Origin of the sequence: Bradyrhizobium sp. AUGA SZCCT0431, assembly GCF_018131065.1 — a bacterium.
Lineage (GTDB): Bacteria > Pseudomonadota > Alphaproteobacteria > Rhizobiales > Xanthobacteraceae > Bradyrhizobium.
The window spans coordinates 1-57,671 of sequence record NZ_JAFCLR010000009.1 but is presented as its reverse complement, the minus strand read 5'-3'; the positions used below and the strand labels follow the sequence as shown (position 1 = coordinate 57,671).

Below are 57,671 nucleotides of genomic sequence, written 5' to 3'. Positions count from 1 at the left end.
ATCCGCTGCTCCAGTTCCTCGAACGACATCGAGCCTTTCAGCCGCTCGCCGTTGAGGAAGAAGGTCGGCGTTGAATCGACCTTGAGCGTTTCATGGGCGTATTTCTGATCCGCCGCGAGCTTGTCGAGCATCGCCTGATCCCTCTCGCAAGTCGTCACGTCCTGTTCGCTCATCCCGTTCAGCTTGCCGACGAAGTTCAGCGTTTCCTTGGTCTGCGCGATCAGTCGGTCCTGCAGCTTGAACAGGGTCTCGATGACGCCGAAATATTTTTCCGAATCGTTCCTGGCGATGCAGCGCGCGAGCATCGAGGCCGCCGCAGCCGCGACGTCGAGCGGGAACTCGCGGAACACGAAGCGGACCTTGCCGGTGTCGATATATTTGGAGCGCAGCATCGGAAAGACGTTCTCGCCGAAGGCGGCGCAATGCGAGCAGCTCATCGACGCGTATTCGGTGATGGTCACGGGCGCCTTCGGCGATCCGATCGCGATGTCCGGCAGCGACACCGGCCTGGCGACAGCCGCCGCCATCGCGCTCTGGGCGACGGCGGGGCCTGCGAAAAACGGCGCGGTGAAAGCGAGCAGGGCGACAAAAGCGATGCAGCGAAGGGCGTTCAACGGGCAATTCCAAACTGATGGGCGGGGAGAGTCTATCCGGTTCTTCCGTGTCTGAAATTATCTATATTCCTCAACAAGCAAAGACGAAAGCCGGATGCGTCACAGCAGCGATCGATCCGCGTGGAGCTGCGCGCCGTCATGGCAGCCGAAATCCCTGGTCAGCGCTTCATCGCCAACGCGTGCAGCAAACGTCCTGAAGTTGATGGGCTGGCTGCAGACCTCTCAGGGTTTACGCCTGCTGGGGTTTCGACATTTCCCGGAACTTCCGACCTCACCCGCCTTGCCGAAATGGATCAGTGCTTTTCGAGACCATGACGGCGGCAGACGCAAAGCAGATTTCCAGTCGAGATCACGTAGAACTACGGATGCCGGTCCGCATGGTCGGGCTACCAGAGTTGGATATGTTTGCTCGCGGGAGATGTGCACAATGTGACGGTCCGCGATCCGCACGGTTGAATTAATCGTGCTTGCTTACGATGATTGACGATCACAGTTGACCGGGAAATTCTGGCAATCCATTCATGCCGGGCGAACTGGCTTTGAAAGCCGGCCGGCAAGAAGGGTGAGGGGGCAGTGGCGATAGATCCATTCATAGACGAGATCTATGAAGCGGCGGTCGTTCCGGAAAAATGGCGATCCATTCTCGATCGCCTGGCGGAAATAGCCGATGCCGAGGGTACGCTGCTGTTCGCAGCTGGCCCTGGAGATCCCAGATGGCTGTCATCCAGATCCATCGAAGGGTTCATCGCGGAATGGACCGGCAGCAAATGGTATCTCGACAATCCACGTGGCCAGCGCCTCGTTCCGATCGACGAACCGAGGTTCCTGACCGATCTGGACGAGTTGACGATGGAGGAGATCGACGCCTCCGATTTTTATACCGAACTGCTACGCCCCCGTGGACTTGGATGGTGTGTTGGAACGTCGATACGTTCACCGGCCGGCGACACGCTGGTGTTCTCGATCGAGAAGGCTCACAGCAAGGGCCCGGTGCCGCGATCGGTTGCGGAGACTTTGGATCATTTGCGTCCGCATCTTGCACGGGCATCGGTTCTCTCGGCGCGACTGGGGCTGGATCGGGCGATATCGACAGTCGCGACGCTGGACGCGATCGGCTTGCCGGCTGCGGCATTGGCGTCCACTGGTCGCGTTATCTCGGCCAATGCCGGTTTCCTCGCGAGCAAGGGCCATGTCCGCGTCGGCGCGGGAAACCTGATTCAATTTACGTCCGAACCGGCTCAGACATTGCTGATGGAAGCCATTTCGCGCGGCGGGCGTTCCTCCAATGGAATCGGCCGGTCCATTCCGGTCCGAGCCACCAGGACTGACCCGGCTTTTGTCGCCCACGTCGTGCCCTTGCACGGCGGCGGACGAGATGTTTTCACCGGAGCCTTGTCGATCGTTTTCATCACGTCGATGGTGCCGAGCACCAGCCCGGCGTCGCCATTGTTGCAGGCCCTTTTTGATCTCACACCGGCGGAGGCACGTACGGCGAGTCAGATCACCGAAGGCAAATCCATCGAACAGATTTCGTCCACAACCGGAATAGCTCAGAACACGATTCGATCTCACCTGAAATCGGTCTTTCAAAAGACGGGAGTGCAGCGGCAAGCGGAATTGGTCAGCTTGCTCGGCGTAACAATCAATCAAGTCACGTAGATCTACTGGTTAACGTCTAACCCATTTGGGGGTGACTATTTTGTTGGTGACGTGTGGCTTGACTTGACCGCGACGATTTCTAAAGACTACATAAAAAGCATTCTAAAATTTCATTTCAAAAAACTCATACAGGCCCGTTGGGGCTTTGAACAACAACCAATCAAAAGCAGCGGATTGATCTGACGCCGTCAGACCGATCGTTTTTTCGTGGGGGTAGTTCTTTGGCAAATTCATCGGCAGTCGTTGGTTTACCGAGCAACAAGGAAGTCACCGAAGACACCACCTTGCCGTTCCTGACAGCTGTTGGATTCATCCCGATCAGCGATGCCAACCCCGGACAGGCCGCTTGACCACAATGAAAGCAGCCGCGAGCACTTTGGGAACGCTGACGATAGCGGCGAACGGGGCCGATACTTATTCGGTCGCCAACAGCGCCGTTCAATATCTGGGTTTCGGCAAGACCAAGGTCGAGACCTTCACGGTGACGTCGGTCGATCGTCGCCGTCAGCAAGACGGCAAAGTCATTTTTTCGGAAGCGGAGTTTGGAAACGTCAAATCCCGCCATCACCATTGAAGCCGCTGCGCGAATGCACTTTGCGCGGCGCAAGCAGACATATGCGCGAACTCACCAAGGGGCGTGAAAATCCATGAATTACACTGGCACCAACGGCAACGACACGATCACCGGCACCAGCGCAGCAGATGTCATCAAGTCGGGCAACGGCAACGATACGCTCAATGCAGGCGCTGGCAACGATGTCGTCGATGCGGGCAATGGCGATGATGTTGTCAATGCAGGCGAAGGTAGCGATACGATTTCGGGCGGCAACGGCAACGATACGCTCGACGGCGGGGCTGGTAACGACAATCTGAGCGCCGGCAATGGCGACGATATTCTCATTTATCGCGCGTCCGAAAACACCACTGCCGTCGATATTTACGACAGCGGGAACGGTCGGGATACTCTTCGGCTGATCGTCAGCCAGACCATGGCGGATTCGGCGGCGTTCAAGGCGGATATTGCAGCCCTGCAAGCCGCGCTCGGGCAAGGCGCGTCCTATTCCTTCCAAAGCTTCAACCTCACTGTCTCCCGCATTGAGAGCGTCCAGGTCGTCATCGAGGCCGGTTCCAATCACGCGCCGGTGGCCGTCGCCGATACGGTCAGCACCAACGAGGATACGACCTTAACGATTCTCGCGTCGGCTCTGCTCGCCAACGATACGGATGCCGATTCTGGCGATACCAGGACACTCGTCTCCGTCCAGGGAGCGCAGCACGGCACTGTTTGGATGAACGGGAGCGGCGACGTGGTTTTCACTCCCGATGTCAACTATTCGGGTGCTGCGAGCTTCACCTACACCATGCGCGACAGCGTCGGCGCCACTTCTACCGCAACCGTTACAGTGAATGTCGGTGCGGTCAACGACGCCCCGACTGCGACGAATCTTTCGGCCCCGGAGACCTATACGGAAGACACGCCGCTCAACCTGACCGGCATTGTCGTGACTGACGTCGACACGGCCAGCGTAACGGTGACGCTGACGCTGTCGAATCCGTCCGCAGGCACGCTAAACACGGCGACCTCGGGATCGGTGAGCTCAACCTATGATCCGGCAACGGGCGTCTGGACGGCGTCCGGCGCGTCCGCCAGCGTGAACGCGCTCTTGGCGGGGGTGACGTTCACGCCGGCCGCGAACTTCAACGGCAACTTCTCGGTTACGACCAGCGTTAGCGACGGAGTGGCTCCGGCGGTGACCGGCAGCAAGACCTTCACCGGCGTCGCGGCGAACGACGCCCCGACCGCGACGAATCTTTCGGCACCGGAGACCTATACGGAAGACACGCCGCTCAACCTGACCGGCATTGTGGCGAGCGACGTGGACAGTGCCAGCGTAACGGTGACGCTGACGCTGTCGAATCCGTCCGCTGGCGCGCTGAACACCGCGACCTCGGGGGCGGTGAGTTCGACTTATGATCCGGCCACCGGAGTCTGGTCGGCTTCCGGGGCGACCGCCGATGTCAATGCGCTTTTAGCGGGGGTGACGTTCACGCCGGCCGCGAACTTCAACGGCGGCTTCTCGGTTGCGACCAGCGTCAGCGACGGCGTGGCTCCGGCGGTGACTGGCAGCAAGGCCTTCACCGGCATCGCTTTGAACGACGCGCCCGTCGCAGTCGCCGATACGCTTGCCACGATCGAAGACACGTCAATTACCTATACGATAGCGCAGCTGCTCGGCAACGACACAGACGTCGACAATTCGAATGCACAGCTCTCGATCGGATCGGTGACGAGCGGAACGGGCGGCACCGCGGTGCTGAACAGCAATGGCACCGTCACTTTCACGCCGAATGCAGACTTCAACGGGCAGGCGAGTTTCAGCTACACGGTCACGGATGGAAACCTGACAAGCACGCCGGCAACGGTGACCGTGAATGTCGCGCCCGTGGCGTCCGAGCCGACGATCATAACCGAACGAGTCGAGGTCAACACCTCATCCGACCCAATTGCTCTCAGCATCCAAATCAGCGACCTCGACACCAGCGACACGCTTGCATCGACCATTCAGATCAGCGGCGTTCCGGACACTTACAAGCTGAATTTCGGCGACCCCGCTCCGGAAGGCGATGGCGTCTGGATCGTCAACCTGAGCGATGTGCCAAATTTAGCGTTGCTGCCAGCTGATGGCGGCGTCGGCGCAGCGCAAACGATTACGTTGAGCATTACGGCAAGCTCATTCGACCACGGGAACGTTGCGTCGAAGACTGTGGAATTGAATGTCCTTGTCACGGATCCGGACCTGCAACGCGCAGTCGACGGCTACATCGCGGACGCGCTGGTTTTTGTCGACACGCTCCAGGGCGGTGTTTACAACGGCGTTCTTGATGCAGGGGAGCTGTTTACCTATACGGCGGGCGATGGCTCGTTCAGTCTCGACACGTCGGGCGGCCAATTAGTCCTCCAAGGCGTTCAGCAGGGTGTTGGGGGCCACAACACTTTCGACGTGCTCACCGGCCTGCCGTTTAATGGCACGCTCAAAGCGCCGAGCGGCTCGACCGTTGTGACACCGTTGACCACACTTATCGTGGCTATCGCCGGGACCGGTGGCGACACGGTGGCCGCGGAAGCTTCCCTCAAGGCAGCGCTAGGATTGTCATCCACGGTAGACCTGACGACGCTGGATCCGATCGCCAGTACGGTTTCGGCTGCTCCTGGCGCGGCCGAGGTTCTCGCTGCATCCATCCAGGTGCAGGCGACCGTGACTCAACTCTCGGCGGCAACGGGTGCGTCGAGCGATGCAGTAATCGGCGCGCTCGTCCTGGCCGTCACCGGCAGCAGCGGGACCGGCAGCGTGGACCTCGGCCAGTCGTCGACGGTCACCGCGCTGGCATCAGTCGTAAACGATACCCTTCCGGCAGAGGATCAACTGTCGGCAGCTGATCTGACTGCGATCTCCGCGGTCGTGTTCGAATCGAATGCGCAGATCTCAACGGGCGTTACGGATGGGGCCGATCTCAGCCAGGTCGCTCAAGCGGCCCAGGTGGCCTTCGGCAGCACGACCCAAGCGCTGTCGGACGCGGCGAGCGGCGGAAGCACATTCAGCGACGTCCAGACCAACTACACGGGCGCTGCGCTTGAAGAAAAGATCGCAGCGGCGCCGCTTACGCTCACGGGAACCGAAGTCGCCGACACGCTGGTGGGCGGCGACGGCAATGACACGATTGCCGGCCTCGGCGGCGGCGATACGCTCAAGGGCGGAGCCGGAGACGACACGCTATCCGGCGGTGCGGGCAAGGACAATCTGACCGGCGGGGAGGGCAACGATATTCTGGACGGCGGCCAGGACTTTGACCGGGCCGTCTATACCGATGCGACCGGCGGCATCACCGTCAACCTGCTGGCAGGAACTGTAACCGGCTTGGGGATCGGCAGCGATACTCTAAATGCCGTCGATGGCTTCATCGGCAGTGACTACGGCGACCATTTCGACGGCACGGGGTTCACTGGAACCGCCGGATTGCCGGGTTCCATCATCGGCTTCAGCGAGTTCGAGGGGCGCGGGGGCGACGACGAGATCATCGGCGCGCTGAACGCCCTGGGCCACGCCCTCACGCGCGTGAGCTACCTTGGCGCATCTGCCGGTGTCACCGTTGATATCCAGACTGGCGAAGCCTTCGGAACCGATGCGGGAGATGTCGCTAACGTCGGCCACGACACAATTAGCAACATTCTCAACGTCTGGGGTTCGAATTACGACGATATCCTTCGTGGAACCGACAATGGAGCTGGCTCTTTCGAGGCATATGAAGGGCGCCGCGGCAACGACTTCATTGACGGTCGCGGCGGCTACGATGTCGTCGTCTATGCAACCGATCTGACGACCAGTACAGGAATCACAGTCCATCTGGCAGATGGAACGGTGACCGGCGATGCAACGGTCGGCACCGATACGCTTCGGCAGGTAGAGGCCGTGCGCGGCACGAACTTCGATGACCTGTACGACGCGACGAACTTTGGCACGGCGGGCACTACCAACATAGGCTCACTTGGCATCTTCAACGACTTCCAGGGAGGTGGTGGAAACGACACGGTCATCGGCAACGGCGGCACGCGCGTCAATTTCTCGAGCGCATTGGCCGGCGTGACTGTCAACCTGCAAACCAACCTGAGCCAACCCGGCGTTACCGCGACGAACGTTGCCGGCACCGCGACCGGCACCACCGAAGGCACCGACACACTGACGGGCGTCAATGCGGCGCAAGGGTCGTCATTTAACGACACATTGCTTGGAAGCAATTTCAACAACACCATGACCGGACTGGGTGGCGATGACGTGATCGATGGCCGCGGCGGCTTCGATACTGCGAGCTACAACAGCATGACCCTTGCCACCGGGGGCATCGCCGTGATGCTCGCCGCCGGAACGGTGACGGACAACGTCAGTGGTGTAATCGGCCATGACACGTTGCAATCGATCGAAGCCATTCAAGGCACCCATTTCGCCGACACCTTCAACGCGACGGGGTACGGCCTGGCGGGCGCAGTCAACGTCAGCAACAGCAATTTCAACCAGTTCGAAGGCCTCGGCGGCGACGATGTCATTATAGGCAACGGCAACACGCGGCTTGGCTACTTCAACGCGACCGCGGGCGTCACGGTCGTATACAGCGTCTTGAACAACGCCTCCGGTACGGTGGACGGCAATTCGACGGTGGGACATGACAGCTTTACCCTCGTCAACAGCATCACCGGTTCGGCTTTCGGCGACACCTTTACGGGCGACAACACCAACAACGTCTTTGACGGCGGCGCCGGCGACGACGCCATCAATGGCGGCGGCGGCAGCGACACCATCACCGGTGGCGCCGGAAACGATGCGATCGACGGCGGCAGCGGCTTCGCCGACATGGCGGTCTATACCGGCGCGCGGGGGTCCTACACCATCAACCTCACCGGGGCAGGTGCCGGATCCATCTCTGGACCTGACGGCAGCGATACCTTCACTGGCATCGAGGTCCTGCAGTTCAGCAACCAGTATGTGCTGACGGCGTCGGGCACCTCGGGTTCACAGATCAACGTGACCGGGCTGAACTTCATTGGAGGTGTTGCGGTCGGGACATTGACCGGCACGAACGATGACTTCCTGACCATCGGGCAGGGCCTCTCCAATCGCGTGATCAATCTCGGCGACGGTACCGGCGATACGATTACCCTCGGAATCACGGGTGGCTACAACCTCAATCTCGTCAACGTCGAGACTCTTAAGGGCACCGGCGGCGACGATTTTGTCGGCATGCTTGCCACCGTCAACGGACTAGCGATCGATCTCGGCACCGGCACCAACGACAACGTTAACCTGTTCAACGGTGCCAACACGGTAAGCGTCGTCAATGTCGATAATCTCAACGGCAGCGACTTCGCCGTAGCCAGCAACGATACACTCACGCTGACGAATCTTGTCAGCGGGCTCTCCATTAATCTCGGCCTTGGAACCAACACGATCAATCTGGCAGCGGGAAGCAACTCGCTTAACAACGCCTTTGGCACAAACATCATCAACGGCACGTCGTCCAACGATACACTTACCGTCGTCAACGGACTGTACCAGTCCACAGTCAATCTTGGTGACGGCGCCGATACGCTGATCCTGACAAACCCGACGGGTTTCAGCACCCTTGGCCTCGTCGGCGTTGAAAATGTGGTTGGCGGGACAGTCGACGATTATATCGTTTTGCAGAACGCAGCGACGGGTGTCACGTTCGACCTCGGGACCGGTAACGACACCCTCAACCTCGCCAACGGCGTGAATTCTGTCGGCGTCGTGGACGTCGAAGCCATCAACGGCAGCGACTTCGGCGGGTTGAATCCGTCCGACGATACGCTGATACTGCTGGGCAATGTCAGCGATATCCGCATCAATCTTGGTGACGGGAACAACACGCTTAACCTCGCGGCCGGAACGAATTCAGTCCAGGGCTACGGCCTCCAGACGATCAACGGCACGACGTCGGCCGATGTGCTCACCACGCTCGAGAACGCCGCTGGCAGCACCATTGATCTCGGCGCCGATACGGACACGCTGAACCTTGGGTTCATCGCCACGGGCGTCACCGTCAAGAACGTCGAGAACGTCAACGGCAGCGCGTTCAACGACACCATCACGATCGCAAACACCTCCGGAACGACCACGGTGACGGGTGGGATGGGTTCGGATTTCATCACCGCCAGCGCCGGACAGGACAACATCCGCTACACCAGCGCAGCGCAAGCCGGGATCGGGGGAGGCGAAACCGTCAACGACTTCAACGCCGCCAACGATGCGTTCGTGCTCGATCACGTCGCTGGTCTTGCCGGACAGATCCATTTCGTCAGCAACGGCGCGTTCAGCGGATCGCCAGGAGACTTCCACTCCGAAGCCCGCCTCTTCGGCAACGTTCTGCAGATCGACGTGGACGGTGACGGGCAGATGGGCGCGGCTGACATGGAGATCACTCTCAACGGCCTCAGCGGCACCTTGACCGACGCCAACTTCGTGACCTCCGGCGTCAACCACGCACCATCAGACATTTCGCTTGTCGGGTCGTCAGTGGCCGAGAACAGCGCTGTCAATACAGTCGTCGGCACCTTGTCCGGCTCCGATCCGGATGCCGGTGACACCGCCACCTTCAGCATCGTCAACCCCAACGGAATGTTCGCGATCAACGGCAACGATCTCGTCGTCGCCGGCCCGATCGACTATGAGACCGGTGCATCGCAGTCGGTGACGGTGCGCGCTACCGACTCCAGTGGCGCGACGTACGACGAGGTGTTCAACATCGGCGTCACCGACGCCAACGATGCGCCCACGGTGATCTCGGGTACGACGGGCAGCGTTGCCGAAAACGCGGCAAACAGCACCGTGGTCTATCAGGCGATGGCCAGCGATCAGGATGCGGCCGGGCCTAACTCGACGATCGCATGGAGTCTGTCTGGCACCGATGCCGCGGCTTTCGACATCGACGCAACCGGCCAGGTTACGCTGAAGAATTCTGCGAATTACGAGCTCAGAAACTCCTACAGCATCAACGTCGTGGCGACCGACGGAGGGGCTCTGACCAGCACCAAGGCGGTGACGATCAGCGTCACCGACGTCAACGAGGCACCGACCAATATCGGGCTGAGCGGCAACACGATCGCCGAGGGCAGCGCCAATGGAACGGTCGTCGGTACGCTCTCGGACGTCGATTACGACGCGGGCGATTCCGCTACCTACACATTGACTGGCAATGCGGGCGGTCGCTTCGCCGTCAGCAACGGCCAGATCGTCGTCGCCGGCGCGCTGGACTTTGAAACGGCAACCTCGCATCAGATCACGATCCGGGTGACGGACGGCGGCGGCAACACCTTCGACAAGAACTTCACCATTGGCGTGACTGACGTGGCCGGTGTCACCCTGAACGGTGACAACGACGACAATACGCTGATTGGAACTTCCGAAGCTGACACGCTGAACGGCCTTGGCGGCAATGATTTGCTGAAAGGTCTGGCCGGCAATGACACCCTCGATGGTGGACTCGGTTTCGATCGGGCGGATTACAGCGACGCCACTGGCGGCATCACCGTCAACCTGGCGGCCGGTGCCGTTACGGGACCGGGGGTCGGCAACGACACGCTGGCCGGCATCGAGGGCGTCGTCGGAAGCGACTTCGCCGATACCTTCAATGGTGCCGGGTTCACGGGCTCGGTCGGCGTGCCGAGCACCGTTATCGGCCAGGACGATTTCGAGGGCGGCGGCGGCGATGACACTATCATCGGGACCGTGAATGCACTTGGCCAAATGACGACCCGGGCTACCTACGTCAGCGCGACCAGTGGCGTGACGGTAGATCTTGGTGCGGGCACCGCTGACGGCGATCTAAGCGTCGGCCACGACACACTAACGAACGTCAACTCGATCATCGGATCGAACCATAACGATACGTTCTACGGTAGCGATAACGCGCCCTTCACCTATGAGACCTTTGAAGGTCGAGCAGGGAACGACTACATCGACGGGCGCGGCGGATTTGACCAGGTCAACTACAATAATAATCCGGCGACGACATCGGGTATCGAGATCCACCTTGCAGACGGGATTGTGACGGGTGACGCCTCGGTCGGCACCGACACGCTCCACAACGTCGAAGCGGCCCGTGGCACAATCTTTGATGACGTATTCGATGCGACTGGCTTCGGAAGCGCCGGTGCGGCCAATGTCGGCTATAACGGAGCCTTCAACGACTTCGGCGGCGCGGCCGGTAACGATACGATCATCGGCAACGGCAGTACCCGGCTTAATTACCAGACTGCGGCAAGCAGTGTCAGCGTTGATCTCGAGACGAGCGTGCCTGGAACAACCAACGGGGTCACCGTCGCCGGTGTTGCCAACAGCGCCACTGAGGGTACCGACAGCTTTACCGGCGTCAATGCCGTGCAAGGCTCCATGTTTGGCGACACGCTGCAGGGCAGCAGCTTCAACAATACGCTTACGGGACTTGGCGGCGACGACTTCATCGACGGTCGGGGCGGGTTCGATACCGCGGCCTACAACAGCCTGAGCACTGTCACGAGTGGGGTGACGGTCAACATGGGAGCGGGCACCGCCTCCGGCGACGCGTCGATCGGTACGGATACACTGCGCAACATTGAAGGTGTTCAGGGCACCATGCTGGCCGACAGCTATAATGCGAGCACGTATGGCACCGGGGGGGCGGTGAACGTCAGCACCAGCAACGGCACTTTCAACCAGTTCGAGGGATTGGGCGGTAACGACACCATCGCCGGCAACGGGAACACGCGGCTTGTTTATACCAACGCTACTTCCGGAGTTGCCGTCGACATCGCTGCGGGCACTGCGACCGGCGATGCCTCGGTTGGTACGGATACCTTCACAGGCGTCAACAGCATCAACGGCTCGGGCTTCGGGGACACTCTCCAGGGCAGCGCGAATAGCGACATCTTCCTGGGTCTGGCCGGCAACGACCTCAATGACGGTCGGGGTGGCTTAGACACGGCGCTCTACGCAGGGTTCAACACTACCGGGGGTGTCAGCGTCGACATGGCTTCCGGTGTCGTCACCGGGAATGCCTCGGTTGGAACGGATACGCTGCGCTCGATCGAGAGCGTTCAAGGCACCAACTTCAGCGATACCTACGTGGCGACCGGCTACGGCCAGGCGGGCGCACTGAACGTCAGCGACAGCCATGGTGACTTCAACCAGTTCCAGGGTCTTGCCGGGAACGATACCATCACCGGCAATGGCAACACCCAGATCTCGTATGCCAATGCAAGTGCAGCCGTAAACGTCAATCTCACAACCGGTATTGCAACCGGCGACGGATCGGTCGGTACCGACACCATCACGGGCGGCGTCTTTAACGTCTTCGGATCCAACTTCAACGACACCATCGTCGGCACCGCCTCCTCAGACAATCTCTCCGGCCATAACGGCAACGACACCATCACCGGGGGCGGCGGCAATGACGTCCTCAGCGGCGGCGCGGGAGCTGACAAATTCGTGTTCGCAACCGGAACCGGCGCGGACACCATCACTGACTTCGTCCATGGCTTTGGCAAACAACTTGACCTGACGGGCGTCAACGGCATCTACGGCTTTGCCGACGTTCAGGCGCATGCGACCCAAGTCGGCTTGAACACGGTGCTGACGTTCGGCGCTGACAGCATCACGCTGCAGAACGTGACGGCCACGAACCTTGTGGCAAGCGACTTCATCTTCGGTTCCAACAGCGCGCCGACGGACATCCTGCTATCCGGCAACTCGGTTGCCGAGAACAGCAGCGCAGGAACTGTCGTCGGGACCTTGTCTGACGTTGATGTCGATGTCGGAGATTCCGCGACCTATACGCTGACCGACAACGCGAATGGCCGCTTTGCGATCAGCAACGGACAAATCGTTGTCGCAGGTGCGCTGGACTATGAGACGGCAACGTCGCACCAGGTCACCGTTAGAGTCACGGACGGTGGCGGTAATACCTATGACAAGGACTTCAGCATTGGCGTCACCAACGCCAACGACGCGCCGACCAATATTTCAGTCTCGAATGCGGCCGTCCCGCAAGGCAGCGCCAACGGAACGGTTATCGGCGCATTGTCGGCAATTGATCCCGATGCGGGCGATACCGCGATGTTCTCGCTGGTTGACGACGCCGATGGCCAGTTCACGGTCTCGGGCGTCAATATCGTTGTCGCGGGTCCGCTGACTGCCGGGGCACAACAGGTGATCGTGCGCGCCACCGACGCGCTTGGACTGACTTTCGACAAGACGATTACGATCAACGTCAATGCCGGTTCGACCGTTGTCGGCGATGCAGCCGCCAACAGCCTCACCGGCACGGCTGGCGACGACCTCATTCAGGGTCTCGGCGGCAACGATTGGCTGCAAGGCCTCGCCGGCAACGATGCGCTCGATGGCGGGCAGGCCTTCGACCGGGCGGTCTATAGCGACGCGACAGATGGCATCACCGCCAATCTTGCGGCAGGCACGGTGTCGGGAGCGGGTGTCGGAAGCGACACGCTCATCAATGTCGAAGGCATTGTCGGCAGCGCTTTCGCCGACACGCTGAATGGAGCAGGGTTTAGCGGCTTTATAGGCGTGGCGGGCACCCCCGTCGGGTTCCACGAATTCGAAGGCGGAGGCGGGAACGACACCATCACCAGCGCCGTCAACAGCCAGGGCGCATTGCTGACCCGGATTTCCTACGTCAACGCGGCGAGCGGCGTTACCGTCGACCTCACGGCGAACACTGCAACCGGGGGTGACGGCAGTGACACCCTTGTCGGTGCGGGATTTGCGACCGTCGTCGGATCGGGGCACGCCGACAACCTGCTCGGCAGCACCAATGCTAACGGTACGGTTGAGGTCTTCGAAGGTCGCGCCGGCAATGACATTATCAACGGCCGCGCCGGCTTCGATCGCGCGGACTACGCCCAGGACCCGCTGGCGGTGGGTGGCATCAACGTCCAATTGGCCGCAGGAATCGTAACGGGCGACGCTGCGACGGTCGGAACGGATACGCTCCTATCCGTCGAATCCGTACGCGGCTCGAACAGCGCGGATACGTTCAATGCGGTCGGTTTCTCTAACGCTAGTACCAATGTCGGCTCCAACGGCACCTTCAATGAATTCAACGGCATGGGCGGCGACGACAACATCATCGGTAACGGTGCTACGCGGGTTACCTATATCAACGCGACCGGGGGCGTCGTTGTCGACCTGCAAACCGGCGGCACGCCCGGCACGGGTGAGGCGCATGGCGACGCGTCGACCGGCGACGACACCTTCAGTGGCGTCAATGCCATCCAGGCGTCGATGTTCAACGACACGCTGAGTGGCAGCAACAGCACCGCCACCACGGAAACTTTCTTTGGCGGCGCTGGCAACGATACAATCGACGGCCGAGGCGGCTTTGACATTGCAACTTACAACAACATCTACTTCTCGACCGGCGCGATAACCGTCAACTTTGCGGCAGGTACGGTAACCGGCGACGCATCGGTCGGTTCCGATACGTTGCGTCAAATCGAGGGTGTCCAGGGCACCAACTTCAACGATGTCTTCGTTGCCACTGGTTTTGGCAACGCCGGAGCCCTCAATATCGGCAACAACTTCAACTTCAACCAGTTTGAAGGCATCGGCGGTAACGACACCATCACCGGCAACGGCAACACGCGCATCATCTACGGCAGTGCGGCCAATGCGGTGACGATCAACCTGCAGGCAGGCACCGCCAGCGGCGGCAGTTCTATCGGCAACGATACCTTGGTTGGCGTTAACAGCGCTACCGGCAGCAGCTTGAACGACACCTATAACGCAGCCGGTTTCACCGGGGTCACCTCGGCGGGATCGTTCGGTACCTTTAACCTGTTCGAAGGCCTTGCCGGCGCCGATACCATTACCGGCAACGGCAATACGCGCCTTTCCTACTCCCAGGCGAGCGGAGCCGGGGTCAACGGCGTGAACGTCAATCTCGCGACGGGCGTAGTGAGCGGGTTGGCTGGCGCGGACGTCATCATGGGTGGCGTCAATAGCGTCCAAGGGTCGAATTTAATCGACACTCTTACCGGCGGTTCCAACGACGAGTCCTTCTTCGGCGGCGGCGGCGGCGATACGATCAACGCCGGCGACGGCAACGATGGCATCACCGGCCAGGGTGGTAACGACACCATCGACGGCGGCGCTGGTACCGACGTGGCTTTCTTCACCGGGGCGCAGGGCCAGTACACCGTCACAACGCCGGGCGCGGTCCAGGTTCAGGACAACAATGCGACCGCCCGCGACGGAACGGACACGCTCACCAACATCGAGGTGCTGAGTTTCAGCGACGCCATCGTGCTGCTATCCTCGGGTGCAGCCGGGAGCCCGATCGATATTTCGACCCAGCTTCTTACCGGCAACGGCGCTGTGATGGGAACCGCTGGTGACGATTACCTTCGTATTGGAAGCAATATTTTTGGCCATCAGGTCAATCTGGGGGCGGGGACGGCGGACACCGTCATCCTGAACAGCAGCAGCTTCGGCAGTGGCTTTACGCTCAACCTGGTTGATGTCGAGTACGTCACTGGCAGCAGCAGCGACGAGTTCGTCAACCTGACGAGCAATGCCTCCGGACTTGTGATCGACCTCGGCGGCGGCAATGACAATCTCAACCTTGCCGGCGGCACGAACACGCTCAACATTACGGGCGTAGATGGTATCGGCGGATCGGACTTCGGCGCCACGCCCGGCGTCAACGACGTGCTCAACCTGCTGAGCACGGTGAGTGCCGTAAACATCTCGCTCGGCAACGGCAACAACACGATGAATCTTGCCGCCGGCGCGAATTCATTCACGAACATCTACGATGTCAACCACGTGAACGGAACTATAAGCGACGATACACTGACGATTGCCGGCGCGCTCTTCGCCGCAAATGGAAGCACGGTCGATCTCGGCGATGGCGAGGATACCCTCGTCCTTGCCGGAAACAATGCTACATTCTCCGCCGTCGGTATCGAGCACATCGACGGCTCGGGGGCGGCCAATCAACTGAGCCTGACCAGTAACGTCAGCGGGATCGAAATCGACCTGGGCCTGGGGACCGACTCGGTCTCCCTCGTCAGTGGCGTAAACTCACTTAGTATCGTTGGCGTCGAGGACGTCAGCGTTAACGATTTCCTGGCCCCGTCAGACGATACGATTACGCTCCTGAACGCCGTGTCCGGCGTCACCGTTAATCTCGGGCAAGGCACCGCCAATACCCTCAACCTCACAGCCGGAAACAACTCGTTCGAGAATCTCTGGAACGTGAACTTCCTCAACGGCAGTGCGTCCGATGATACGCTGACCGCGGGCGGCAACCCCGGCAACACAATCGACCTCGGCGCCGGCACCGATACCCTGAACCTCACTGGAGGGGTCAACATCACGGTTGCCAACACCGAAACCATCAATGCCAGCTCGAACTTCGACGTCATTACGATAAGCAACACGGCGGCGGGCAGCACGACGATCACGGCGGGCACGGGCGCCGATCTGGTCACGGCCAGTGCGGGACATGACAATTTCCGCTTCACCAGCATCGCGGACTCCGCCGCGGGCTCTGCCGACACCGTCTACAACTTCGATGCCGGCAACGATACTTTCACCTTCTCGGGTATCAGCGTTTCGGGCGGCCACATCGAGTATATCGACAACGGCGGAGACCTGCTCGACAATGGCCAGGCCTCGGCGCGCCTGCAGGACTTTGGTTCGGGTAACGGCTTGGTCCAGATCGACACCAATGGTGACGGGACAAGCGATATGGACATCAACCTGCAGAACTTCACCGGCACGCTGAATAACAACCACTTCCTGCTGACCTAAGGAACGTCGGCGCAACATACGCATCGAGATCTGGAAGCCGCGCACCGAGCGCGGCTTCTTCTGTTCTCGAAATCGGGGCGGTGCCGTCTGCAGGTTTGAGTTGGCGAATCCCGATTTTTCGATGCCGCGCAAGTGTGCGCCGCGTGAGAAATGCGGCGATCTGATCGTGCGCTGGATGAGAATCGACGCCGTTCGTATTCTCGCCGCCACTGACATTAACGATCGACAGGTCCGCCTGGACGCCGCCTGGCCGAACATTCCCAAGCATTGAAATCCGCTTGCGGCGCTGTCGCTATAAGCAGCTGATTTGTATCACCAATCCAAAATTCTCTGACGGCATTTGGCTCGACTGTCGGAAGTGCGCAGCATGCCATGTCAGCGCGCACTCGTGTCGGGCCTACCACGCATCCGCGCCGATATTAGCCATCGGTGCTCATTCTCCCATCGCCGCTATGTTCGGTGTGGGGAACGCGGTATTATTGCTGGGTAAAGAGGCCAATTGCTAATTTCCGGTTACCGAATTGCGGCGTTGCCTAAAATTTATGTCTGGTGTTTCGGAAGGTTTTTAAATGCGCAAGATTTCGTTGTTCCTGGCATTTTGCGGTATCGCATCTGTCGTAGCCGGCCCGGCGTATGCGCAGGGCACGCCCAAGCAGAAGGCCGTGCCGGCGCCAAGGCCAGCAACCCAAGCCGAGGCGACGGTGCCGGCAGTGGCGGCGGCCGATGAAAAAGCCGCCAAAGCGATCGATGGATTCCGTTCTTCGAAATTCGGCATGAACGAGGCGGATGTCCGCGCGGCGATCACCAAGGATTTCGGCGTCAAGCCGGATGCGATCAAGTCGCAGGACAATCCGGCCGAACTGACCCGCAGCGTATTGCTGGCCGTTCCGGACCTGCTGCCGAGCGGCGGGATCGCCGAAGTATCCTACGTGTTCGGCTACAAGTCGAAGACGCTCATTCAGGTCGGCACGGTCTGGTCGAAAGGGACGGATCCGGCGATGACGCCGGAGAAGCTGTTCTCGAATGCCAACATTCTCCGCGCCCACTTCCTGGGCGAAGGCTTCAAGCCCGACACCATCGCCGTCAACACGCCTGTCGCCGGCGGCGTCCTGATGTTTCGTGGCAGCGATGCCAAGGATCGATCGGTGATCCTGCTGCTGCAGGGAACGTTCGAGACCAAGGAGAACAACCAGCGGATCCTGACCCCGACCGGCCTGCTGCTGTTCTATGTGGCCGACACCAAGAGCCCCGACGTTTTCAAGCTCCCGCCCGGTCAGTTCTGATGTCGTCCCGCTCCGGATCAACCCGGCGCATGGCCGCCGGTCGCGCGCTCTTGTCACCAGCGAAGGTGAGCTGACATGCGTATGCCGCTCTCAGCCAGAAGCGAGGGTGGTTTGACGTTACGCAGGTTCTCGCGCCTGCGTTTCGTCTCGTTGATCTGCATTGCGCAGATGACGATCCTGCCGTTGCTCGGCACTGGCCTTCGGGCGCAGACGGCCAACGTCATCATTCCCGACGGCCGCACCGGAACGAGCCTGCAGACGTCGGGCAATGTCACCAACATCACCACGACCACCGTATCCGGCGCCAACGCGTTCAACTCGTTTTCGCAGTTCGGGGTCGGGCAGGGCAACACCGTCAACCTGCAGGTGCCCAACGGCAGCCAGAACCTGATCAATATCGTCCGGGACGCGCCGGCTTACGTCAACGGAACCCTCAACTCCTATCAAAACGGCAAGATCGGCGGCAATGTCTACTTTGCCGATCCCTACGGCTTCGTGGTCGGCAAGACCGGCGTCGTCAATGTCGGCAGCCTGAACGTTTCCACGCCGTCGAAGGAATTCACCGACAGCATCATCGGCGCCTCGGGGCAGATCAATAACGCCGCCGTAAGCAGCCTGATGAACGGCTCATTCCCGATATCGCCGGACGGCAATATCCGGATTCTCGGCCGTATCAACGCCGCGGACGGCGTCCGGCTTACGGGCCAGAACGTCTTCGTCGGCGGCGGCAGGAGCCAGCGCGAGCGGGTCAACCACGAACACGCCTCCAAATTCGCGGCCTCCGTCAATTCCAAGGGTCTGCGCAGCGCCAGCGCCATCACCGTCCACAACGGATCGATCCACATTGGCGCGGTCAACAACGCAACCATCTCCGGGCGGCTGACGGCGCGCAGCCGCACCACCACGCCGAGCACGATCACCGTCACCGCCGGAAACAATATCCAGCTCGGCAAGACAGCGAGCCTGAGCACCGCCGCCAGCAAGACAGGCGACGCCGGCAATATCACGCTCAAGAGCACCGGCGATCTGACCGTGAAGAGCGGCGCCCGGATCAACGCCAGTTCCGCCAAGGGCAACGCGGCTGTCGTTGATCTGAGCGCCAACGGCATCGTCGACATCGCCAGCGGCGTCAAAATCAACGTTGCCGCGCCTAACGGCAATGCCGGCAAGCTCATCCTCGATCCGACGGATATCGTTGTCGGCGCGGCCACCGGTGTAGCCGGTGTCAACATGTCGAATGCCACGGTCGCCGCCGCGATCTCTGCGCTCAACGGCACCGGTACGTTCACGCTCTTGGCGAGCAACTCAATCACGATCAATGGAAACGGCGTCGTCGACGGCGGAACCACCGTTAACGTGACCCTGAATGCGCCGACGCTGAACCTGCTGGCGGGCAGCTATGTCAGGGGCGATACCGTTGCTCTGACTTCGACTACCTCTGGCGGCCAGGTCAACATCAATGCTGCCAGCACTGGCGGCGCTCAGGTTTTGACCAACACTGGACTGCAGATTACTGCGTCGCGGGTCGTCCTCTCCAGCGCCGCCGATATGATCGTTGGCAATGGCAGCACAAGCAGCAATACCGGCGCGGCCGGTTTCGTGTCCAATGCCACGATCGCGCGCTACGCCGGCGCAGTCGGCAGCGGCGCCACGCTTTCGCTCAGCGCGGCGTCACGGATTACCGTCGATTCCACCGGCATCGTCGACGGCCGCCGCATGGCCGGCGCCGTTTCGAATGCCAACTCGGTGGACAACATCGTATTCACCGCACCGACGATCAACATCGACAGCGGCGGCCAGGTCCTTGCGCAGGCGGTGAATACCACGGGCGCCAACGCTACCAGCTTTACTTCCGGCCGGGTCATCATGAATGCCTTCGGCGCCGGTTCAGGTATTGACGTATCCGGTACCGTTAGAGGTGGCTACCTCGCCTTCAGTACCGATCAGGCCTCGATAACCGTGGGATCGACGGCCGTCATTGCCGCCGATCCGTCGCGGTACGTCAATTTCAACGGCCCATCTATCAACGTAAACACCGGCGCGAGCATCAGCGCGGGCACCGTCGGCTTTTTCTTCGCCCAAAGCGCACTTACTGTCGGCGGCGCGTCGCTGACAGGCGGCAACGTCGCCGCCAACAACGGCCAGGGCGGCCTGCTGTCGAACCTGATGGTCGCCAGATATATCGCGGCTGTAAACGGCTCCGGAACCTTGTTGCTTTCGGCTCAGGCCAACACATTGAATCTCAACGCCGATGCGGTGATCAACGCCGGCAGCACGATGAAGGTCGCGCTGCAGGCCCGTACGCTCAACGTCACGTCGGGCGCACAGATCACCGCGGGCGCTGCCGCGTTTGCCTTCGACCAGGACAACGTCATCATCGGCAGCTCGGCCGATCCCAGTGCCGGGAGCGCCGGGTTCGTCAACAACACCCAGATCGCCTCGTTGATGCTGGCGCTTTCCGGAACCAGCGCGTTCGAGATTTCGGCGAACAATTCGATCACCCTGAACGCGACCGCCGTCATCGATTCACGTTCGCTGAACGCCTCCCAGAATTCGCAGGCCAATTCGCGGAACGTCACGTTGAGCGCGCCGACGATCACGATGGCCCAAGGATCGAAAATCCTCGCCCAAGCCGTCAATTTCGGCGGCTCCACCTTCACCAGCGGCACCGTTACGCTCAATGCGACCGCGAGCGACAACAGGTTGTCGGGCCAGGCGACCGCGGTGACGGGAATTACGATCGACGGCCAGATCACGGGCGGCAATATTTCGATCAACGCGAGCTCGACGGCCGTATCCAGTTTCACGAGCTCGATCCTGGGGATGTTCGCGCTCGTCGGCGAAAGCGTTGCTCCGGCGTTGCTCGGCCTCAATGGTGGCTACGTCGCGGCGAGTGCAACGGCAACGGTGAACATCAACAGCCACGCCAACATCAGCGGCACAGGCAACGTTTCCATCCGCGCGAACGGCTCGGAGCTGGCGGAGGATCCGGTCCTTGCTGGTCTCGTGAACTTCATGCCGTTCAGCGCGGCGGTGGTCGTCGGCAAGATCGACGCGAACGTTTCGACCAACGTGGCATCCGGCGCGACGATTTCCGCCGGTAGCAACCTGTCGATCCTTGCCACGAACGACGCAACCATGAAGGTGTCCGCTGTTTCGGCCGGCTCATCTCAGTTTGTGGAGACGGTCGCTTATTCCAAGGCGACCGTCTCGACCTTGGCTAACGTTGCAACCGGCGCCAACATCAGTGTCGGGACGGTCAACCCGAGCGGCAACACGTTCGCGGTGCGTGCGCTGAACAACAACAGTTTTTCAACGTCGGCGACATCGGTCGCACTGAGCTCGCCAGGTGTAAGCGGTGGCTCCGGCGGGGCGCTGGCGATCAGCGATATCACGACATCGGCTACGGCATTGATGGGGGCCTCGCTCGGCACCAGCGCCAACCGGCTGAACGGTTCGGTGGTCGTCGAGGCGACATCCAACGGCAAGCTCAACTCGACCATGGCCTCGACCATCGTCGGTACGCCGGCCCTGGTCGGCGCCCTGCAGGAAGCGATTCTTACGACCCTGTCGCCGGAAAGCATGATCTTTGCGATGATGGGCCCGCTGGTCTCGGCGAGCTTCAACTTCAAGTCCGCGGGGGCGATGTCGCTTGCGAACAGCACGCAGAATGCGACGGCGGCGATCAGGCAAAACCCGAGCGGCGGCGCACCCAGTATTTACACCAATGGTAATGTCGCTGTTGTCAGCAACGTCATCGACGTCGGCGTCCGCAGCAATGCCACCGCCAGCGCGATTACGTCCGATGTGTCGGCCGGCGAGGGCGTCGCGATCAGTGCGGCCGTCGCATGGGGCACCTTCAACCACAATTCCAACGCCTATATCGGTGGCGGTACGCTGATCAACGCGCCGAACATCGGCGTCACTGCGAACACCTATTTACCGATCACCAACACCTGGCTGCAATGGGCCGGGCTCGGCGAGGTGATCAGCCATCTCAACGGCAATCTCGGCGTCGGCGGCAATATCCTGACCAGCTACGCCAATGCGACCTCGGATGCCGGCGATACGGTTGGCATTGCCGGTTCGTTGAACAATTTCATGGTCAACAACAACACGACCGCGTGGGTCGCGACCGGAGCGAGCCTGAACGCGACCTGCACCATCGCGACCTGTGGCAACGGCGCCTGGTCGGCGTCGACCTGGAGCGGCACGCAGGACTTCAACGCGACCCTGGCGATCGCGGCGAACACGTCAACGAGTTCGATCAACGCTGCCGGCAACGTGGGGACGCTGGGCTTCCTGCCGGGCAATACCTCGGGCGGTTCGTCATTGGGCGGCGCGCTCAACCTCGTTCAGTTCTCCAGCAACACCATCGCCGGCGTTGCCTCGGGGGCTTCGTTAAGCTCCGCAGACAACATTTCCATCGATGCGGTCACCAAAGATCTGTTCTTCGGTGTGGCGCCGACATCAGGCAAGGCTGCGGGCGCTCTGTCGCTGAACGGGATCACGTCGATCGCGCTGGTCAACAACAAGACGCACGCGTCGATCGGCATCGGCGCCCACGTGTCGTCTCCGACGGTCAACGTCCATGCGGCCCAAGATCTGTCGATGCTGTCGATTGCCGGTGCGGTCTCCCTCGGCGGCGCTTCCGCGGTCGGTATCGCCGTCGCCTATCTCGGAGCGAATACCGATACCGCCGCCTATATCGGCGAAAATCAGAGCGACATTAGGCCGGGTCCCTTCAGCGCCAACGATCCGTTCTCGGGTAGCGGCGGAGGCAACGGCACGATCGCTGTGGATCATCTGGCGGTCAGCGCGACGACTTCCGGACGTATGACGGCGGCTTCGATCGCGGCGGCGATCTCTGAACCTTCGGTCTCGGACTTCGCCAACAAGGCCGGAGCCGTCGGCGCCGCCGCGACAGGCGGAGCTGATGGTGTCGGGATAGCAATGGCCAGGATCAGCCAGTCCTCGGGTGCTTCCAATGACGGCTTCTCCATCGATATCGCGGGCAGCTCGTCGGTCAGCGACGTCTCGTTGGGGACGACCGCTTCGGTCACTGGCGTGACGATCAACCGCTTCACCGGGTCGAGCACCACGGCGAGCACACTGGTCCAGGCGCTCAACGATACCGTCCTCAACAACGGTTCAGGCTCCGCTGCGGCCAACCTCGCAGGGTCCGCGGCATCGGGAAGTGTTGCGGTCGCGGGCGCCATTGCCGTAGCCATGTCGAACAACGCCACGGTGGCCTATATCGACAACACGACCATCAACAATCACGCGGCGGTGTCGGTTCAGGCACTGAACGGCGGATCGGAAACGGTCGTCGCCATCGGCATCGCCGCATCCCGGGCCAATTCGGTTGCGATTGCGCTGTCGGTCGGCATCATCACCGACAGCGTCAATGCCTACATCCAGAATTCGACCCTCAACGGCGTCTCCAGCGGCACGTCGCGCGCGGTCGAGGTCGACGCCTACCAGACCAGCAACATCGCGATCGGCGGTGGCTCGCTTTATGTGGCCGGCGGGCAGGGCGGGGTCGGTGCCGGATTTACCTATGCCTCGATCGGCGATCCGACCGGTGGCACGGCGGTCGATGCGCATATTCGCGGGACGTCGATCAACAATTACGACACGCTTACGGTGCTTGGAGACAACGCCAGCGTGATCGCCGCAGGCGCGGCATCCGGCGGGGCCGGGGGCAATGGTGCTGCCGGCGCCATCGTCGTCACCGACATTACGACGTCGACGATGTCCTATATCCGCAGCAGTGCCACCGTTAACATCACGGTCACCGGCAACGTCATTGTGACCGCTGATAGCGTTGCCATTGCATCGCTCGACACCGCGCTGTCCAATCTCGTCAAGGCCTCGAACGCCAACCAGCTCGCGTCCGACAATTGTTCAACCACCGGCGGACAACAGAACTGCGTCGATTTCAGCTACCAGGCGCTGAATGGCGGGACGGCGGGCAGTCCAACGGCACCGGGTGCCGCGATCATTGCGGTCGCCGGCATCATCCAGGCAGGCAAGAACAATGTCGGCGCGTCGATGGTCTACGACCACATCGCGACGACGCATTCGGCCTACATCGCAGGTGTCCTGCTGACCTCGACCACCGGCACCGTCTCGGTGACCGCGAGCGACTCCTCGGAGATCCAGTCCGTTGCGATCGGCTTCGGCCTTTCCACCGGCCAGTTCTCGGGCGTCGGCGGACTGTCGATCAACTCGATCCAGAATACCGTGACGGCCTCGGTCGGCAACGCGCAGTCGAACACCACGAATTCGACGATTACGGCCGAGAAAGGTCTCTTTGTTACCGCGAACGACACCTCGAAAATCACCGGAACTGCGGCGGTGGCCGGCGGGTCGACGCAGGGAAGCGCCGCGGGCCTTGCGCTCGTCTACAGCGACATCTCGAACAATTTGAGCGCCGGGATAACCGGCTCCAAGGTGTTGGTTTCGAGCGGAAATGTCGGCGTTTCGACCAAGTCCGAAGCCATGATTTCGACGGTTGCGGTGGGTGTCGCCATTTCGTCGCAAGTCGGTCTTGCCGGATCGGTTGCCACCAATTTGATGGGCACGAATGTCACCGCCAGCATTACCGGCGGCTCCGACGTCATCGCCGACGGCAACATCGCCGTGCAAGCGAACAACACCGACAACGCCGCGGTATTTGCTGGTGCGTTTGCGATCTCCAAGGGGGCTGCCGGCGGCGCGGGGTCGCTCGTCACCAACAAGATCACAGGTAACACGTCAGCCTATATCAGTGGCTCGGCCACCAAGGTCGACGCGCGCGGTAACACTGGGCCGACGTCGAATCCCTTCTCCGTCAACAGCGGCACACTCGCGCACGCGCTCGATCTTGGTGCGTTCAACGCGCCGACCGACGACACGCCCGACCTGAGCGAGACGCGTGAAAATGTGAGGGGCCTCTCGGTCGTCGCCAGCTCGCATCAGGCGGTCGTCGCCAACGTTGCCAGCCTTGCCGCGAGCAGCGGCGTTTCGATCATGATCAACCCGATCGTCAACGTGATGTCGGGCACGACCAGCGCCTATATCGATGGCGCCAGTATCGACACGCGGCTGACCAGCTCCACATTGGCGCCGCAGATCAACGTCGCTGCCAGCAGCATGTCCTATGCCGGCACGTTCGGCCTCGGTATCGTGGCGCCGACAGGCACCGCCGGCGGCGGCGCGACCATCATCAGCACGACGATGTCGCGCGAAACCTTCGCCTATATCACCAATGCCGAAGTCGGCGGCACCGTCACCGTGGGCGGCGTGGTCTCGCCGACGGTCGGTGCGGTCACGGTCAAGGCCAATGCCGAGCAGCATGCGTCCTCCGTCGCGGTCGGCTTCAACAGCGGTTCGGTCGGGCTCAATGTCTTCAATGCCACGACGGAAGCGTATGTCGACGGTGGCTCGCTGACCGCCTCGTCGCTGTCCGTCAAGGCCAAGGACAGCACGGGTATCGCGTCCGCCAACGGCTCCGGCGCCTATGGAAGCAACGTGGCGATTGGCGCTGCCTTCCTGGTCCAGGTCAGTTCGAACAAGACCCTGGCTTATATCGGCGATGAATTCCACTATCGGGGCAACGGCGCGGCCCATACGACGGCGCTTCAATTGAGTGGCGCACTCGAGGTCGACGCAAGAACGATCAACGATTTCCAGGCGTTTTCAGTCGGCGGCGCGATCTCAACCGGCGGCGGGGCTGTCGCTGGCATGGCCAACATTGAGATCGCCAACAACGTCACGATTGCTGGCATCTACGACACCACGCTGACGTCGCCGACGGGCACCGCTGCGGGCGCGGTCACGGTGAACGCAAACGAGGAAGTCTACATCCGGGAGATCGCGGGCGCGCTGTCGGTCGCGACCGGCGGAGTAGGCGTCGGTGCCGCCGCCAACGTGCTGGTGTTCAAGAGCCAGACCACCGCGGAGACCCGCAACAGCAACCTGAACTCTTCAGGGGCGATCAACGTCAACGCCCAGAGCATCAAGGAAGTGCAGTCCTATGCCGTGACCGTGGGCGCCGGCAGCTCGGTGGGCATCGGCGCGGCGATTGGGGTCATCCTTATCGGCACCAACACGGCGGACGCCGACACGCAGGGCGACCAGACCGGACAATTCGGCGGCACCATCGCCGCCGCCAATGCCGGAACCAATTCGAGCCAGGGCAGCGGCGCGGTCGCCAGCGGCACGGCTGGCAACCCGAGCAACGCCAACGCCACGTCGACCTATGACGTCAGCACCGTGCTGACCGGCGGCAACGACAGCGTCACGGCGCAGATCGCCGGCGGCAATGTCACGGGCACCCAGGTCAACGTCAGCGCCACCAGCGCCAACGCCGCGCAGCAATTCCTGCTCGGCGCCGGTTTCGGCAAGGATGTCGGCATTGGTGCCGGTATCGGCTGGACCAGCGTCAACAGCAGCGTTCTCGCCAATCTCAGCGCCATCGTCTCGGCTCCCACGGTCAGCGTCGCAGCTGTCGTGAAGGATGCCACGACCGGGCCCTATGCGGGCAAGACGGTAGACACCGAATCCGTTGCCGGCGGCTTGTCGCTCTACTTCGGCGCCCAGGCAGCCGTGGCCGTCGGCAATGTCACCAATACCGTGACGGCGCAGCTCGGCGGCACGGTGACGGGAACGGGCGGAAATGGCGTCCAGGTGAGCGCGCGCGACACCTCGACCCAGGCGGCAACGGCCGGGGGCGGCAGCGGCGGCATCGCGGCCGTCGGCGTTACGATCGCTACCACCGCAAAATCCAGTTCGGTCGCCGCCAAGATCCTGGATAACGCCAGCGTCAACAGTTCGACCGTTGCCGTCACGGCAACCGAAGGCGGCGCCTTGTCGGCGTCGGCGACGGCGGTCGCCGGCGGTATCGTCTCCGGCACCGGCGCAGCCGCGACCGCGAAGGAAGACTCCACCGTGCTGGCGGAGATCGGCAACAGCGCCGCTATCTCGACGTCCGCAACCGGCCTCGGCACCCTGGTATCGGCTTCGGCGACGCCGGACGTCTCGGCGACTTCGCTGGGTGTCGCCGTCGGCGGCGGCGCGATCGGCGTCTCCGTGGCGCTGGCGAGTTCGTCGCTCAACGTCACCTCCCGCGTCGGCAACAATACCACTTTCACCGGAGGCGACGTTTCCGTCACCGCCATGGCGCTGGCGCCGAGCAGCGGCAACGGCATCTATGCCCGTGCGATCGCGGGCGGCGGCGGATCGCTGATCGGCGTCCAGGGCAGCTACGCCGAAACCAGGGAAAACTCGACGGTTAGTGCCTATGGCGGGACGGGGATTACCCTGCCGGCCGGCGACTTCATAATCGCCGCCCAGAACGACAGCAACCAGTACGCAACGGCGACGGGTATCGCTGCGGGCTATATCGCGGCGGGCGCGACCATAGCAAAGGTCACATCCAACGCCACCACGGACGCCTATCTCGGGGCGGGGGCGATCACCACCGCAAACCATATCGGGATCCTGCAGATCACCGCGGTCAGCACCGATACCCTTGCGGCCAGCGCGACGGCCGGCTCGGGTGGCACCATCGCAGGCGCTGCGGCGGTCGCGCTGATCAACAACACCGCTACGACGAGCGCGAACCTCTATGGCAACGCGACGTCCAATACGCTTTACCTGGGCGGGCTGAACATCCAGGCCCAGCACCAGACAAATTATGCCGGTAATGGCGACGCCTTCCAGGCATCCTTTGCCGGCGCCAGCGGCGGCAATTCGACCAGCAACGTCACCTCGACCACGACGGCCGGTGTCGGAACGAACCTGATCATCCATTCCGCGGGCGGCGACATGCTCGTCATCTCCAACGACATCGTCAATCAATTCGGTGGCGGAGCGCGGGCAGGATCGGGCGGCGTGGCCGCGGGCGCCGCGACGGTGAGTGACGCCCATGTCACCCAGAGGTCGACCACGAATATCGGCAGCGGCACGATCCTCAGCCTGAACGACGATCCTCTGACGTCAACCTCCAAGGTCAACATCGAAGCCTACAACTCGCTGCGCACCGTCGACAGTGTCAGCCTGACCGCGGGCGGCCTGTTTGCCGGCGGCGGCGCCCGTTCCAACATGACGGCGAACGCCTACGCCACGGTCAACATCGACGCGACCGAGATCTTCAGTGCCGGCAATCTCTTCATCGGCACCGCGTCCTCGCTGATCGCGTACAACTACGCCAACGCGAACCTGTTCGGCGCCATCACCGGCGCCGGCGCCAGCACGAATACCTCGCTGACCGCGAACCAGGCCGTCAACGTTAGCGGCGATACGACGCTGCTGGCCTGGGGCCTGCTCAATCTCACCGCCGGCCAGGCCGGCGACGGCAGCAAGTACAGCCAAGTGAGCGCCAACGCGACCACCGTGGTCTACAACCAGGCCGTGATCCCGATTACGGCCGTGTATAGCGGCACGGCCACGGCGCGGAGCTATACCGACCTGAATATCGCCGGTGGCGCCAAGGTGCTTGGCGTGAACAACGTCTCGCTCGCAGCGACCAGAGGTGCCGTATCGGCGAACGGCAGGGGCACCAATTACAATCCGTATCTGACGCTGTTCAGCACCGAGAACCACGACAATCACAGCAATACCGACGGCCGCGGCAACATCTCGCAGAACGGCGTCGTGGTGGCCGGCATCTACAATCAGGAATCGATCCTCATTGCGGTCGGCGCCAACGCGCCGACCCTGACGACCACCAGTCCGTACGCGCTGACCCTCGAACTGGTCTCCGATCCGAATAATTTCAGCGCGGTCAAGAAGTACAATCACCAGACCATCCAGTACGCGGTCGTCAACGGCTTCAATCCCTATCAGACGATCGTCGCGCAGATCGCCACGTTGAGCGGGTTGTCGACGGCGGATGTGCAGACGGTGTTGTCGGGTGCCAATCCCACCATCACGATCGCCACCGCCAGCGATCCGACCGGCGATATCCAGCGCCAGGTCAACACGCTGATCCAGCAGGCGCCGTTCGCCGCCAACGTCGCCGGCGCGTCGATCGCGCTTGGCGATATCCTGGTCTCGGGCGGCAACGTCTCGATCCTGGCCGAAACGATGAGCGGTACGCAGGTGGCCGGCAAGGCCGCACCGCGTGTCTCGTCCCGCGACTCCGTCTCGATCAACATCGGGAACCAGGGCCTGAACTTCATGTCGGTGTCGAGGATGACGGTGACCGGCGTCAGCGGTGGCCACAATATCTTTACGGGTGCGGCGACCGACACCACGTCGCCCGGCATCACCTTCCAGCAGGATCTGACTGGCTCGACGCCGGTCGTCACCGTAAATGCCAGCTATAACCGCAAGGACCCGAACACCGGCCTCGGCGTCGATCTGAACGGGATCCCGCTGACCAAAACCCCCGACATCTACTTCAACGGTGAGGTCACCAACCTGAACGGTCTGCTCAACATCGGCAACGCGCTCGGCAACGTGGTCGCGTCGCAGACCTACAACGCGGCGACGATCCAGGTGCAGGTCCCGAACGGCACCTTCACGTTCAATGGTGGGGTTGGCAGCATCTACAACACCAACGGCACCGTGTCGTCGCAGTGGGCGGGTGTCCAGTTCAGGCCCACTGACACGCTTACCGCCGTCATGACGGCGGCGACGTGGCTGGGAACGTACGGCCAATACGTTCCCGGTGAGGTCTACATTGCCGGCAACGGCAGCTACAAACCGTATACCCATTATTGCTGCAACGGCGGCAGCGGCAGCGCGGCTGCTGTACCGAACAGCGTGGTGTTCACCGCGCGCATGCTCAACCTGTTTTATGACGGCGTTTCCCTTTATTCGGCGATCTTCCTGCCGGCAGGCGAGGGCATTCCTGGAAACCTCGCTCAAATCGAGGGAGCCAATCCTGCCATCGTCTCGACCAGGCCTTGGGAGAAGAGCACCTATGACGGTCAGACGGTGTACGGTGACAACGGAAGCCCGTTCCATTGTTTGGGCTGCGCAGCCTTCTTCCAGGTCATCAACATCCAGTCCGCGGCGGTGACGCCAATAACCGCTGCGACGACCCTCACGGGCGCGGCGCCCAACGCCTTTGCCATCGGCAAAGCCATCATCCTGTCGGCGTCGGTGCTCAACGTCAACGGAACCATCCAGAGCGGACAGAGCAGCAACTATTCGGTCAATATCGGCACCAACGCCAGGAACGTCATTGACAGCCTGCGCGCCGACACGCTGGCAAACCTGTCGCTCGCCCAGGCCCAGAGCAATGCCCAGAACGGCAATTATCTCGACCTGACCCCGTACCTGACCAAGGTCAACGGCGGCGACGTGCAGGTTGGCGCGCGGTACAACGTGCTGACCGACCAGATCGTGCTGAACAGCGTGGTGCAGGGCACCGGCGGCTATGTCTACCTGAACGGCCGCATCATCAGCACGTCCACGAGCGGCACATCGCAGGGCAACATCGTCGTCAACGGCGGCGCCGGCACGATTACCGTCAACAACACGACCGGAACGACGCTCGTCACCAACACGATCAACACCGGCGTCAGCGCCGCGAGCGTCATCCAGATCGTCGACCAGCTCAAGCAGCAGACGACCTGGTACGTCTACAATGCGGCGGCACCGGGCGGACAGCAGGTCAGCACCTACCGGACCGCAGGCGTCAATGCGAGCGGTTACAATTCGGGGATGCTGGTCGGACTCAGCGGAACCTCGGGCGTGGTCTACCAGCCGCAGGCCAACCAATATTATCAATGGGTTGACACGGCGACGCTGACGCGTCCCGTCACCAGCACTGCCGCCGACTATGGCTGGACCTTCAGCGGCGTCTCGGCCAACTCGCCGACCTATCCCTACACACAGACCACGAGCCTCGTCTCGAACGTGATGCAGGTCGTCAACGGCGTTACCACCAATCAGTTGCAAACCGCCAACTTCCAGGAAGTCGTCACGGCGACCGGCGCTTACCACTCCAACAACTTCAACACCGGCAGTGGTGCCTGCTGCGGCAGCCTCAAGCAGTACAATTGGTACCAGCAGATCTACGACCGCCTGACCCTGACGTTGACGAACACCGTCAAGGCCTCTTACGACATCGGTATTCATTTCAACGGCGGCGGTTCCAGCTCGGTGGCGGTGACATCCGACGCCAGCATCGTGATCAACGGACCGATCAACAATCTGCAGGGCGCAACGACCGTCACCGCGACGGGCGCCAATTCGTCCATCACGGTCGGAGCGACCGCCAATAATCCGCTGATTTCCGGAACCAACGTCACGCTCAGGGCAGATGGTGGTATCGGCTCGCTCGCGGGGACGAAGACGCCGGTGCCGGTCCAGGTCTATGGCGGCCAGCTGAACGCAACGTCGATTGACCGTGACATCGCCATTGCCGCGCAGGGATCGCTGGTAATCGGTCAGGTGAAAGCCAATTCGGCAATCGCGGGCAATGCGCCGCAAGGAAACATATTCCTGTCGGCGACCGGCGACATCAATTCGGGTTCACCCTACAACGTCGCCAACCCGGTCGTGGTCGGCAAATCGATCGAAATCAATTCGACGGGCGGCGCGATCGGCGCGGTTTCCAGCGTCAGCAACGGGGCGACTGTCCTGACCAACGTCAACCCGCTCGTGGTCCAGGCCACCGGAACGACCCTGATCAACGGCAGTGTCGACGGCGGGCTGCTCAACAGCACGTCCTCGACCGGTACCTACATCGTGCAATCGACCGGCGATCTCAGGCTCGGCAAGGTTTTGTCCGGAGGCGCGGTCTTCCTGGCGGCCGCCGCATCCGACGGTCGCACCGCCAACATCCTCAACGGCCTGTCGGCCGGCGGGCTGACCGCCGAGCAGAGCGCGCATCTCCAGGATGTCTGGACCAGCCTGAACCTCGTGAGCGGCTCCGCTGGGGCGTCCGTGACCGCCTACGAGTCGATGATCAAGGCGGCCTACAACGACTATTGGCAGCTGCGCAATCTGGCCTTTGCCGACGGCAATACCTACGCGCTCACTTCGCTCGGAACCACCGTGCTCAAGGCCCAGGTCGCGGCCAAGCTCGGCATCGATCCCGCTGATGTCACGACAACCCAGATGAGGACCGAGGCGACAACGCGCTTCGAGAGGGCCGAGTATCTGCTCGGCATCAAGACAGCGGCCCAGCTCTCGAATTCGCTCACGACGCTGTTCGGCGCCAACCTTGCCTCGAATGCAAGCCTGCAGGCCGCGCCGGATCTGACCGTGTCGCTCACGGCCTACAACCCGAATTTCAGCTATTCGCTGTCGACCAATTCGACGCTTTACACAACGATCACGTCGGGTTCGCAGTGGACGCAGGACCAGCTCAAATACACCGTGAGCGCCGCGGCCAATCCGGCCACCGCTGTGGCGCCGGCGCCGATCGGCGAACTCACGCCGGCGAACGTCAGTGGCCGGCAGGTCATGCTGTATGCGCCAAACGGTTCGGTCGGCAACCTGGCCAGGCCCGTGGACTTTTCCTTCACCAGCACGGGTTCCTCGTCGTTGTCGGACGTACAGAAGGCCCTGCTTGCCTCGGCCGGTCCGGCACAACTGACGGTGACGCCGACAACCGACCAGGCTACCGGTGTCATCACGTATAATGTGAGCGTGTCGCAACAGAGCTACGTCGTTCTTAATCCGATCGACGCCGTTGCCGCCAAGGTACAAAGCGACGTCTATCTGGCCAGCAAGTCCGACCTGAAGCTCGGCGGTATCGCCAACGCAACGTTCGGCCCGATCACGGCGGCGCAGTCCAACGGCGTGCAGACCACCGGCGGCGGCGACGTCAAGCTTGACGCCGTCGGCAACATATTCGCGGGCATCGCCAGCCAGGCTGTGATCTCCGGCAACATCCGGGATCTCACCCTGATCTCGGAAACCGGCAACATCGGTCAGGCGCCTGCGGCTGGAACCAACCAGGCGAACAATCCGAACGCCCTTCAGATTGCCTTCGCCAACCCGGCGACCAACCAGCTCGACCAGGTCGTGGCGGCGCAGGGCGGCATCTATCTGAAACAGACCACCGGCGATCTCGTCCTCGGCAACGTCACCGCCGCCGGCGCGATCCAGTTTGCGGCGACCGGCAGCATCTATGCCGAGCCGCAGTTTACCGACCGGACGGCGGTCCACATCGCGGGCGCGTCGCTGGACGTGCGCGCCGGTGGCAATGTCGGCTTCAACGGCACCACGGCCCAGCCGCTCCAGGTCAAGATATCGGGTGCGATCACCGGCACCTCGGTCGGCGCCATGACGATCCTGGCCCCGTCGGACAACCTGAATATCGGTACGACCGGAACCTACGGCGGGCTTTCCGCCGGCGGCGCGATGACGCTGAGGACGCCGGTTGGCGCGCTCAATATCAATGCCGACCTCACCAGCGACGGGTTGATGCAATTGCTCGCCAATGGCGCGGTGACGTTCACGGCCGGCACCAGCGCCGATCCGATCGTCGCCGAGAGCACCAATGGCGCGGTGACGCTGGCCTCGGCATCGCTCACCATGGGCGCCTACACCGCCATCAACGCCGCGGGCGTGATCACCGTGGCGACCACGGGGGATGCGACGCTCGGCCAGCTCAACTCGTCGGCATCCTATGCGGCGGCCGGCAACGCGGCTTCCATCGTGGTTTCGGCCGGCGGCGTCTCCGCGGGCGCGATCCTGAGCAACGCCGACGGCCGGACCAACCTGGTGGCGTCGGGCGCCAACGCGCGGGTCGCGCTCAACGCCAACAACATCGGGACATCGACGCAGCGGATCACCCTGAACGCGCCATACCTGGCCGCCACGGCGACCGATGGCGGCATCTATATCGGCGCGCTGGCTGACCTCGAGGCGAGCCTGCTGTCGGCCGTCAAGGGCAGCGTGGATGTACAGGGCAGTGGCAGCCTGACGCTGAACAGCGTTCTGGCCGGCACGGCGACCGGTGCCAACGGCACCTTCACCGCGCGGGCGACCACCAGCGGCAGCAACATCGTCGTCGGGGCAGCCGCCAGCAGCGGCAGCCAGACGGTTCATGCCGACGGCAACGTGACCTTCAACCAGCTCAGCGCGACGGGTGTCGGCAGCGATCCCGGCGATATCACCGTCAATGCCGATCACGGTTTCGTCCTGGCGCAGACGGTCGTTAACGGCGGCGTCACGACGCCGGGTTCGGTCGCAGCCAATGGCTCGGCCTCGCTGACGGCGGGCACCACCATCACCGGTACGACGCTGGCGGCGACCACCGGTTCGGCCTCGCTCGTGGCGGCTGGCCTGATCGACTGGACCACGCTGACCGCGGGCACCACGCTGGGCATGACGTCAACGGCCGGCAGCATCACGCTCAAGACCGCGCAGAGCGGCGGCAGCCAGATCCTGCATGCCAGCCAGAACATCACGTTCAACCAGCTGGCCACCACCAGCATCACCGGCGATGCCGGAAACATCAGCGTCAATGCCGCCAACGGCTTCATCCTGGCAGAAACTGTCGTTGCCGGTGGCACCACGACGCCGGGTTCGGTCGCAGCCAATGGCTCGGCTTCGCTGACGGCAGCCACGACCATCACTGGAGCGACGCTGGTGGCGACGACGGGCTCGGCTTCGCTCGTGGCAGCCGGGTTGATCGACTGGACCACGCTGACCGCGGGGACTACGTTGGGGCTCAATTCAACCGGCAGCAGCATCACGCTCAAGACCGCGCGGAGCGGCGGCAGCCAGACGCTGCACGCCAACCAGAATGTCACGTTCAACCAGCTCGCCGCCAGCGGCATCACCGGCGACGTTGGAAACATCAACGTCAATGCCGATAACGGCTTCATCCTGGCGGAGACGGTGGTTACCGGGGGCGTCACCACGCCGGGTTCGGTCGCGGCGAATGGCTCGGCTTCGCTGACGGCAGCCACAACCATCACCGGCGCGACACTGGCCGCCACCACCGGTTCGGCCTCGCTCGTTGCCAGCGGCCTGATCGACTGGACCAACCTGACAGCAGGTACGACGCTGGGGGTCAATTCGACCGGCAGCAGCATCACGCTTGCCTCAGCACAGAGCGGCGGTACGCAAACGCTGCACGCCAGGCAGAACGTGACGTTCAATCAGCTCACCACCAGCGGTATCACGGGTGACGCGGGCAACGTCAACATCAACGCCGATACCGGCAAGCTCGTCGGCGGCTCGATCAATGCCCATGGTTCCGCCAGCCTGATCGCAGCGACCAGCAACACCGGCAATAACCTCACGACCGTGACCGGCACCGCGTTGCTGCAGGGAACGCTGATCGACTGGGCCAACCTCCAGGTGGCCGGCGCGCTCGGTATGACGGCGACGGCGAGCGGGATCACGCTGGGAACGGCGATCAGCGGCGGCACCCAGACCTTGCAGGCACATGGCGACATTGTCTTCAAGCAGCTGACCGCCAATGGCATTCCCGGGGATGCCGGCGACGTCAATCTGCGCTCCGACTTCGGCTCGATCCTGGGCGGATCGGTGTTTGCCAATGGCGACACGCATTTCAATACGGCGGGCTCGATCGGCCTCGATCAGATCAGGGGCAACACGGTCGCGCTGTCCGCGCCCGGCGATCTCACGATCAAGTGGGTCAGCGTCGTCAAGCAACTGGATCTTGCGGCCAACACCATCAACGTCATCGGCGGGCAAATTCCGTCGACGCCGTCGATCCCGCTGATCATGAACGTCACCGGTTACAACGGCGGTGTCGCGACCTCGGCCAATCTCAACATCGATCCGGATACGATCATCGTCAATCAGTTCAGGGTCGTTGACGCGAACTTCGTCACCGACGCGCCGAACGTCACGATCGTCAACGGCTTCGTGCCGGGCCAGTTGATGTTGACGACGCTGACCCAACGGATCCTGCTGGATAACCGTTCACCGTCGCCGTCGAACTGGGCGACGCTGCAGCTCTACCAGCCGGGCGGCGTGTTCACGATGAGCCACAACGGCAACGCCAACGTCACCGACAGCTACGTCGTCCTTTACAATGGCGACATCTCGGCGACCGTGACCAACTACGTGGGTTCGCACACCTGCTGCAGCAGCTTCACCGGCTCGATGGCGATCCGCAACATCGCGAACGACACCGAGAGCACGGAAACGCTCAACACCTGGTTGGCGCAAAAGAGCGGCGCCGAAACGTTCTACCTGCTTGGCCTTGCCGGGAACGCGAGACTGGAGGCGCTGCTCACCCCGAAGCCGGTTGAGGTGATCGGATCGGGACCGGCCGTGAATATTGAGGGGCTTACGGAAGCCAAAAAGCTGCGACAGCTCCAGCGTGAAGGCCGCAAGAACGGCCGTCCGGGCTGGAACAGCACCGAGCTTGATGGACGCGCAAAAGGGAATGCCAATCGGTTCGCGGATGCCAAGGAGAATGGCAATCCGGTAGTTCAGTTCTAAGGCGACAGGTTTTCAATGCGTAGGCAGGCAATAGCATTGGGCATCGGGCTTGCACTGTTGTGCAGTGCATCCGCGCGCGCGCAGCTCGCCCCGCAGGTCAACCCCGGCGCCATCCAGACCGACATCGACCGCCAGCGGCAGCAACTCGAGCGGCAGAGCCAACCGCCGAAGCTCCAGGGCCCGGGCGTGGTCGGCGGCGAGCGGGAAAAGACCCAAACGCTGAAACCAGGTGGTCCAAAATTCCTGCTGCGCAAGCTTGAATTCGATTCATCCAAGTTCATTACGCCCGAAGAGCTCGACGAGATTGCGAAGAAATATATCGGCAAGGACGCCGATATCGCGACACTTCAGCAGGTCGTAGCCGACATCAACGCGGTCTACGCCGAACGCGGGATCGTCACGGGGATCGCGACGCTGCCGGATCAGGATGCCAAGGGCGGGATCGTTCGCATCAAGCTGACGGAAGGTCGTCTGCAAAAAACCACCATCGAGGGCAACAAGCAGACGTCGACGTCCTATATCCTGCCGCGCGTCCAGGCGCCGGAAGGTGAAGTCCTCGACGTGCCAAAGCTCAACCGCGACGTGATCTGGTTCAATCGAACCAACGACGTGCAGATCAAGGCGCTGTTGCAGCCGGGGACCAGCTTCGGCCTGACCGACCTGCAATTCGCCGTTATCGAACCACCCACCGATACGCTGCAATTATTTGTCGACAATCAGGGTGTCCAGAACACCGGCCGGTTCGAAGGCGGCGCCTTTTACCGGCGTCACGGCCTGTTCGGCGTGGACGATCGACTGACGTTCTACGGGGTGAGGTCGGACGGCAATCTCAACGGCAACGTCGCCTATAACATTCCGGTAAACCCCTGGGGCGGCCGCGTCGGCGTGAGCTACACGCAGGGGAACATCAAGATCATCGACGGACCGTTCGTCGCGCTCAACGTAACCGGGCGATCGACCCAGGCCTCCATCAATTTCAGCCAGCCGGCCTGGGTTACACAAAACTGGCTGCTGCTGCTCAATGCGGCCCAGACCGACGGCAATACGGTAAGCCGGTTTAGCACTGTCGCGGTCACCAGCGACCGCTATCAGAGAACCACGGGTGGGTTTTCGTTGACCAATTCCGGCAACAATTATTCCATCACCGTCTCGCCGTCGATGAACTACATCGAATGGCACGATTACATTCTGAACGGCAACCGAACCTTCAATACCTATACCGGCAGTGCGATAGCGACGGGGATGGGTCCTGCCAATTTCAGCGCCAATCTCTTGGGCAGCTGGCAATATTCGCCGACGAAGCTGTTGCCGGGCGACCAGATATTTTCGATCGGCGGCCCGACCACCGTGCGCGGCTATCCCACCAATGCGGTGGCCGGCGACAGCGGCTACTACATCAACGCCGAACTGCACTACAACTGGTCGGCCATTCTCAAGGGCCTGGACACGTATGTCTTCACGGATTGGGGCGCGGCGTTCTCCACATTCCCCGGCATCGTTGAATTGAGTTCGATCGGGGTGGGGTTCTCATGGACGATGGCGCCGTCGCTGACGTTCGAGGGCAGCTATGCAACGCCCCTGAAACTGGCGATCTCCACCCAGCGGCACTACGAATACTATGGCCGGTTTATCTTCCGGCCCCTGCTGATGTTCCCCAAGCAAAACGTGCCCGGATAGGCACGGTCAGGATTCTGGCGAGCCGTCCCGAAACATCCCGGCCAATGTGCTGACATCCCAGGTGACCGCGTTGCCATTCTCGACGCGCGTCCCGGAAATGCTATGCAGGGCACGTGAGCAATTTCTGCGGAGTTCGTATGATGCCCAACCCATCGCGCCGCGTCGCCGTCGTAGGCCTTGGTCCGATCGGGCGTAAGGTCGTGGAAGCCCTGGATCAAGGCATCGACGGTCTGGTCCTCGCGGCGGTATCGGCACAGGACCCGGCGAAGCATGGCGATTTTCTCGCCACATTGAAGCGATCGCCCGCCGTCTTGCCAATCGATGAGCTCTGCGCAGCGGCCGATATCGTGATCGAGTGCGCAGCCAGCAAGCTCGTTCGATCGATTGTCATTCCTTTCGTGAGCCGCGGTAAAACTGCCATCGTCCTGAGCGTTGGCGCGCTTCTCGAGAACGAGGATCTCATTGCGCTGGCCAGGCAAAACGGCGGCCAGATCGTCGTGCCGACCGGTGCGCTGATCGGTCTCGACGCGGTCACCGCCGCGGCGGAAGGCAATATCCAGTCGGTCAGGATGGTGACGCGAAAGCCGCTCAACGGCCTCGCCGGGGCTCCCTATCTGGTCGAAAACAACATCGACATTGCCGGCATCACCGAGCCCTTGAAGATTTTCGAGGGCACCGCCCGTGATGCCGCCAAGGGCTTCCCGGCGAATCTCAATGTTGCCGTGGCGCTTTCGCTGGCGGGCCTTGGGCCCGACCGGACCACGCTGCAGATTTGGGCCGATCCGACCGTGACCCGAAACGTGCACCGCGTTGAAGTGGAATCGGATTCCGCACGCTTTTCGATGACGATAGAGAACATTCCCTCGGAAAACCCCAAGACCGGCCGCATCACGGCACTTTCGGTCATTGCCTATCTGCGCAAGCAAGGTTCAGCTTTGCGCGTCGGAACCTGAGGATCAGGCGGTGAGGGCAGGCCTCACTTCGTGAGCGACATCCAGCGCTCCGTGGCGCCGATCGCCGCCGACCAAAGCTGATCCGCCGGCTGACCGCGGTGCAGCGCCTTGCCGACCTCGCAGATCGCCATGAACGCACCAGAGCGCGCCTCTTCGACCTCCAGCGGCTGCTCGCCGCTTCCCTGAACCAGGCCGACCAGTCCGTTCAGGATCGGCAAGGCCAACTGCGCCGGCTGATCTTCAGCGGCCTTCAAGGCGTCCAGCACGCGCGTCGCTCTCTCGAAATCACGCATCGCTACCTGCCAAAACCCGAGGGATGAAAAGCCCAGGATAACAGGATGGGCTGGATGATCGCCTAATTTTGGCGGAAGGGGTGCCCGTAGCTTTGTATCGTCACACGAGAACACGAGGCGTCAGAAACGCCGCTACCATTTTGATTATCCACAAGTTTAGACGATCATGAGCGCCACTAGCGATCAGGGTCAAAACGCGGTGGTGAACTCCGAATGGTGAGTGTCTAGCGTGGCGATTAACCAAGCAAGGTCGCCAGTCATGCACGGAACAATCCCTGAAAAACGTCAGTCCGGCCCTCTTAAAAAGGGTCTCGCACTCCGCACCATCCAAAGTCTTGTCCAAGCCGCCAAGCCGGGAATGTGGTCGCACGAACGTGGCCTCTGCCTTGCAATCGCCAAGAGCGGATCAGCCTTTTGGGCCTTCCGCTATTCTTCGAAGTCCGGCCAACGTCGATTGATGACACTCGAAACCTACGAACCGATCGACGCCGCAAAATTGAAGGCGCTTGAATGGCAGGTAGCTGAATACCGAAAGCAAATAAAAGCCGGCCGTGATCCGCTAGCCGAACGAAACGCCGCTGCAAACAAGGTAGAAGCCGCGACGATCCGACAGACGGCCGTTGATACATTCGAGGAAGTGGCCCGCGATTACATTGCGCAACATAAGGATGGCTGGAAAAATCCCAAACACCGGCAGCAATGGGACAACACGCTGGCGACTTACGTTTATCCCACCATCGGCAAATCGCCGCCGCACGAAGTTACCACGAACGACGTATTGGGAATCCTACAACAGAAACATACTCGAAAAGGCAAGACGGGTACTCTTTGGACGAACGCGCGTGAAACGGCATCACGGGTTAGAAGTCGGATTGAAACCGTCATCGCGGCAGCAAAGGCGAAGGGCTTATCAAACCCCGAAACACGCGATCTTTGGAACAATCATCACAACCCGGCGCGCTGGGAAGATAACATGCAACATTGGTTAAACGGAAAGCAGTCCAAAGGGCATTTCGACGCAATGGATTGGAAAGACATCCCAACATTTGCAACAGAGCTAAGGCTCAAGACCGACTTTTCAGCCAAAGCATTATCCCTGACCATCCTGTGCGTCACGCGAACGAACGAGACGATCAACGCAACTTGGCCCGAGTTCGATTTAGCCAATCGGATTTGGACGATCCCGGCGGATCGCATGAAAGCGGGCGTTGAACATCGCGTTCCCTTGTCAAATGCAGCGATCGACCTCCTAACCAACCTGCACAGGATCGATGGAAACCCATACGTGTTTCCGGGCATGAAGCGCAACAAACCGTTGTCTGACATGGCGATGTTGGAAATGCTGCGTGGAATGCGCAATAGCGTCACCGTGCACGGTTTCAGGTCCACGTTTCGCGATTGGGCGAGCGAAACAACGCTTCATCCTGATACAATCGTCGAAATGGCCCTTGCGCATACCATCAAAAACAAGACGGAGAGGGCGTACCGACGCGGCGATGCCTTCGAACGCCGGAAGGCGTTAATGCAGCAATGGTGCGACTATCTTTTGAACGACCACCAAACGTATAGAACGACTTGGGAAAAGCTGGTCGCATAAAAAATGGATCGGTGCATAAGTTCTGGATGAGGCCCGTTCGCGGGCCTTTTCTTTTTGTACGATCTTGACGCTCATACACGAACATGAGATTTGCGAATTTGCCGCGCGATCGGATGACAGCGGCGCACGGGTCGGATGGCCTGAGCCGCAGGAAGAACGCGGCGTTCGCGGGTGGATGCCTGCTCAACCCAAAACCCAAAAGGCGTCCCCCATGTCTCAGGACACTATGATTCTGACTGTTGGTCAGGTCTGCCAACGTCTCACGATTTCAGAACCCACTTTGCGCCGCTACGCAAAGACAGTCAGGGGCTTTCCGCGCAAAATCCCGCTAGGACCTCGCCGGGTCGGATATCTCGCCAGCGACATCGAGAGCTACGTTGCCGACCGGTACAAAGCCGCCGGAAGCCTCAGCAACACCTAAGCGGTGAATCGTTTTCGTGAGCGGCGACAGTCTATGAATCATTTCAAAGAAACTGGCGGACGGAACGTCCGACATACCCCAGAAGAATGCCCGACGCGCTGATCAGAGCGAGCCGGGCAATAAGGAATACAACAATGACCGATATAGCGCAGCCAATCGAGGCGCGCAACGCACCGTCGTGGCTAGATTATGCGCGATGGCTGGCCTCTCTCGGCATCCACGTCTTTCCGCTCAATCCGGCAACCAGGCGGCCATTCGCGAACGTAGACGTTGCAGCCGCCCTAGGATGGCCAGAACCGCCCCAGGGAGAGGGTGGTCTGAAATTCGCTACCACAGACGCCGCCGCGATCGACGCGTGGTGGACGGTTTGGCCAACTGCGTTGATAGGCATCCGAACGGGCAGCATATCCGGTCTGTACGTTCTGGACGTTGATCGAAAGAACGGGAAAGATGGCTTTGCAACAATCACTGCAAACAGCTGGATCATCCCAAACACCGTTGCCAAGCAAACGCCATCGGGTGGCGGACATTACTACTTTTCCATTCCGCGCGGCGATCGACGCCGCTGGAAGACTGACAGCGGCCAAATAGGGAAGGGGTTAGATCGTCGCGGTGAGGACGGTTATGTCGTATGGTACGGCGCGAATTTGTCCCTCCAGATGGCCGAACCGCCAACATGGATGACAGGCGATGTCCGAATTCAGAACGAATTCGTACCGCACGAAAGGCGCAAGCCGCTCGGAACGGACAACGCACCTCGTTTCGAGGACGCAGTGAAAGCGCTGTATTCGATCAATCCGAATGAAATGAACTATGACGAATGGCGCAATATTTCGTGCGCCTTCCGGCAATCGGCATCAGGGCTTGGCGTCGATGATGGGTTGATACTGCTAATGTGGGACGGATGGTGCAAGCAATATAGAAAGAATAGCAGCCCGGATAATGAGAAGCTTTGGCGATCGATAGCAAGCGGAACAGAACTTGGATGGTCCTATTTGGTTAGCAGAGCATCACCGCAAACCCAGGCTGAATTCCTCTTTGGCCAACCCACCATCCCGCAGACAATCAACGGCGAAGTAATCGCACCACTGGACGGCTATCCGAACATCATCGCGACAGCATCGACTGAAGGTGGAAAAAGCACACTGATCGAAACTGTAAAGTTGCTTCACGGCCCGATCCGCCTTGCGTTTGATGAGTTCTCCCAAACAATATTCGCGATGACGCCCCTACCTTGGGATCGCAACGGCACGTTTCCCCGGCCTTGGGCTGAGATTGACACATTACATGCGCAACTGTTCGCGAACGCACTGTTTAAAACGCCCGGCAAGGACACCGTCTTTGACGCCGTAAGCATTATTGCTAGGCACAACCAGTTTCATCAAGTGCGCGACTACTTAAGCAGATTGCAATGGGACGGAGTAGAACGATTGCCTCAAATGCTGGCGCGGTATTTCGGCGCGCAGCAATCGCCGTATATCGCACAGATCGGTATTAAGTTTATGGTAGGTGCGGTCGCTCGTATCATGCGGCCCGGTTGCCAATCTGATCACGTGTTAGTTCTTGAGGGTTCGCAAGGAATCCAGAAATCGACTAGCTTTCGGATTCTCGCCGGTGATGACTGGTTTACCGATGAGTTGCCCGATCTTCAATCGAAGGACGCCGCAATCCAACTAGCAGGGAAGTGGATCATTGAAGTCTCGGAACTCTCCGCGTTGAAACGATCAGACGTTGAAACGACCAAGAAATTCATGTCTAGGCGCATTGATCGATATCGCGCACCTTATGATAAAATTGCGAGCGATCACCCACGACAATGCCTGTTTGTCGCGACCACAAACGACGAAGGATACTTGAAGGATCAAACGGGCAATCGTCGATTTTGGCCTGTCAAATGCAGCACGATTGATGTCAAGGCCCTTCATGATGATCGTGATCAATTGTGGGCTGAGGCAATTGCGCGGTTCAATCGCGGTGAACAATGGTGGTTGACTGGCGCACAAGAACAAATGGCACGTGCCGAACAAGAGGAACGTCGCGAAACCGACCCGTGGCACGATATCGTTGCACGGCATTGTGCGGTAAATGGCGGAATGCCAGTGAGCATGGATAGCGTATTCCGTGCATTGAACGTGCCGTATGAGCGCTTGAATGCCGCGATGACCAAACGCGTTGCGGCAATTCTGAAAACGCTCGGATATCAGCGCCGACAATTGCAGCGCGGCGGCCCCTGGCTTTATGTCAAATAGGGATCCTGCATCCGCTGCATCCACTCCCGGACTAGATGCGCGGAGCGTCCTAAAACGCCGTCTATGACTACGTAACTTATGGAGTGCAGCTTTACGCCTCTGTCAATTCTACTGGATGTAGTGGATGCACTGAATGGACCGATTGAAGACAAATGGCTTTCCTGCATCCACTGAAGAGCGCCCATGTGGATGCACCGGATGACGCCACGCATAGTTATGAGCGGAGATACCGTCCGTCCGGTGCGTCACTTAAGCATGTGAAATTGTTTTGCGATGTTCGTCCCGCGTCTGTTCGCTAACCACTCCGACTAGCCAATTCCGGATGATTAGACGGCGATGCATGCATTGCGACCGATGATCGCCGCGCAATATTTGCGGTGATTATTGCTTAGACGTTGTTTGCTGTGATCAGTAATGATGGCATGAAGATTAGCATCGGGATGGTTGACGCGATAAAGAAATAAGTTGAAACAAGTAATTATCAGCAAACATCAACTTGAATAAGCTCGCTATACTTGTAACAAAGATTAGCCCGGCGCTTGACGCGCTTGCGGATCACAAATCGAGCGCATCAAAAGGAGAATCATCATGTTGCAGGCAAGCCAAACTGTCATAGTCGGGCGCGGTACCAACACCACGTTCCTCAATACCCGATCGAGCCAGCGAGCCGCTGTTTTCGTCCCGTATGGTCTCTCAGACCCGACGCTCGTTGAGCGCGCTTCCGAAATGGCTGTTGCGCTTGAAAATCTGTGCGGATCAGTCCGCGTAAATGCGTCGCAATTTCTCCCGGAAGTGGTTCCGCAAAATAATCGCGCCGCTGTGATCAATGGGGGTACGCGGAAGGCATTTATGGCCTTTCAAACTGCCGCAATCGATTTCCGGCAGGCGGCCGACAAAGCGATGGCAGTTGCCATGACGCCGATTGCAGCCACGTCCGCCACACAGATGATCCGCGGGCGCGCAGTCAAGCACTTCGACGCTGCGGACATTGCGGGCAAGGCCGCTATGATCCAATCGTTCACGCTTGAGCAGCTTTCCGGGCTTGTGGACGCTGGCGCACTGGACGCCTTGCCCAACGATCTCGCCACGATTGCGCGCGACCAGTTCATGATTCTCGCACATGTAGCGCGGGCGGGATTGCAGGCCAATTTTCAGCGGCAGGCAAGCGCCGCCGACCCGCTGGCAAGCGGCGCGGACGTTGATGCTGCTATGGCTGCGTCAAAAGCTTCGCTCGACGCTCTCAAGGCCCGTTTTGCCGACGTTGATGCCGCCGCAAACGTGTTGCGGTCCATCGTCACTGCCGTAGCTCTGATTTGCGAGATCACCATCGACGACGCTTACGCGGTTCTAACGAGCGCCGCCATCGCAAATTAAACCACACGCAACAGGGCTGGACGGGTCGCTACACCGTCCGGTCATGTGTCACTCATCGGGAGCTTGCATGATCATGCCTGGCGACATTCACACAACGACCGTAGGCAAGCTCGGCAAACTCGTTCGTCTATTGGACGATCATCTCGACGTGCCAGGAGGGTCTTCAATGCGCGTCAAAAGCGGGCCGAGCCTCGCCGCCGTATTCGAGTCTAAGAACAGCGCTCCGGTGGAACGCGGCTGCACTCTACGAGGCGTCTCCGATGCGCGGGCCGTTGTTCTCCACGCGCTAAATGATCGGCTTTCCGAAAGCCGTTAGGATCGCGGCAATTCCTCATTCGCTGATAAAGGCCGTGGCCGCATGTTTGAACACTCACGATGTCTCTGTCCATTGGATTAGCTATGAACAACGTCACGCCCTTGTCCATAAATCCCGTTATCTTAAACGGGGATCGCGATGAAAAGGGACGATGGTTGCGCGGTCCGGGGCGGCCATTAGGGAGCAAGAATAAGCAATCAAGCGACCTTATGAAAGCCGTTAGAGCAATGGGCAATCGCGCCGTCGCTAATCTATCGGACGCACTGGACGCTAAGGAGCAATGGGCGACTACGCTTGTTCTCCGCTATTGTCTACCGAATGCGCGAACCCAAGAAATGCACGGGGCAGACCCAGATGATATCAAGGAAGCGTTTCTTGCCGGCGACATTTCAGCAGACGAAATGAAGGCAATTGCAACCGCGATTGAGAAGCTTAAATCCGTTGCGGATATCGACGACTTACGCAATCGCCTTAGCGAATTGGAACAGTTGCTAGAATGCCGCTGAGTGAGCGTGACCGCAAACGATTGGATGCACTCGTTGCGATCATCAAGCCAGCGAACTCACTTGCTGCACGGGTTGGTAGCCTAAGCGACGACCAACGCCAGTATTATAACGAATGGAAAGCGCGATGTAAGGAGTGGCACGCGCGGTGGAGCGCGCGGTGTGGTGACGATAGCGAACGTGACGCTCGTCCTTATGCTCGTGCGCTTAAGGGCTACGGACCACCAACGTTGCGTAACGATATCAGTATCGCGATTTTTCCAACACCGATCATCCCGATCACAGCAACCGAGGATGAGGCCGCGAGAATTTTTAGGGAGTACTGCGATGATATATAGCGTGACGCATCCACAACCTATCATCTATACGTTCGGGTCAGGCGGCTTAGAGCGCTTTGAATGGGTGAAGGATTACGATCGCAAACACGGCAAGTATGCATCCAATAGACAGGCCGACGTGATCAGGTGCTCTGCTCTCCAGTTCGATCGTAACCGACGTGTGCTATCTCTCACGCACGACAGTTATCTTTCAATCAATGGGCCCATTTTAACGCAAATAGCTCTATATTTTGCCCATGGGCAACGAGATAAATCCTTTGAATCCCCTCGCGACCTAAAATTGTTTTTTGAAAATCCGTCCAATTCGCTCAACGAGGCCGACGATTGGTGGGGGTCCATCGGGACGCATTTGTTCATCGGCACCCCGCTTGAGGATATAGACGCTGCGACACCCATGAGCAGGATTTACAGTGAACAACGGAATGCAGTAGCCGAAGAGCGCAGCCGTAATCCTGAGTTTTGGGCACGTTTACGCCCCTCCGGGGTCAAGAGAACCGTTTGAGCGAAATGAACGCTGGCGGACGCCTCGTCCGCAACTCCTATTGGATTGATTGACGATTCGATGCCATTCGCAAAAACGATTGACCATTGAGGACGTTTCTCCGAAGGAACAAGGGACGGCTAGTGCACGGCATTCGAAGCCGATATGTCCGCTGTTGAGGTCAGAGCGGACGAGGGGCGGGGACGCATCGCCGTCAGCTTTTGACCCCAAACGGACATTGGCATTCTCAATCAATTTAGGTTCCTTGGTAAAGCCCGGCTGATGTTCGGCAACATCATCAGAATGCTCGCCCGCGCGCCGAAGCCCCGCGCAGGCTGTCACTTCGCTGCGGCCATCGGACTGCGCGCCAAGCCCGAAGGCTATGTTCCGACTGTCTGACTCGCTCAACCAGACTTCATGTCTTCGTCCAGTAACACCAGCACCCAGGCCAGAAGCAGAAGCATCGCGGAAATAACGGGGTGCCCCCCAAACATGAAGGCCACCCCAAAGCTTGCAACTATGAGTCCAACCAGTGTCACCGGCTGTTTCCAAGTAGCATTCGTTCACATACTGCAACAATACGCGCACGGGCGCTGAAGGTCATCGCCTGTTTCGTCGTCATGCACAAACGCTCGGTAATGCATGACCATAGCTAATGTCGGTTGTTGGCACGAATCGGACTAGTAGTAATGTCAGCAGTTCGGTCGCTAACAGGGGTAAACCAGACTTCGTTCGGACAGCAATTGGTCAAAAATGACCCACATCAGATTCCATCTGGCAGACAATCTGCTGATCGGCCGCAGTAATGTCTGACGTTTCGGCTGACTTTTGTTTCTCAAGTCGATATGCTGCCGACCCTTCCGGCTCGTGACATCGAACCATGACCTCTTCGGTTTCCGCAGGCTATACAAGCAAAGTTGGCGAGTACGTCGCGGGGCGGCCCGAATATCCCGGAGCATTGCTCGCCGACCTTCCTCTCGCCGGCACGATCATCGATCTTGGCGCCGGCACCGGAAAGTTCACCGAGCTTTTGGCGTTGACCGGAAGCCGCATCTTGGCTGTGGAACCGATCGAGAAGATGGCTGCACGCATCCCTGTCGATCGTCTCGCGACGGTTGAGATGCTCATAGGTAGCGCCGAATTGATTCCAGTTCCCGATCACGTGGCGGAGCTTGTCTGTTGCGCGACTGCCTTCCATTGGTTCGACTATGAGAAGGCGACGCGCGAAATTCTTCGCGTTCTGAAGCCAGGCGGTGCACTCGCCCTGATTTGGAATGTGCGGGACGATCGTGTACCGTGGGTCGCCGCATTTTCCACGATCATGGACACCTATGCCGGCGATACGCCGCGGCAATCAACCGGAAAGTGGCGTGTCATCTTCGATGATGCCCGCTTCAGGCATCTGGCGAGCAGAAACTATGCCTTCAGCCAGCCCATGCCAGCAACTGGAATCGTGGACCGCGCTTTGTCGACGAGCTTCATTGCGGTTCTACCGGAGGATGAGCAGAACATTGTGCGGACCAAGGTCAAGAGCATCATCGAGAGCGACCTCTTGCTAAGCGACCGCGACACGATTGAATTCCCCTATGTAACGGAGCTGCATTTGTTCGGAAAGCAAGATTGATTTGCTTGCGCTGAATGCTGCGGTGCATGAGTCCGGTTGTGGCACTTTTCGGACCTTTGGCGTGATGCCCGTTACGTCCGGAGTTCGCCCTAAAGCGGACCACGGACCCATACTCCGCCAGGATTGTTGAACTTATTTGTGGATTGCGATCGCTCACCAAAGCGATTGACCAAGCCGATCTCGCGAGCCGCGCCGTCGACGCTTTCCGCACGCAAGGCCTCGACGGCATCGGCGCTGATGGCATCTGGCGATAGGGGCTGCGGTGCTCATCGTGGTCGTGATTGCCGTTGCCCCGAAAATCCGTGTTTAAGGTTCACCTGTGGCGGTATCCAATCTCCCAAGCACCATGCACTCCTGAGACAACGGCCTTGCGTCCTGAATAACGGCCGGGTGCTGGACAACCGGTTTGATAAGGTTGTGCAGTACAGTGAAGTAGGCTGTAGCTGAGGGAACGGAATCCCGCTACCTTAGGTTTTTGGCCGAGACATCAGTCCCGGCCATTTTATTGGCGAGGCCCAAGGTGGTCGAAATGGATAAGCTTCGAGAGATATTTGCGTTCGTCTGTTTCGCGATGGGCATCTGCGCCTTGGTCCTGGCGGTATTTCAGGCGTGGAACGGGAAAGTTATCTCAGCAGGAGCGCTGGGTTTGGCCTTCGCCGTGTGCGGTATTGTACTTTACCTTTCTCAAATCAAAACGTTGAAGGTTTGGCAGGTTGAAGTCGAGCTGCGCGAGACATTAGATCGTGCCGAGGAGATCATCGGAAGGGTGCGCAAACTGGCAGCCATCAGCGCCCGGGCGAGTTATCTGACTATCGCATGGGGCAATCGAATGGGCGTTCCCACGGCCAACGAAAGGCAGGCCGTTCTCGACGATATTGACGCGCAACTCAGCGATTTGAAGGTCACGTCGGATGAACGCGCGGTCATCGTGCGACCTTGGGTCGGCATGGTCAGAGCGGACTTTTTCTTTATGTTTACGAGAGTGGTCAGAGGCTTCGCGACGTTGAAGGCAAGTGACTTAACAGCGAAGGTCCACGCGAACCAAAGTCAGGAGGCCAACGCTGCCTCGATGGCTCATTCCGACCTCATAACGCCGTGGTCAAAGAAAAATGATAACTTCAAGGCCATTGAACGCTTGGAGAATAAAGGTCTTTCGACCGTTATCAGCGAATATATGCCCGACAAAGGCGGGTGGCTGTCCGATAAAGAACTTGCTGCCTTCGAAGTGCTCAAGCAGAAAATCGTCAAGTTGAATGACGATAGCGAGAAAAAGGGCGGCTACACAAAAGAAGCGAGCGACTACTATGACAAACACTTCGAACACGAAAAGGATATGGCCAAGGAGCTGTGGGAGTTGTCCAGACAGTAGAGCAGATTAGGAATGCCGTCATGAAGGAGTTTGAACTTTACAAACTGGTTACGGCCATTCACGCGCTTGGAGTCGCCCGAGCCTCGATAACGTGGCAGGGCCCGATGGAAGCGTTAAAGCCATTAGCACCAGAGATTCCGTTTAGGTTTATCGATCGTTTTGTTTCGCGCAAGCTAAGCCAGCGTGCCGTCGCTACAGACCTCAACTTTGAAAAAGCGCGCACTCAGAATCGGCAAGCAATCCAGGATGGAATTTCCGCAGCGCTTACCGAGTTGATTGGGCATCTTCAGGAATTCGAGTTACCGGTAACCCTAGCCGCCGCAAAGAGGCTTAAGGAAGCCGTAGACAAAAACGAGAGGCTCGCTGAAGATAAGGATGTCGGCGAGCTTATCTTCCGCTTAATTGACGAACTGAGGGATAGAAAGTTCATCGGGTTGAGTAACGAGTTGGGTAAGTTGTTTAACACCCAGCAATTCTCAGCAGATATTCGTCTCAAATTTCCATCAGCGGTCGTTGATATAGACGAAGCTATGAACTGCCTCGCTTTAGAACGAAGTACAGCGAGCGTGTTTCATTTGATGCGCGTTATGGAAGTAGCTGTGAGGGCGACAGCGTCATGTCTTGGCGTGCCGAACCCCGTCAGAGGGTCCGACAAAAACTGGGGTCAGATGTTAGCCCAGATTAAGTCAGCGACGAATTTGAAGTGGCCTACGGCGGTCGAAAAGATGTTGCCTGACGCGAAACGTTTTGAAGACCTTTACGTTTCGTTGGACGCTGTAAGGAACGGCTGGCGGAACACGACCATGCACGTTGAACGTACGTACACAATGGATGAGGCTCAGCGAATACGTCACGCTGTAGAGGGGCTACTGATTATCATGGCGGCTCGATTCGATGAGAATGGTAGTCCCCAAGCCTGAGATAGACAGACTGTGCGTAGCTGCGCGCATCATGACGCGTTGTTCACTGACGCCATTGAGGACATGCCGGTTGGGCGGAGATAGCCCCCAACATGGCTATTAAAAGCTGCTGAGGGTGATCTGTGGGCTTGTAAGGACATAGGCAACGTTTCGACAACCTCGTTGATCAATGTCATGGAAGCCCGGCTACGGCCGCCTTGGCGGAAGCGGGCTGAACAGTCGCTGAAGCGTCTGGGCCAACCACAGCACCACGTAGAACACGCCGCCGGACACCACGACGCCAGCGGCGAGCATGGCCACACTGGCATGCAGCTCCAGCAGACCGTCGATGATTTGCTGAACGCCGATCCAAGCCGCGGTTGGTCGAGGGATGCCGAATTCAGTCAGCATCTGCGCAATCGAGTATCCCGGCCAGACGCCGAGCTTGAGCCACGACAGCACTTGATAGGTGAGGGTCAAAGCAATCGCGGCCAACGTCGCAAAGATGACGAGACTAACCGCACCGCCTGCATAATCCTCAGCGCGTTTCATGGCACACCCCCGATCGCAGCCAAGCTCACCCTTTTGTCGAGATCAATAGAGCCGCGCCAAAAACTGCTCGCCATTTATAGGCGGCGCACGCCACAACCCGCGCGCCGCAGGGAGCGATTTCGAATCAATGCTGCGGTCTGAAGCCAGCAAAAATCCAGCCAATCAACCAACCGAAGAAGTACACAAGGCCGCTGACGATGGCCGTTCCGGCAACACCCATACCTAATGCCGTAAGATAGTGCTCCCGAGCCTTGGCGGAATTGTTATTTCTATAAGCTTCAAGCGTGTAAGGAACTGCAGCGTCGTATTTGCGGCTCGTGTAGATGTGCCAGCAGCCATCGTTAAATCCTGGCTCAGGCAGCCGTTCCAACGGGCCGGTTTGATAGGTTCGGCATTGTCCGCTCGCGAAGTCTTGCTCGATGGCGCGGTCGTAGGAGTTTCTGCCGGTCTCCTGATCCTTCAGCGCCTGCACGGGCCACAGTACAACGAACCAAATGGCAAGGGCAGCGGTTGCGACCAGCCAGAGGCGACGCCATCCGTTCAGTCTAGTCAGTCGGCCTGCCATCGAAAGTGTCCCCCCAACACTCACTGCGCGTCATAGCATCTCGTTGATCGGCCGTTAGCAAGCGGTGCACGAAGCGACGTCGAAAAGCCAGTTTTCCAACCATTTCTGGAATTCGCTAACTAATTCGTATTTCTGGTTGCATTTAATCAACAATACACTTCCGAAAAGTCAAGAAGTTACTGCGGGAGAAGGGTTTTTTGGTGAGCGCGGAGAGAATCGAACACTCGACCCCATGATAAAAGATATACGCTCCGCCTTGATGGTGAGTCACAAGTGGTCAGTCGAATGACCTACACACTGAAACCATTTGGCTTTTTGACTTGACTGGCGGAAGGGGTGGGATTCGAACCCACGGTACCCTTGCAGGCACGCCGGTTTTCAAGACCGGTGCCTTAAACCACTCGGCCACCCTTCCGCGCGTTGATTTTATTGGGATTTTTAGCCTGTAGCAGAGAACAAAACCCGCACTCTGCTAACCCAATGCGAACCAACGGGGTCCGTGTACTATGCCTCGCCCAGATTTGCCAATGCGGCGTTGATGGCGTCGGCAGACGAGCTGAGTGGGGACGAGCAGGAACCGTCGCTAGGTTCGATCGAGCGGCAATGTTGCGGGTACGGACCGTACGACCGCAACCGGGGATCAAACCCGATGGGCGGCCGGAAACCGCGAAGACCTGCAGGACGAGCACGACGGGGCCGCACCTGAGGACGAAGGCGGTGAGGCGGTTCATGAGGATAACGAGCCGTCAGGACTGGCAGCCGGGGTTCTTGCCTGATGCGCCTGATGCGACTGTACGCAGGGCGCGCCTGCTTCAAGATCAGGATTTGCTTCGCGTTGCTCGGCAAGTGCCTCGCCGGCATCTGAAAGTTTGCCGCCTGTGTGCCGATGGTGCGCAGGCGGGCCTACTGTCCGTCAACCGACCCTGATCACCGCCAGCCCGGGGGTATTCCGAACTAGTTCGAAAGGGTCAACCGACTTGCGGTAACAATGCCCGCGTTTTTCGAAACGCCAACCCCACTTGCCCCGCCGGGAATGGCGGGGCTTTTTCGTCGGCGCAAATGCGGATACCGCGTTATCGTTCCCGAGGGACGCCCGTGTGCCGATGATTCTGACGGGCGACCGCCTATGTGCCGAGTTCGCCTATGAACAGGGCAAGCAAACACGTTGACCCGACAACGGATGCCCAGAACAGCCAATCGAAACGTGGGCGCTTAAAAGGAAGTCTCGGCGGGTCGAATTTGGACATGTGTCGCGTCCCTTGGAGCCGGGAGCACAACACTCTCATATTGCCCGTGGTCCGGTCGATGACGCCCCTTGGGTAACTCCAAATCCCCGGCTCCTGATACGGCGACCGTTCCAGAAGGTGCGAGGTTTGCTAGCACTTTTGCAAACCAACGGTTGGGACGGAGTGGAACGAGACACGACCAGAGAACCAGCTCGGCTGCGAAAACCCCGGTATTTATGGGCTCTTTGGCACCAGGCGCGACCGACTGGTATGGCCAGTCATGGTTTTCAAGACCGGTGATCGCGATCGAGGGGTGACCGAATCGCTCTCGGACGATCTTCGGATGGATCTTGGAAGTGAGGAGGTGGCTGGCGTGGCTGTGCCGTTGGCCGCGCAGCGTCACGCCGTAGGCCTCCAGGAAGACGTATCGCTGAGTGGGATCAAAAATTAGTCACCGTGCTCATTATCGCTCTGGCCCGTCGCCGCCGCGAGTGACATTCGTTCCCATCGATTGAAGATCTGCAAGGCTAAGCCATACCATTTCGCTGGATGGCGTGATTAACATGCGGCGAATGATTGACGAGGTAACCCCCAATTCTTTTGCAACGCTTGCCATCGACGTTGTTGCAGAACGAGAGTCGTTACCTTTATCGGCGGCGCCATGCACTCCGATGCGGGCGCGATAGTTTGCGTTTTTTGTCTCCCCGGCCGCAAAAATGAGAAAGCACGCTGATGCGCAAGTTGAGTTCCGCCCTACATTCGTGGAGATTTTTGCAGACTTGACCACGGCTGCCAGCAGGACACCTTCTCGCAAGTTGCCGCCATCAGAGTGCAACCGCAGCGAGGTCACCAGTTTGCCCGCGTCGTTCGCCGCCCTGATGCGCGCTTGCAGTAAGTCAGCGTCACCCGGCGCAATATTGCCGGAGATGGAAAGTTCGACGTGATCGTCTTCGAGATCAAAAGGCTTTATCTCGGCAGCGGCTGCGACCGACACGCTCAGCGCGAGTAGTCCCGCTACAAGCCCGCAAACCGCAATTCCCCACTTTTTCCGCTCGCAGAAAACAAGGGGACTCATTTCTTCGCCTTCAGTTCTGAATCAGGATTATTCGCGGCTTGTTTGTTCCGGGTAAATGCAAGACCAAGGAAGCCTATCGCCACTAAAAGAGCCCCCGCGATCATTAGCCAGTACGGCAAGTTGATCGACGACAGCAGATCCATTTATTTCCCCTTCCAGTGGGCAAGTCGTAAGGAGCTTATCGGAAGAGTCTTTATGTTCGGTCCACCTGTGTTCGCCGCAATGGAGGTACCCCAACGTGGGTATGAACAATTTTGATCTGCCAGTGTCTTTCGGTGGCCGCCGTTACCGTGGTCAACGACCGGCGGTTTTTGATATACGCGCTCCCGCCCGAGACCCGTGCGCAGACTGCGGGTCCAAGGACAACAAACGTCTTGGTGCGCCAACTTAGAAGTCCAAGTCGGTTACTTTGCGGGTAATGGCACTCGAATGGTGGAAATCCATAAGCGCGTTGGTGGAGGACCTTCCGGCGAGGCGGTAGAAATGACCAATATGCAGGGGTTGATAGATACTTATGTTCATCCATCAAGTGCGATTTAGTCTCACGAGATGAATCGGAAGCGCCGACTGCGGTGATTCTACAAGAGAACACCGATACCACCACTACTAAATAATGCTTTGCATCTGCGTATTGATGTCGGATGCAGGCACGGAAATGCCGCGCTGCGGACCATGAGATTCGCATGGCGCGAGACATGATGATCGAATTTGTCGGCAGCGAACCGGCCGAACAACTCCGCGATCAGTTTCGTGCCTGAGCCCGGATCGCTCCTGAGCTGATATTCACGGCCCCGCCTGTGTGCCGGCGGGCCTACTGTCCGTCAACCGACTCTGATCACCGCCAGCTCGGGGACTCCGAACCAGTTCGGAAGGGCCAACCGACTTGCAGTAACAATGCCCCGCGTTTTTCGAAACGCACCAACCCCACTAGCCCCGCCGGGAATGGCGGGGCTTTTTCGTCGGCGCAAATGCGGAGGCTATCGTTCCCGAGGGGTTGCCGGGCTGTTGGCTAAGTGCCCGTGCCTGCCGGCTTACTCGGTCCAAATGCGCTCTCCGCACTGCTTGCATTCAAACATATGAATGACAACTCCGCTTTCAGATTCCATGATCGTTTTGAGAAGAGTGAGTCTTCCTGCGCAGAAGCGGCAGTCATGGTTTGATTGATCCCGAGCAGTGGCAATCTTCTCAGCTCGAAATAACTCCATGACGCCCCCTTCCCACAAAGGGTAGGGTGCGGAGCCCCGGTTTCATGAGGCGTAATTGGGCAACAAGTCTTGCACAGGGCGACAAAGTTAAAGACGAAAGTCGGTTGTCCACAACAAACCAGCGGCGCGCCGCCGTTACGCGCGGTCGTTCCGCATTGGGGTTACGGTTGGCTCGCGCAGCCCTCGCCAACATCGGGCTCCTGAGTGGCGGCCTCTTTCAATCGCCCGGCGTGACGCCCTACGTCCGGGGGATGAGGCGCCCCCCAGGACTAGCTGAAGGCGAGAACGAGCCAACCTGAGCACAACAGCACAAGGGCAGTCACGATTAGCGCAAGGAATCCGTCAGACACGAAGTCATGATTACTCATGGTACACCTCCTGCCACTGACTGGAGGCTGGTCCGCATTTATTAAAAATTTCGGAATCGTCTTAAGGACGTCGCCGCCCTACGAACAAGTAGTGAACGGGCTTGCTACCATTTTGCTACCCAACTGCCGAATATCGGGGGGACAGGGCGGGACGTGAGTCGGTGTGGGGATCGGGGAAGCCCAATAAATCGGGACTTCTCGGAATGGTAGGTTACCAGAACGGATGGTTCTTCCCGAATTTCAAGACCGGTGCCCTAAACCACTCGGCCACCCTTCCAAACCAGTAATTTCAGTCGCTTAGGGTAGGGCGGAGCCGAACGCAATGCGAACGTGGACCCAATTTGAGGATGGCGCTCCTGTGGAAGAGAGCAGGGCACGTCGTCCGCGGGTCGATGCGATGCATGATTTGTGGTCGACCGGGCGAGAGTTGCTGCCAACGCCGCTCGCCCGCCGTCTCAATACTTGGCGACGACCGGACCGCTGCCGAACTTGTAGTTTACACCGACGCGTCCGACGTGATCGCGCAAGTCTGTGACCAGCGTGAGCGGTCCGAATCCAGGTTGGGTTACCGCATAGGTGGCGCTGCCGAGATCGACGTAGAGATACTCGGCCTTGGCACTCCAGTTGCCGCCGAGCGCGGCCTCGATGCCGCCACCGATGGTCCAGCCGGTTTTGGTGTCGCTGAAGTGCGTGGTCTGGTTCAGGGGCGGAACCTGCTGATTGATGGCGGTCTTGATCTCACCGAACGCCGCACCGCCTGTGACGTAGAACAGCGCGGGTCCGGCGGCATAGCCCAGCCGTCCGCGCGCCGTTGCGAGCCACGATAGCTCCTGGGTGAAATTCTGCGTCAGAGTGCCCAGCGTCGGCTGGCATAGTCTGCAGATCGTGTCCTTCTGGCCGCTCCACTGAAAGTCGCCTTCCAGACCCAGGACGACACTGCTCACCTGCCAATTGTAGCCAACCTGCGCGCCACCGACGACGCCGTCGGGCGCGATGGTGAGCTGATCATTGGGCAGTACAAAGGTCTGGACCGCTGCATTGCGGGCGACGCCATAGCCGACGTTGCCGCCGACGTAAGCGCCGGTCCAATTGTAGGCGAGCAGAGCGGGAGCTTTGGCGAACATAGGCGCAGCTGCCGGGGCCGGCGGGGCGCCAAATTTATAGTTCACGCCGACGCGTCCGACATGGTTGCGCACGTCGCTGGTGGCGACTTGCGTACCGCCGCCGAAGGCGAGAGGGATGATCTGCGTGTTCGAAACACTGCCGAGATCGACGTAGAGATATTCGACCTTGGCAGTCCAGTTGCCGGCCAGCACGGCCTCGATGCCGCCGCCGGCGGTCCATCCCGTCTTGCTATTCGTTGCGGTCGCCGACGGCGCTCCGAAGCAGCAATCCAGGGTCTGTCGGATTTCCCCATAAGCCGCGCCGCCGGTGGCGTAGAACAGGGCCGGTCCGGCCGCATATCCCAACCGCCCGCGCACGGTTCCGAACCACGGCATCTCCTGGGCGACGCCACGACCAATGACGCCAGGAGGGAAACTGATGCAGTTAAAGCAATAAGAATCCCTTTGGTCCGTCCACTGCCAGTCGGCTTCGGCGCCGAGCACCCAATTGCCTACCTGCCAATTGTATCCGACCTGTAGGCCACCGAGCACGCCGCGCGGGGCGAGTGTTACCCTGTCGGTCGGAGGTGCGCCGAAGAACGGTTCGCTGGAATTGTGTCCGACTCCATATCCGAAATTGCCGCCAACATAGAAACCCGTCCAGCTATAGACGGATGCGGCGATCGGAGCCTTTGCCGGCCTGGCGGGAAGATCCGCCGCTTGAGCGGTTACGACAGTAGCGATTGCGATCGCCATACCAAGCAGCACACGCTTCATTCCCAGCACCCTTTAATCGTATGACCCGATTCACTCTATCAAATCGCGCGGATGCAGGTGTGATCGCGCCGCAACGCCTGAGCGGGAATCTGCGATCCATAAAATTCTGCGAATTTTCCGGCGCGTTCACGTTTTCCAATCTGCCCGATCACCAGCGTTCAACTGATTGCAAGATCACCGCTTGATACAAATTCGGTCACGTCCCACTCTTCAGAGATCGAGTCCTCTCCAATACCCTTCGCGCCCATGCTCCTGAGTTGATCGGCGGAAAACTCGATAGAATATTGAGGTTTTGTCCATCTCATGCCTCCGCCCATTAGGTGGCGTGGACACTTATCGCATCCATAAGACGATGGCGGCGACAGTGACGATGGCAAGGTAATTTCGGGCTGTC

The 57,671-nt window shown here is 59.9% G+C and carries 25 protein-coding genes and 1 tRNA gene (1 of these 26 running past the window's edge); 17 read left to right on the top strand and 9 right to left on the bottom strand.

Annotated elements, in window-relative coordinates; genetic code table 11:
• On the bottom strand, window positions 1-614 hold the 5' portion of the coding sequence (locus tag JQ567_RS10470) for a DsbA family protein (protein ID WP_409363589.1). Its footprint begins 22 nt before the window's first position; only the first 614 of its 636 coding nucleotides appear in the window; it begins with the start codon at window positions 612-614; the stop codon falls past the left edge of the window.
• A 573-nt stretch (window positions 615-1,187) separates the two neighbouring features.
• Between JQ567_RS10470 and JQ567_RS38845 the strand changes: the two genes are divergently transcribed.
• From JQ567_RS38845 to JQ567_RS10430, 8 genes are all read left to right on the top strand, one after another.
• A complete protein-coding gene (locus JQ567_RS38845) occupies window positions 1,188-2,273 on the top strand; it encodes a helix-turn-helix transcriptional regulator (protein ID WP_212438739.1) in 1,086 nt (361 codons plus the stop codon).
• A gap of 355 nt (window positions 2,274-2,628) precedes the next feature.
• Window positions 2,629-2,847, top strand: coding sequence for a VCBS domain-containing protein (locus tag JQ567_RS10460; protein WP_249165398.1), 219 nt, complete (start codon window positions 2,629-2,631; stop codon window positions 2,845-2,847).
• 73 nt (window positions 2,848-2,920) lie between these two features.
• Window positions 2,921-16,651, top strand: coding sequence for a tandem-95 repeat protein (locus JQ567_RS10455; protein WP_212438737.1), 13,731 nt, complete (start codon window positions 2,921-2,923; stop codon window positions 16,649-16,651).
• A 100-nt stretch (window positions 16,652-16,751) separates the two neighbouring features.
• Window positions 16,752-16,922, top strand: a complete 171-nt coding sequence (locus tag JQ567_RS10450; protein ID WP_212438736.1) for a hypothetical protein — start codon at window positions 16,752-16,754, stop codon at window positions 16,920-16,922.
• 298 nt (window positions 16,923-17,220) lie between these two features.
• Window positions 17,221-17,934, top strand: coding sequence for a hypothetical protein (locus tag JQ567_RS10445; RefSeq protein ID WP_212438735.1), 714 nt, complete (start codon window positions 17,221-17,223; stop codon window positions 17,932-17,934).
• Between the two features lie 75 nt (window positions 17,935-18,009).
• Window positions 18,010-36,312, top strand: a complete 18,303-nt coding sequence (locus JQ567_RS10440) for a leukotoxin LktA family filamentous adhesin (RefSeq protein WP_212438734.1) — start codon at window positions 18,010-18,012, stop codon at window positions 36,310-36,312.
• A gap of 15 nt (window positions 36,313-36,327) precedes the next feature.
• Window positions 36,328-37,989: a ShlB/FhaC/HecB family hemolysin secretion/activation protein gene (locus JQ567_RS10435; RefSeq protein WP_212438733.1), complete on the top strand. Its 1,662-nt coding sequence runs from the start codon at window positions 36,328-36,330 to the stop codon at window positions 37,987-37,989.
• 140 nt (window positions 37,990-38,129) lie between these two features.
• Window positions 38,130-38,942 (top strand): aspartate dehydrogenase, encoded by an 813-nt coding sequence (locus tag JQ567_RS10430; protein ID WP_409363588.1) that lies wholly within the window; start codon window positions 38,130-38,132, stop codon window positions 38,940-38,942.
• 23 nt (window positions 38,943-38,965) lie between these two features.
• Here JQ567_RS10430 and JQ567_RS10425 read toward each other — a convergent pair whose 3' ends face one another.
• Window positions 38,966-39,235, bottom strand: a complete 270-nt coding sequence (locus JQ567_RS10425; RefSeq protein ID WP_212438731.1) for a hypothetical protein — start codon at window positions 39,233-39,235, stop codon at window positions 38,966-38,968.
• 229 nt (window positions 39,236-39,464) lie between these two features.
• On the opposite strand from JQ567_RS10425, the gene JQ567_RS10420 reads away from it, so the two are divergent.
• From JQ567_RS10420 to JQ567_RS10380, 9 genes are all read left to right on the top strand, one after another.
• The gene (locus JQ567_RS10420; protein WP_312017381.1) at window positions 39,465-40,832 is read left to right on the top strand and encodes a phage integrase central domain-containing protein; all 1,368 of its coding nucleotides are present in this window, start codon (window positions 39,465-39,467) and stop codon (window positions 40,830-40,832) included.
• Window positions 40,833-41,007: 175 nt separating this feature from the next.
• Window positions 41,008-41,253 (top strand): helix-turn-helix transcriptional regulator, encoded by a 246-nt coding sequence (locus tag JQ567_RS39030; protein ID WP_409363593.1) that lies wholly within the window; start codon window positions 41,008-41,010, stop codon window positions 41,251-41,253.
• Between the two features lie 134 nt (window positions 41,254-41,387).
• Window positions 41,388-43,502 (top strand): VapE domain-containing protein, encoded by a 2,115-nt coding sequence (locus JQ567_RS10410; RefSeq protein WP_212438729.1) that lies wholly within the window; start codon window positions 41,388-41,390, stop codon window positions 43,500-43,502.
• Between the two features lie 588 nt (window positions 43,503-44,090).
• Entirely contained in the window at window positions 44,091-44,876 is a 786-nt protein-coding gene (locus tag JQ567_RS10405) for a hypothetical protein (RefSeq protein WP_212438728.1), read from the top strand.
• 399 nt (window positions 44,877-45,275) lie between these two features.
• The gene (locus JQ567_RS10400) at window positions 45,276-45,698 is read left to right on the top strand and encodes a hypothetical protein (RefSeq protein WP_212438727.1); all 423 of its coding nucleotides are present in this window, start codon (window positions 45,276-45,278) and stop codon (window positions 45,696-45,698) included.
• A gap of 324 nt (window positions 45,699-46,022) precedes the next feature.
• Window positions 46,023-46,535: a hypothetical protein gene (locus JQ567_RS10395; RefSeq protein ID WP_212438726.1), complete on the top strand. Its 513-nt coding sequence runs from the start codon at window positions 46,023-46,025 to the stop codon at window positions 46,533-46,535.
• Between the two features lie 859 nt (window positions 46,536-47,394).
• A complete protein-coding gene (locus JQ567_RS10390) occupies window positions 47,395-48,138 on the top strand; it encodes a class I SAM-dependent methyltransferase (RefSeq protein WP_212269823.1) in 744 nt (247 codons plus the stop codon).
• A gap of 529 nt (window positions 48,139-48,667) precedes the next feature.
• Complete coding sequence (locus JQ567_RS10385; RefSeq protein ID WP_212438725.1) at window positions 48,668-49,507, top strand: hypothetical protein; 840 nt, start codon at window positions 48,668-48,670, stop codon at window positions 49,505-49,507.
• Between the two features lie 20 nt (window positions 49,508-49,527).
• Window positions 49,528-50,427 carry a hypothetical protein gene (locus tag JQ567_RS10380; protein ID WP_212438724.1) on the top strand — a complete coding sequence of 300 codons (900 nt, stop codon included), beginning with the start codon at window positions 49,528-49,530 and terminating at the stop codon, window positions 50,425-50,427.
• Window positions 50,428-50,613: 186 nt separating this feature from the next.
• Here the strand turns inward: JQ567_RS10380 and JQ567_RS10375 are convergent, their stop codons facing one another.
• The 7 genes from JQ567_RS10375 to JQ567_RS10345 all read right to left on the bottom strand — a co-directional run.
• Complete coding sequence (locus tag JQ567_RS10375; RefSeq protein ID WP_212438723.1) at window positions 50,614-50,958, bottom strand: hypothetical protein; 345 nt, start codon at window positions 50,956-50,958, stop codon at window positions 50,614-50,616.
• A gap of 124 nt (window positions 50,959-51,082) precedes the next feature.
• Window positions 51,083-51,523: a hypothetical protein gene (locus tag JQ567_RS10370; protein WP_212438722.1), complete on the bottom strand. Its 441-nt coding sequence runs from the start codon at window positions 51,521-51,523 to the stop codon at window positions 51,083-51,085.
• 325 nt (window positions 51,524-51,848) lie between these two features.
• Window positions 51,849-51,938, bottom strand: a tRNA-Ser gene (locus tag JQ567_RS10365).
• 1,274 nt (window positions 51,939-53,212) lie between these two features.
• Window positions 53,213-53,824 carry a hypothetical protein gene (locus JQ567_RS10360; RefSeq protein ID WP_212438721.1) on the bottom strand — a complete coding sequence of 204 codons (612 nt, stop codon included), beginning with the start codon at window positions 53,822-53,824 and terminating at the stop codon, window positions 53,213-53,215.
• Window positions 53,821-53,967 (bottom strand): LPXTG cell wall anchor domain-containing protein, encoded by a 147-nt coding sequence (locus JQ567_RS10355; RefSeq protein WP_212438720.1) that lies wholly within the window; start codon window positions 53,965-53,967, stop codon window positions 53,821-53,823. Before JQ567_RS10355 ends, JQ567_RS10360 begins: the two co-directional genes overlap by 4 nt.
• Before the next feature lie 1,885 nt (window positions 53,968-55,852).
• Window positions 55,853-57,277 carry an outer membrane protein gene (locus JQ567_RS10350; RefSeq protein WP_212438719.1) on the bottom strand — a complete coding sequence of 475 codons (1,425 nt, stop codon included), beginning with the start codon at window positions 57,275-57,277 and terminating at the stop codon, window positions 55,853-55,855.
• 158 nt (window positions 57,278-57,435) lie between these two features.
• A partial coding sequence (locus JQ567_RS10345) for a hypothetical protein (RefSeq protein WP_212438718.1) occupies window positions 57,436-57,671 on the bottom strand: 236 nt, incomplete at its 5' end.

Coding starts and splice junctions, on each gene's coding strand:
- JQ567_RS10460 (WP_249165398.1), top strand. CDS start 2,629: ATGAAAGCAGCCGCGAGCACTTTGGGAACGCTGACGATAGCGGCGAAC.
- JQ567_RS10455 (WP_212438737.1), top strand. CDS start 2,921: ATGAATTACACTGGCACCAACGGCAACGACACGATCACCGGCACCAGC.
- JQ567_RS10445 (WP_212438735.1), top strand. CDS start 17,221: ATGCGCAAGATTTCGTTGTTCCTGGCATTTTGCGGTATCGCATCTGTC.
- JQ567_RS10440 (WP_212438734.1), top strand. CDS start 18,010: ATGCGTATGCCGCTCTCAGCCAGAAGCGAGGGTGGTTTGACGTTACGC.
- JQ567_RS10435 (WP_212438733.1), top strand. CDS start 36,328: ATGCGTAGGCAGGCAATAGCATTGGGCATCGGGCTTGCACTGTTGTGC.
- JQ567_RS10430 (WP_409363588.1), top strand. CDS start 38,130: ATGCCCAACCCATCGCGCCGCGTCGCCGTCGTAGGCCTTGGTCCGATC.
- JQ567_RS10425 (WP_212438731.1), bottom strand. CDS start 39,235: ATGCGTGATTTCGAGAGAGCGACGCGCGTGCTGGACGCCTTGAAGGCC.
- JQ567_RS39030 (WP_409363593.1), top strand. CDS start 41,008: ATGCCTGCTCAACCCAAAACCCAAAAGGCGTCCCCCATGTCTCAGGAC.
- JQ567_RS10410 (WP_212438729.1), top strand. CDS start 41,388: ATGACCGATATAGCGCAGCCAATCGAGGCGCGCAACGCACCGTCGTGG.
- JQ567_RS10405 (WP_212438728.1), top strand. CDS start 44,091: ATGTTGCAGGCAAGCCAAACTGTCATAGTCGGGCGCGGTACCAACACC.
- JQ567_RS10400 (WP_212438727.1), top strand. CDS start 45,276: ATGAACAACGTCACGCCCTTGTCCATAAATCCCGTTATCTTAAACGGG.
- JQ567_RS10395 (WP_212438726.1), top strand. CDS start 46,023: ATGATATATAGCGTGACGCATCCACAACCTATCATCTATACGTTCGGG.
- JQ567_RS10390 (WP_212269823.1), top strand. CDS start 47,395: ATGACCTCTTCGGTTTCCGCAGGCTATACAAGCAAAGTTGGCGAGTAC.
- JQ567_RS10385 (WP_212438725.1), top strand. CDS start 48,668: ATGGATAAGCTTCGAGAGATATTTGCGTTCGTCTGTTTCGCGATGGGC.
- JQ567_RS10380 (WP_212438724.1), top strand. CDS start 49,528: ATGAAGGAGTTTGAACTTTACAAACTGGTTACGGCCATTCACGCGCTT.
- JQ567_RS10375 (WP_212438723.1), bottom strand. CDS start 50,958: ATGAAACGCGCTGAGGATTATGCAGGCGGTGCGGTTAGTCTCGTCATC.
- JQ567_RS10370 (WP_212438722.1), bottom strand. CDS start 51,523: ATGGCAGGCCGACTGACTAGACTGAACGGATGGCGTCGCCTCTGGCTG.
- JQ567_RS10360 (WP_212438721.1), bottom strand. CDS start 53,824: ATGAGTCCCCTTGTTTTCTGCGAGCGGAAAAAGTGGGGAATTGCGGTT.
- JQ567_RS10355 (WP_212438720.1), bottom strand. CDS start 53,967: ATGGATCTGCTGTCGTCGATCAACTTGCCGTACTGGCTAATGATCGCG.
- JQ567_RS10350 (WP_212438719.1), bottom strand. CDS start 57,277: ATGAAGCGTGTGCTGCTTGGTATGGCGATCGCAATCGCTACTGTCGTA.